At 66.0% G+C, this 47,145-nt stretch carries 43 protein-coding genes and 4 pseudogenes; 25 read left to right on the top strand and 22 right to left on the bottom strand.

Features of this window, described 5'->3' with window-relative positions; translation table 11 throughout:
• Positions 1-118: ATP-binding protein (locus tag EET13_RS15085; protein ID WP_244603924.1), on the top strand; the 118-nt coding region annotated here is incomplete at its 5' end.
• A gap of 75 nt (positions 119-193) precedes the next feature.
• On the opposite strand, the pseudogene EET13_RS15090 reads toward EET13_RS15085, so the two are convergent.
• Positions 194-1,053, bottom strand: a pseudogene (locus EET13_RS15090) (IS3 family transposase); the annotation flags it as partial.
• Positions 1,054-1,287: 234 nt separating this feature from the next.
• On the opposite strand from EET13_RS15090, the gene EET13_RS15100 reads away from it, so the two are divergent.
• On the top strand, positions 1,288-2,343 hold the full coding sequence (locus EET13_RS15100; protein ID WP_122443054.1) for an IS110 family RNA-guided transposase: 1,056 nt from the start codon (positions 1,288-1,290) through the stop codon (positions 2,341-2,343).
• A gap of 16 nt (positions 2,344-2,359) precedes the next feature.
• Here the strand turns inward: EET13_RS15100 and EET13_RS15105 are convergent.
• A pseudogene (locus EET13_RS15105) lies at positions 2,360-2,635 on the bottom strand (transposase); the annotation flags it as partial.
• 63 nt (positions 2,636-2,698) lie between these two features.
• A complete protein-coding gene (locus tag EET13_RS15110) occupies positions 2,699-2,980 on the bottom strand; it encodes a hypothetical protein (RefSeq protein WP_122443055.1) in 282 nt (93 codons plus the stop codon).
• Between the two features lie 11 nt (positions 2,981-2,991).
• On the opposite strand from EET13_RS15110, the gene EET13_RS15115 reads away from it, so the two are divergent.
• Positions 2,992-3,327, top strand: coding sequence for a PE family protein (locus EET13_RS15115; protein WP_122443056.1), 336 nt, complete (start codon positions 2,992-2,994; stop codon positions 3,325-3,327).
• A 581-nt stretch (positions 3,328-3,908) separates the two neighbouring features.
• Here the strand turns inward: EET13_RS15115 and EET13_RS15120 are convergent.
• The 3 genes from EET13_RS15120 to EET13_RS15130 form a co-directional block, all read right to left on the bottom strand.
• Entirely contained in the window at positions 3,909-4,574 is a 666-nt protein-coding gene (locus tag EET13_RS15120) for a response regulator (RefSeq protein ID WP_122443057.1), read from the bottom strand.
• Positions 4,556-6,241, bottom strand: coding sequence for a sensor histidine kinase (locus EET13_RS15125; RefSeq protein ID WP_211186441.1), 1,686 nt, complete (start codon positions 6,239-6,241; stop codon positions 4,556-4,558). Before EET13_RS15125 ends, EET13_RS15120 begins: the two co-directional genes overlap by 19 nt.
• 75 nt (positions 6,242-6,316) lie before the next feature.
• Positions 6,317-6,874, bottom strand: a complete 558-nt coding sequence (locus EET13_RS15130; protein WP_122443058.1) for a hypothetical protein — start codon at positions 6,872-6,874, stop codon at positions 6,317-6,319.
• Positions 6,875-7,027: 153 nt separating this feature from the next.
• On the opposite strand from EET13_RS15130, the gene EET13_RS15135 reads away from it, so the two are divergent.
• From EET13_RS15135 to EET13_RS15145, 3 genes are all read left to right on the top strand, one after another.
• Positions 7,028-7,573: an NAD-dependent epimerase/dehydratase family protein gene (locus tag EET13_RS15135; RefSeq protein WP_122443087.1), complete on the top strand. Its 546-nt coding sequence runs from the start codon at positions 7,028-7,030 to the stop codon at positions 7,571-7,573.
• Positions 7,574-7,838: 265 nt separating this feature from the next.
• Positions 7,839-8,663, top strand: a complete 825-nt coding sequence (locus EET13_RS15140) for a hypothetical protein (protein ID WP_122443059.1) — start codon at positions 7,839-7,841, stop codon at positions 8,661-8,663.
• Positions 8,660-9,382, top strand: coding sequence for a hypothetical protein (locus EET13_RS15145; RefSeq protein WP_122443060.1), 723 nt, complete (start codon positions 8,660-8,662; stop codon positions 9,380-9,382). Before EET13_RS15140 ends, EET13_RS15145 begins: the two co-directional genes overlap by 4 nt.
• Positions 9,383-9,446: 64 nt before the next feature.
• On the opposite strand, the gene EET13_RS15150 is transcribed toward EET13_RS15145, so the two are convergent.
• Together EET13_RS15150 and EET13_RS15155 are read right to left on the bottom strand one after the other, a co-directional pair.
• Positions 9,447-9,713, bottom strand: coding sequence for a hypothetical protein (locus EET13_RS15150; RefSeq protein WP_122443061.1), 267 nt, complete (start codon positions 9,711-9,713; stop codon positions 9,447-9,449).
• Positions 9,714-9,825: 112 nt separating this feature from the next.
• The gene (locus tag EET13_RS15155) at positions 9,826-10,095 is read right to left on the bottom strand and encodes an EF-Tu/IF-2/RF-3 family GTPase (protein ID WP_122443088.1); all 270 of its coding nucleotides are present in this window, start codon (positions 10,093-10,095) and stop codon (positions 9,826-9,828) included.
• Between the two features lie 91 nt (positions 10,096-10,186).
• On the opposite strand from EET13_RS15155, the gene EET13_RS15160 reads away from it, so the two are divergent.
• Complete coding sequence (locus tag EET13_RS15160; RefSeq protein ID WP_122443062.1) at positions 10,187-10,555, top strand: hypothetical protein; 369 nt, start codon at positions 10,187-10,189, stop codon at positions 10,553-10,555.
• Here EET13_RS15160 and EET13_RS15165 read toward each other — a convergent pair whose 3' ends face one another.
• Entirely contained in the window at positions 10,556-11,419 is an 864-nt protein-coding gene (locus EET13_RS15165) for a glycoside hydrolase family 16 protein (protein WP_122443063.1), read from the bottom strand.
• A 58-nt stretch (positions 11,420-11,477) separates the two neighbouring features.
• Positions 11,478-12,491: an NADP-dependent oxidoreductase gene (locus EET13_RS15170; protein ID WP_122443064.1), complete on the bottom strand. Its 1,014-nt coding sequence runs from the start codon at positions 12,489-12,491 to the stop codon at positions 11,478-11,480.
• A gap of 101 nt (positions 12,492-12,592) precedes the next feature.
• On the opposite strand from EET13_RS15170, the gene EET13_RS15175 reads away from it, so the two are divergent.
• The 3 genes from EET13_RS15175 to EET13_RS15185 all read left to right on the top strand — a co-directional run bounded on the left by EET13_RS15175 (position 12,593) and on the right by EET13_RS15185 (position 15,130).
• Entirely contained in the window at positions 12,593-13,447 is an 855-nt protein-coding gene (locus EET13_RS15175; protein ID WP_122443065.1) for a class I SAM-dependent methyltransferase, read from the top strand.
• 302 nt (positions 13,448-13,749) lie between these two features.
• The gene (locus EET13_RS15180) at positions 13,750-13,956 is read left to right on the top strand and encodes a hypothetical protein (RefSeq protein WP_122443089.1); all 207 of its coding nucleotides are present in this window, start codon (positions 13,750-13,752) and stop codon (positions 13,954-13,956) included.
• Positions 13,957-14,086: 130 nt separating this feature from the next.
• Positions 14,087-15,130: a M48 family metallopeptidase gene (locus tag EET13_RS15185; RefSeq protein WP_122443066.1), complete on the top strand. Its 1,044-nt coding sequence runs from the start codon at positions 14,087-14,089 to the stop codon at positions 15,128-15,130.
• A 14-nt stretch (positions 15,131-15,144) separates the two neighbouring features.
• Here EET13_RS15185 and EET13_RS15190 read toward each other — a convergent pair whose 3' ends face one another.
• Both EET13_RS15190 and EET13_RS15195 read right to left on the bottom strand, forming a co-directional pair.
• Positions 15,145-16,299, bottom strand: coding sequence for a serpin family protein (locus EET13_RS15190; RefSeq protein WP_122443067.1), 1,155 nt, complete (start codon positions 16,297-16,299; stop codon positions 15,145-15,147).
• Between the two features lie 108 nt (positions 16,300-16,407).
• Positions 16,408-17,019 (bottom strand): cutinase family protein, encoded by a 612-nt coding sequence (locus tag EET13_RS15195; RefSeq protein ID WP_122443068.1) that lies wholly within the window; start codon positions 17,017-17,019, stop codon positions 16,408-16,410.
• Positions 17,020-17,220: 201 nt separating this feature from the next.
• On the opposite strand from EET13_RS15195, the gene EET13_RS15200 reads away from it, so the two are divergent.
• Both EET13_RS15200 and EET13_RS30380 read left to right on the top strand, forming a co-directional pair.
• Positions 17,221-18,045 (top strand): TIGR03560 family F420-dependent LLM class oxidoreductase, encoded by an 825-nt coding sequence (locus tag EET13_RS15200; RefSeq protein ID WP_122443069.1) that lies wholly within the window; start codon positions 17,221-17,223, stop codon positions 18,043-18,045.
• Positions 18,046-18,234: 189 nt separating this feature from the next.
• Positions 18,235-18,498 carry a hypothetical protein gene (locus EET13_RS30380; protein WP_168991285.1) on the top strand — a complete coding sequence of 88 codons (264 nt, stop codon included), beginning with the start codon at positions 18,235-18,237 and terminating at the stop codon, positions 18,496-18,498.
• Here the strand turns inward: EET13_RS30380 and EET13_RS32590 are convergent.
• A pseudogene (locus EET13_RS32590) lies at positions 18,491-18,711 on the bottom strand (alpha/beta hydrolase); the annotation flags it as partial. The gene EET13_RS30380 and the pseudogene EET13_RS32590 sit on opposite strands and share 8 nt — an antisense overlap.
• 22 nt (positions 18,712-18,733) lie before the next feature.
• On the opposite strand from EET13_RS32590, the gene EET13_RS15215 reads away from it, so the two are divergent.
• Positions 18,734-19,396: a hypothetical protein gene (locus EET13_RS15215; RefSeq protein ID WP_244603922.1), complete on the top strand. Its 663-nt coding sequence runs from the start codon at positions 18,734-18,736 to the stop codon at positions 19,394-19,396.
• On the opposite strand, the gene EET13_RS15220 is transcribed toward EET13_RS15215, so the two are convergent.
• Positions 19,393-20,679, bottom strand: coding sequence for a L,D-transpeptidase (locus EET13_RS15220; protein WP_122443071.1), 1,287 nt, complete (start codon positions 20,677-20,679; stop codon positions 19,393-19,395). The two genes, EET13_RS15215 and EET13_RS15220, sit on opposite strands and share 4 nt — an antisense overlap.
• 133 nt (positions 20,680-20,812) lie before the next feature.
• On the opposite strand from EET13_RS15220, the gene EET13_RS15225 reads away from it, so the two are divergent.
• Positions 20,813-21,664 (top strand): hypothetical protein, encoded by an 852-nt coding sequence (locus EET13_RS15225; protein ID WP_122443091.1) that lies wholly within the window; start codon positions 20,813-20,815, stop codon positions 21,662-21,664.
• 8 nt (positions 21,665-21,672) lie between these two features.
• Positions 21,673-22,404 (top strand): C39 family peptidase, encoded by a 732-nt coding sequence (locus EET13_RS15230; protein ID WP_122443072.1) that lies wholly within the window; start codon positions 21,673-21,675, stop codon positions 22,402-22,404.
• 58 nt (positions 22,405-22,462) lie between these two features.
• On the opposite strand, the gene katG is transcribed toward EET13_RS15230, so the two are convergent.
• From katG to EET13_RS15245, 3 genes are all read right to left on the bottom strand, one after another.
• Positions 22,463-24,703, bottom strand: a complete 2,241-nt coding sequence (gene katG, locus EET13_RS15235; RefSeq protein WP_122443073.1) for a catalase/peroxidase HPI — start codon at positions 24,701-24,703, stop codon at positions 22,463-22,465.
• A gap of 34 nt (positions 24,704-24,737) precedes the next feature.
• A complete protein-coding gene (locus EET13_RS15240; RefSeq protein WP_168990789.1) occupies positions 24,738-25,190 on the bottom strand; it encodes a Fur family transcriptional regulator in 453 nt (150 codons plus the stop codon).
• 168 nt (positions 25,191-25,358) lie between these two features.
• Positions 25,359-25,835, bottom strand: a complete 477-nt coding sequence (locus EET13_RS15245; RefSeq protein WP_122443074.1) for an SRPBCC family protein — start codon at positions 25,833-25,835, stop codon at positions 25,359-25,361.
• A gap of 232 nt (positions 25,836-26,067) precedes the next feature.
• On the opposite strand from EET13_RS15245, the gene EET13_RS15250 reads away from it, so the two are divergent.
• The 6 genes and pseudogenes from EET13_RS15250 (at position 26,068) to EET13_RS15275 (ending at position 33,003) form a co-directional block, all read left to right on the top strand.
• Positions 26,068-26,931 carry a cyclopropane mycolic acid synthase family methyltransferase gene (locus EET13_RS15250; RefSeq protein WP_122443075.1) on the top strand — a complete coding sequence of 288 codons (864 nt, stop codon included), beginning with the start codon at positions 26,068-26,070 and terminating at the stop codon, positions 26,929-26,931.
• A 957-nt stretch (positions 26,932-27,888) separates the two neighbouring features.
• On the top strand, positions 27,889-29,067 hold the full coding sequence (locus EET13_RS15260) for a PPE family protein (RefSeq protein WP_122443077.1): 1,179 nt from the start codon (positions 27,889-27,891) through the stop codon (positions 29,065-29,067).
• 81 nt (positions 29,068-29,148) lie between these two features.
• Positions 29,149-29,352, top strand: a pseudogene (locus EET13_RS33105) (PE family protein); the annotation flags it as partial.
• Between the two features lie 12 nt (positions 29,353-29,364).
• Positions 29,365-30,441: a PGRS repeat-containing protein gene (locus EET13_RS15265; RefSeq protein WP_483237989.1), complete on the top strand. Its 1,077-nt coding sequence runs from the start codon at positions 29,365-29,367 to the stop codon at positions 30,439-30,441.
• A gap of 293 nt (positions 30,442-30,734) precedes the next feature.
• Complete coding sequence (locus EET13_RS15270) at positions 30,735-32,162, top strand: B12-binding domain-containing radical SAM protein (RefSeq protein ID WP_211186442.1); 1,428 nt, start codon at positions 30,735-30,737, stop codon at positions 32,160-32,162.
• Between the two features lie 178 nt (positions 32,163-32,340).
• Positions 32,341-33,003, top strand: coding sequence for a cutinase family protein (locus EET13_RS15275; RefSeq protein ID WP_122443093.1), 663 nt, complete (start codon positions 32,341-32,343; stop codon positions 33,001-33,003).
• A 46-nt stretch (positions 33,004-33,049) separates the two neighbouring features.
• Here EET13_RS15275 and EET13_RS15280 read toward each other — a convergent pair whose 3' ends face one another.
• Positions 33,050-34,654 (bottom strand): PecA family PE domain-processing aspartic protease, encoded by a 1,605-nt coding sequence (locus EET13_RS15280; protein ID WP_122443080.1) that lies wholly within the window; start codon positions 34,652-34,654, stop codon positions 33,050-33,052.
• Positions 34,655-35,138: 484 nt separating this feature from the next.
• On the bottom strand, positions 35,139-35,309 hold the full coding sequence (locus EET13_RS30385) for a hypothetical protein (protein WP_168990790.1): 171 nt from the start codon (positions 35,307-35,309) through the stop codon (positions 35,139-35,141).
• Between the two features lie 239 nt (positions 35,310-35,548).
• Here EET13_RS30385 and hrpA point away from each other — a divergent pair, with 239 nt between their 5' ends.
• Together hrpA and EET13_RS15290 are read left to right on the top strand one after the other, a co-directional pair.
• Positions 35,549-39,517 (top strand): ATP-dependent RNA helicase HrpA, encoded by a 3,969-nt coding sequence (gene hrpA, locus EET13_RS15285; RefSeq protein WP_122443094.1) that lies wholly within the window; start codon positions 35,549-35,551, stop codon positions 39,515-39,517.
• A 164-nt stretch (positions 39,518-39,681) separates the two neighbouring features.
• Positions 39,682-41,169 carry an FAD-dependent monooxygenase gene (locus EET13_RS15290; protein ID WP_211186443.1) on the top strand — a complete coding sequence of 496 codons (1,488 nt, stop codon included), beginning with the start codon at positions 39,682-39,684 and terminating at the stop codon, positions 41,167-41,169.
• Between the two features lie 39 nt (positions 41,170-41,208).
• Here EET13_RS15290 and EET13_RS15295 read toward each other — a convergent pair whose 3' ends face one another.
• Positions 41,209-41,814, bottom strand: a complete 606-nt coding sequence (locus tag EET13_RS15295; RefSeq protein ID WP_122443082.1) for a cyclic nucleotide-binding domain-containing protein — start codon at positions 41,812-41,814, stop codon at positions 41,209-41,211.
• Positions 41,815-41,952: 138 nt separating this feature from the next.
• Between EET13_RS15295 and EET13_RS15300 the strand changes: the two genes are divergently transcribed.
• The gene (locus EET13_RS15300) at positions 41,953-43,776 is read left to right on the top strand and encodes an adenylate/guanylate cyclase domain-containing protein (protein WP_122443083.1); all 1,824 of its coding nucleotides are present in this window, start codon (positions 41,953-41,955) and stop codon (positions 43,774-43,776) included.
• 68 nt (positions 43,777-43,844) lie between these two features.
• Here EET13_RS15300 and EET13_RS15305 read toward each other — a convergent pair whose 3' ends face one another.
• Together EET13_RS15305 and EET13_RS15310 are read right to left on the bottom strand one after the other, a co-directional pair.
• Positions 43,845-44,900 (bottom strand): LOG family protein, encoded by a 1,056-nt coding sequence (locus EET13_RS15305; RefSeq protein ID WP_122443084.1) that lies wholly within the window; start codon positions 44,898-44,900, stop codon positions 43,845-43,847.
• Between the two features lie 68 nt (positions 44,901-44,968).
• On the bottom strand, positions 44,969-45,946 hold the full coding sequence (locus EET13_RS15310; RefSeq protein ID WP_168991286.1) for an NAD(P)H-hydrate epimerase: 978 nt from the start codon (positions 45,944-45,946) through the stop codon (positions 44,969-44,971).
• A 533-nt stretch (positions 45,947-46,479) separates the two neighbouring features.
• Between EET13_RS15310 and EET13_RS15315 the strand changes: the two genes are divergently transcribed.
• On the top strand, positions 46,480-47,145 hold a 666-nt coding region (locus EET13_RS15315; protein ID WP_136623166.1), incomplete at its 3' end, for a PE family protein.

The following is a 47,145-nucleotide window of genomic DNA, read 5'->3' on the forward strand; positions in this document are numbered from 1 at the left end:
CACCGCCGCCAGCATCCTTGACCGCCTGCTACACCACGCCACCATCGTGGTGACCTCCGGCGAGTCCTACCGAATGCGCCACGCCGACCGCAAGAAGGGAGCCGCCAAACCCAGTTAGCCAATCACCTGCAACGGAGTGGGGACTTTTCCTGGCCACCAGCGGGTGAGGGGGACCCATTTGATGGTCCAGTCGCTATGCGGCTTGGGGTCGGTGGGTCGTGGTCCACTGTAGGGCGAACTCGGTTGGGGTGAGTTCGCCGTGGGCCGAATGGGGCCGGTTGGCGTTGTAGTCGCGGCGCCAGTCTTCGATAATTACCCGGGCTTCCAGCAGCGAGTCGAAGCGCCAGGAGTTGAGTAGTTCATCACGGAGCCGGCCGTTGAACGATTCGATCCAAGCGTTCTGCCACGGCGAGCCCGGATCTATGAAAAGTGAACCAGCACTGTTGAATCGGCACCAATCACGCACGGCATACGCCACGAACTCCGGGCCGTGGTCGAAACGCACATAGACCGGCGCTCCTCGCAGTGTGGCCGTGCGATCCAAGACCGCGACGACGCCATCGGCGTCGATGGATCGATCGACCTCGATCGCCAGTGCTTCGCGGGTGAACTCATCGATGACGTTGAGCATCTTGAGCGTGCGGCCATCAGCGGTGGTGTCGAACTGCAAGTCCATCGCCCAGATTACGTTCGGGCGAATCGGCGACATCGCCCCCACCTCGACACCGATACCGGTGAGCCGCTTCTTCTTGCGGCGCTGCGGGACCCGCAGGCCCTCCTCGCGCCACAGCCGGCGGATCCGCTTGTTGTTGACCTTCCAGCCGGCTCGACGGGCCATCTTGGCTGCCCGCCGCCACCCCAGCGAGGCCGGTCGGTGGAGAACCGGCGCAGCCAGGCGCGCAACTCGGCCTCCTCGGTGGTGATGATCGGCGGCGTCAGGCGCATCGTCGATCGGTGCAGACCCACGACCGTGCAGGCACGGCGTTCGGATACCCCGAACCGCTCGCGCAGAGCCGTGACGGCAGTGCGCTTGCGGTTCGGGGTCAGAAGTTTCCAGTGATGATGGTTATCGGATGCCGGCCCGAGGATCTGACCCCGAAATTTCCTGGCCGATCGAGTGCCTTTCGTGAGGACCTGTCGAGCCTCGGGGCGGCATCCACCACATGAGAACTCGGGCTTCGGCGCGAAGCGGTGTGACCTGATAGGAGCGTGCTCGCCCGCGGCCCATCACTGGCCTGTCCACCCCTTTTCGTACGACCCGACCAACGGAAAGGGACTACCGTGCACATGGCCGGCAGCAAACGACTCGTCATCGGCGGCGTGGACACGCACTGCGCCACCCATCACGCCGCGGTCATCGACCGCAACGGCCGGCTGATCGCCGGCGCCGAATTCTCCGCCACACCAGTAGGTTACGCATCGATGCTCACATGGATGCGCTCGAAAAGGAAACTCGGCCAGGTCGGTGTCGAAGGAACCGGCGCCTACGGGGCCGGGCTTGCCCGCTACCTGCACCAGCAGGGCATCGAGGTACTCGAAGTTCCCCGACCTGACCGACGACTCCGCCGCCAACGCGGTAAGAGCGATCCGATCGACGCCGAAGCAGCAGCACGAACCGTACTGGCAGGCAAAGCAAGCGGAGCGCCGAAGCTCGCCGACGGTCCCATCGAAGCCATCCGGATGCTGCGCGTCGCCCGCAACGGTGCCGTCAAAGCCCGCACCGCCGCCCTCAACACCCTGCGCTCGATGGTCATCACCGCTCCCGAACCACTGCGCACCCAGCTACGTTCTCTATCCTCGGCGCAGCTCGTTACCGCCTGTGCACGTCTGCGGCCCGACCCCACCAACCTCCTCGACCCCGCCCAGTCGGCCAAACAGGCCCTACGTTCGATCGCCCAACGGGCTCAGCATCTCGACACCGAAACACGTTCCCTACGAAAGCAACTGGACGACCTCATCCAGACCGCCGCACCGGCGACCGCCGCGATATTCGGGCTCGGCCCAGACACCGTGTCGGCACTGCTGGTGACCATCGGTGACAACCCCGACAGGCTGCGCAGCGAAGCCGCATTTGCCCACCTCTGCGGCGTCGCCCCCATCCCGGCGTCGTCGGGCAAAACCCACCGCCACCGACTACACCGCGGCGGCGACCGCGCCAGCAACAGCGCGCTGCACATCGCCACCGTCGTGCGACTGCGCTACGACCCCCGCAGCCGCGCCTACGCTGACCACCGCACCACCGAAGGTCTGTCCATGCCCGAAATCATCCGCTGCCAAAAGCGCTACCTGGCCCGCGAAATCTTCCACTCACTCCGCGCCGACTACGCCCAACTCAGCACTTGACATCTATAGGAGCGTCCGCCGAGATCTCCTTGAACATGTCGATGTCGAGAGCCTGGTTGGCGACCAGCTTCTTGAGCCGGGCGTTCTCGGCTTCGAGGTCTTTGAGTCGCTTGGCGTCGCTGGCTTTCATGCCGCCGTATTGGGCCAGCCAGCGATGCCACGTCGACTCAGCGATCTCAAGATGCCGGCACACCTCGTTGAGTTCTTGGCCGGAGCCCAACAGCTTGTTGCCCTCGGCCAGCTTGCGGATGACCTGATCCGGCGTATGCCGCCGGCGCTTGTTCGATGCCATGTCGTTGCTCATTCTTCTTCCTGCCCGAACATCGGGCAATGAAGTCGCATAACGACTGGACCACTACGACGGGCTCACCTCACCCGAGCGTGGCCAGAGCATCGGCCGTCCGCACCGGGCACCGACCTTGAGCACAATGCGCAAAAGCCGGAAATCGTCGCTTATTCCCACTATCGCCCACAAGCGCGACACAGCGGCAGCCGACGTTTTAAGTTCGGTTTCACAAGCACCGAAGACATTCGCGATCAGCAGCGCGAAAGTCAATTGGCGCAGGGTGAATATCCATTCTCGATTACCGTTCTGCCGGTTTTCTTCGGGCGCAGACGAATCGACACGAGCAGACACGGAGTACGTCAATGCAGCCCATGTCATTCGACCCGGTGGTGGCCGACATCGGAAGCCAGGTGGCCGACCTCGGCACCCGGTCCGTGCAGGCCGGCGCGACGGCGGCGACATCGTTGACCGGACTGGCACCAGCGGGAGCAGACGAGGTCTCGGCGCAGGCGGTAACGGCTTTCCACACCGAAGCAGCCTCGATGCTGGACCTGAACCAGGCAGCGCAGCACGAGCTGATGCGAACCGGCGCGGCGTTCAGACAAGTCGCGCAGACCTACGCCGAGGTCGACCAAACCGCCGCCGACAGCGTGTTGTCGGCCCTTTTTCCGATGACCAACCCGTGGTTGGCCTGGTAACCACGCCCGGCCAATCGATTGCCGGCGAGGCCATTGTGCCGGACGAATTCTCCGGTGACCGATAGGACCTAAATAAAACCGAATAAGTCGGGAATCACATCATGGTTGTATCCAGCAGCAAAGAATGGCCGGACAGTCGACTGACCCGCCGCGCCGGGCCTCGGCGACCTCGACATGTCACTGACATCCTTGACCTGGCTGATCAAGCCAGGTTCCTTGGCGAGCACACAACAGGAGCTAACCGGGCGCTCGACTCCGATGTGCCGCGCCCCATTCCATCGCCACCTGCCACGAGGACGCTTGTCCCGAAGCATCGAACAGTCGCCGTTGCCATTCGGCGATCATCGCCGGATATCTCCCCGCCGGCCGTCCCGCATGGAGATGGCATCGGCCTGCCCGCGAGGAGTTCAACGCCTGGTTGCTTGAGCAAGCCAGCCCGTCAAGGCCCAACACCACCCGCATGTCACCTCCCCGGGTTGGCGTTCGCCGGTGGCGGTGCGGGCTAAGCCTGGTCGCCTCGCATTGCTCACCGACGGCTCGTGCCCCGCGCAAACCGTCGCTATCCTGGTCTGTTGATCCGCTCAGCGTGACACGATCGCCGCAAATTCTTGTTCGGGCCGGCCGGTAGCGCCGTAGCGCAGGCCAACACTCACGTCACCATTGGCCGCCATCGCCGCCAGATAACGTTGGGCGGTGGCTCTGGATATCCCGATGGCCACCGACACCTCGGCCGCCGACATGGGTGTCTGCGACTTCTTCAGTGCCCGCAGCACAAGCTGTTTGGTGGGAGAGGCCGCGGCTGCGGAGGCTTGCGCGGGGGCGACCCGGGGGCGAAGCGCATCCAGTGCGGCGTCGACGTCGCGGGCACTGAGGTTGGGGCCGGACAGGATTTTCCGGTAGCGGGCGTAACCGGAGAGCCGGGCGGCAAGTTCGGTGGTCGAGAACGGCTTGACGAGGTAGCTCAACGCGCCCGCCGACATGGCGGCACGAACCGTCTCCGCTTCCGTAGCTGCTGTGAGAATCATGCTGTCCGAACGTAATTCGCGAACCAAGTCGATCCCGGACCCGTCGGGAAGGTATACATCGACCAACGCCAGGTCAACGGCGGGCGCGTTGCGAGCGGCCGCAACGGTGTTGGCGGTGCCGGTGACCGCGAAACCTGGCATCGCGGCCACGACTCCGGCATGCATGTTGGCGACACGGAAATCGTCGTCGACCACCAGCACGGTCAGGTCTGGCCCACCCATTGCCCCTCCTCGGCCATCACACGCGGCAGTCGGGCGATGAACTCGGCGCCCCGCAACGACGCCGCCGCGTCGCCCCGGCTCGAGAGCCAAAGATCGCCGCCCAGAGAACGGCTGATCTGTCGGGACAACGCCAGCCCGATTCCGCGCCCGCCCGGTATTCCAGAGTCGTGTTTGGTCGTGGCGCCCTCGGTGAACAGCTGCTCGACGAAGTCGAGCGCCACACCGTCGCCACTGTCGACGACAGTGACATGCAAAGTCGAATCTTCTTGCAGCAGTTCGATTTCCACTTCCCGGGGAGCGTTTCGGCTTACCCGGGCGGCGTCGATCGCATTGTCCAGCAGGTTACCCACCACGGTGGTGACGTCGACGGGCAACTCGAGCCGGCCGGCTATCCAGGTGCTCTCGCCGATGCGCAGCGTAACTCCGGCCTCGCGGGCAGCTGCGGCCTTGGCCGCCAAGAACGCCTGCAAGTGCGTGTCACGAATAGCGTCGATGCCCGGTACCGCGGACGCCAATGGACCCGACCCGAGTAGCTCCTCCAGATACTGCAAGCCCTCCTCGACGTGGCCGGTGTGCAGCAGCCCAGTGAGCAGGTGCAGGCGATTCGCGAACTCATGGCGCTGCGCGCGCAGCGCGGTACTCATCACTTGCACGGCATCGAGTTGGCGGGTCAGCGACTCGACATCGGTCCGGTCCCGCACCACCAATACCGTTCCCAGCTCGCGGCCGTCGCGGGATACCTTTCGCGCCGAGACCACGACGATCCGCTGGCCCACTGTGGCCAGCGTGGGAGCGGCCTCGGCCGCGGTGAACACGTCGAGAACACGTGGGGTCAGCCCGATCTGGTCGATGCGGCGGCCCGCGTCGTTGCCGATCTCCAGCAGTCGGCACGCCTCGTCGTTGACGAAGGTGATGCCCCCGGTTTCGTCGGCCGCCAGGACACCCTCGCCGATACCGTGCAGCACCGCGGCCTGGGTGCGGACCAACTCGGCCATCTCGGCCGGCCGCAGCCCCAGGGTCAGCCCCCGCCAGCGCCTGGCCAATGCCACCGACCCGGCCACACCGATCAGCAGCGCCGCACCGCCCAACGGGGCCAATACCCGCAGATTCTTCGAGAATTGCTCGTCGAACGCCTTGGTGGAGATGCCCACGCTGACCATGCCCAGCACCCGGTTCGAACCCGGTTCCACCACAGGCACTTTCGCGACGATCGACCGGCCGAGGCTACCGGATTGGTGAATTACCTGTTCGTGTCCGGCCAGCGCCTCGGCAGGATCGGTGCTGACCCGGCGCCCCAGCTTGTCTCGATGCGGGTGCGCCAACCGGATGCCCTGAATGTTGGCGATGACCACGAATAGCACATGCGTGCGCTGCTCGACTCGCGAAGCGACGCTTTGCAATGGACCGGCCGCCAATTCGTCGACCAACGCTGGGCTTGGCGTCAACGGGTTCTGGTCGTAGCGCGAGATGTTGGTGAGCACCGTGGGCGACGACGCCACCACCCGAGCGATGTCCAATGCGTGAACACCGTATTGGAGATCCAGGCGGTGCCGGTTGAACTGGGCGAACAATCCGAATGCGACGACCAGCGTCAGCGTCACGAGCACGAGTTGCAGCAGCAGTACCCGGCTGGCGAGCCGCAAGTCGATGCGACCCCGGTAGGCCATGAGGGGACCTTACCGCCCAACGGTGGGCCACCGGCCCCGCAATTGCGCGACTGCGGGTGCGGCGAGCCGTGCGCATCAGACGTCACATCGACGCTTGTTCGAGCACGTGGAGGCGGTTCTTGGCGTGGGCTGACAGGCACCAGGACGAAACTGCCGAGGCCAGCAGGGCGGCCATCCAGAACCAGTCCTCGATGTCCCAACCGGATGGCCACGTATGCAATACCGGCCCAGGGCGGCCACGACGGCCATCAACACCACCAGCACCCGCGAAGAGGGCCGCCAGTGCGCGAATGAATACACCCGACGCGCGGTGATCCCGGCGGCCGCACCGCGCACCCGCGGATCGGCCGGCACCGGCCCCCGCACGCTTGCGTCGATGGCAGCCGATCGCTGCGCGGCGTCCAGACCCGCGAGCGCGTCGGCATAGACCCGGTGCGAAGCGCTGGTCAGAGCGGCTGCAGCCACTCCGAAGACCACGATGCACGCGCCGGTGAACGGGGTGAACAGCCACGGCTGGAACCGGCCCGTCACCAGCCCCCGTACGCACCAGTCCGTGACCAGGGCCATCGCGTAGACGCCCGCCGATGCCAGGGCTCGCACCCACCAGCGCTTGAGCACAATCCGGTTAAGCATGACTCTTCCCTTTCCCAGGGGTCGCAGTGTTTCCAGAAGAAGCTGGCGGCTACTGCTTGTCGAATCGTCGATTCCTTGAACCCGATGACAGCTGTGCTTCGGGAGCCCGACTATCAGGTCCGCCAATACGGACAACCGCTTACTATCGCCGTCATGCCCCGCTCGAAAATCCTGATCACCGGCGTCACCGGCCAGGTCGCCGCACCGGTCGCGCGCGCGCTGGCAACCGACAACGAGGTTTGGGGCATCGCGCGCTTCACCGATGCTGCGGCGCGGGCCGGCCTCGAGAAGGCCGGTGTCCGTTGCCAATCGGTCAACCTGGCCGCGGGCGACTTCACCGCGATCCCGTCAGACTTCGACTATGTCCTCAACTTTGCGGTCGCTAAGAGCGGCAACTGGGACAAGGACCTCGGCGCCAACGCGGAGTCGATCCCGAAATTGCTTGCAGTAGCGTCGGTTCCCGCGACCACGCTCAACTGGGCCGGCGACCAGCTGGTCAGCGTCCAGGAATGGTGCGCCTACCTGGGCACCCTCGTCGGCAAGGAACCGGTGTTCGCCGAGAGCGACCAAGCGCTGCGCGGAAATCCCGTGGACCTGACCCGGATGCGCGAACTCATCGGCAGCGCAACCACAGTCGACTGGCGCGACGGATTACGCCGGATGGTGGCCGGATTTCACCCGGAGCTGGCCCACGCCTAACGACAACGAAACGTTCGCGTCCTTTGCCGTCGGACTGTGTGACGCCTAACGACTGGTGCGGCGGCGCCCAGAGCCGCTCGGGTTCGTGTGAAGCCGGCCGGCGGACCCGCCCATTCCCGGCAACGCGAGCCGAGCCCAACCGCGTCACGACGCCACACGAGTGCTGTGTCGATCGGGTTGACGGCAAAAGTGCCGCGATAGTGTTACGCCGGCGACCCCGGCGGCGATGCCAACGTCGCATATCCGGCCCAGGGGAGGAGCACGAATGGGATCCCAGGCCGCCGAACCGCCTGCCGCGCGCAGCCAGCCATGGCCGCGGGTGGTAGGGGCCACCGCTGTTGCCGTGCTCGGCGTGTGCGGTGCGGCGGTCTTGATGGCGGCTCCTTGCCCGGATAACGCCCCGACGCACCTGGCATCGCGAACCGACTGGGCACTGGCGACGGCGTTGCCGGCCAGCGCCGACTTTCCGTCCGACTGGGGGTATTCGCTGACCGGGCGGTTGCGGCGAGCCGCGACACCAGATCCGAGCGCGCTGAATGCGGCGCCCCGCCAAGATCCTTCAGCGGTCTACGAGCCGGGCACCTGCGCCGACATCCCCAAAGTGCTGGACCATGCCGGGGGAGCGCTGGCCGCCTACGTCCAGGTCGACCGGTACGCGCAATTATTCGTGCAGGACGCCGCGGCAGCCGATTTCGCCGCGACCGGCGAAGGCCACGAGCACGGACCCAATGCCCGCTTCGCGATCTGGGTGGTTCCGGACACGACCGCCTGGGTCGCGAACTATGTCGACTGGCTGGGCCGTTGCGGCTCGTACCGGGTCACGAATTATTTCTTCGACGGCCGGGTCAAGAACCGTCGGAGCGTCACCACTCAGGTGGGAATGCGCTCGGCCGACAGCGCCGATGCCGCCGTCATGGTCACCAGAACGTTCGCCACCCTCGGGAGCCGCGACCCGTCGTCGACCTACCACGTTACGTACTACGCGGTACGCGGCGTGCTGCTCGAATGCACCATCTATATGGAAGGTCCCGACCTCGATCTGGTGCAAAAGCTCGCCGGCCAGACGCTGCAACGGCTGCGTGCGTTATGAACGGGCTGTCGCGGCAACGACCATGGGTGATCGCGGCCGCGCTGTGCGTGCTGGCGACGGCCGCCATCGTGATCACCGTGCCCAACGCCCGGCGCCATGGCGATGTCCCGGCCTCGGCTTCACTAGCCCCGAAGCTGGCCTCGCTGAGCGATCAACAACTGGCGGAGCTACTGCCCAAGTCGAGCGATTTTCCCGCCTCGTGGACCGTCAGCGACATCAAAGAGCTCTCCGATACCTTCGGCTACTTCCGGTACCACGTCTCCGATGAGGGCCTGGGCTTCAGCCCCGCCGAATGCTATGCGGTGGTCGGGGTGGCCTCCACCGGGGCATTCGATGCGGCCGAGGTGTTCGGGCACGACCCCGCCGATCCGGCAGAGGTCGCCGACCGTAGAGACATCCGGCTCATGGTCGGGCGGGAATTCGACTTCACCGGATTCGACGCGTTCACCGGTTTGGTGTCGCGGTGTCTGCGTTTCAGCAGCGCCGTCGGCTCCTATACGGTGCGCATCGTCGAGGACTCGCACCCTGCCGGCGGACCGCAGCGGTTCCGGTACTCGATCACCGCAACCGTCGGCGGAGAACCGGAGGCCACGCGTACCGACTTCTACTCCTACGCGCGCTCGTCAGGGCTGATCCTGAGCGGCACCGCCAGCACCGGCCACCAGCAGCCCTTCGATGCCCTCTTCGACGGCACACTGCGCCGAATCTCCAACCGCTGACCCGCCCCAGACGGCAACGTGCCGAACCCCGGTCGGGTTCGGCACGGATGGCCGCCGCGGTGCCTCAGTGATCAGCGTCGGGTCCCTTGAAATAGCGGGTAAGGAATCCGGTGGCTGCTATCGCCGCGACCGCGCCGGTCACCGTCCACAGCACGAATTGGAAAGCCACCGAGCCCATGAACCAGCCGAACGTCATCGATAGGTACAGCAGCCAGATCACCCGGTAGAAGGACCACGCCGCCAGCAGAGCGAGGCTGATGCCGATCGCCAGGCTCGGTTGGCGATCGACGCGGTTGATCTTTTCTTCGATGCGGGCGGGAATGATGTTCATGCGCTATTCCTTTCGTGAGGCGACCGCCTCGCTGGCGTCGTTGCGACAAGTACAGCCAGGTGCGGCGGCTACCGATCCCAACAACGCGGCCCGCGCCCGGGCTGGGTCCGAGCTAGGCCAGAAAGACACCCGCGGAGGTGATTACGTCGCCGGCAGCCAGCTCGCGGTTGGTGAGCTTTTTGAAGAGCAGTCCGACGTTGTCGCCAGCCGTAGCCGTATCCAGTTTTTTGCGGAACGCCTCGATGGCGTCGACTCGAACCCCGGGCCCGTCGTTGATCCGCACCTGGTCACCGACACGTAACTGCCCGTATTCCACGCGGCCGGTAGCCACGAGCCCGCGACCGCGGATGAAGAACACGTCCTGGACCGTCATGCGAAACATGCGGCAACGGTACTGTGTTCCGGCCCGCGCCGGTCCCAGGGTCAGGCCCGCCAAATCGACGGTCACCGGGCGGCGCCGTACCCTAACGAACATGAACTGGCTACGCCGCGCGAGGAAAGCCACTGCGGGCCAACGGGTCACGCGCGCCGATAAGCAACGCGCAACCGACGCGCTCACCGAACTCGGCGCCCTCGACACCGACCGAGAACGGCTGATGCACATCGGCCTTGCGGGCGTGGCCACGATCGTCGGGATCCACCCGAACGTCGCGATCACAACGCTGGGTTCCTGGCACGAGCTCGAATTGGATGTTCAACTGCCAGAACGTGATTCGTATCGCGCGACGCGGCGCATTGCGCTGGAGCTGGCGACGGCCCCACATATCGCAGTCGGCGCCGAGCTGCCGGTACGGGTGGATCCGCAGGACCTGTCGAAAGTCCTTGTCGTCCCGACGTTGTGACTACCAGACCCGCACCCAGTCGACGAGCATCTGGGCGGGATAGGTCCCCGGCCCCGGATCCCCACCGCCGGAACCGGCGACGGCGAGGTTCACCACCGCAGACACGGTGTAGCCGGGGTCGTTGAATGGCCAGTCCGGCAGGGAGTGCGACGCCACCGTGAAGTACGGCTGCGCGCCGTCGACGTAGTCCTGCCAAAAGCGCATGCCGGTCTCATCCCATTGGCATCGCCACGTGTGCCACCCGCTGTCCAGCGCGATGTTGTGCGTCTTCCATTCGGAGCCGTTCGATTTTGCGTGGACCGTGGTGGCCGCGGGCCAGCTGCCATTGCCGTACCACTCGAGGATGTCGATTTCGCCGCGGTCTTCGTTCGACAGCCACCAGGCCGGCCAGCATCCGGCGGTCAGGCAGTCGAGCTTGATGCGAGCCTCCCACGTGTGGCCGATGCCGCCCCGCCACGGGCTCTGCAGCTTGCCGGAGAAGTAGGTCCCGCCATCCTTTGCGGCCCGGATGACCAGGTTGGAATGTCCGTCGAGGAACACGTTCTGGCGATCGTCGCGGTACTGCCCGACGTTCTCGGGCCGCTCCCAATACGTCGGGTCCTTCATCTGTTCGCGCGCTCGGGCGATCATCCACTTCGAGGAATCGGGTGCCGAACCGGCGGGGCCGTCGAATTCGTCGTGGAAGATGTAGTTGCTGGACTGACCGTTGGGTGCCGGCGCCGCGGGCATGGGCGTTCGTCTCGCCGGCACGTCGGGCACCGACGGGCCGGCATGTGCCTCGGGAACGGGAACACCCACCCCCAACGCGCCACAAACACCGAAGCCGGCCATCAGCATCATGCGACGACGATCCATCTCAGGCATTAGCCAGCGACGATAGCAGCCCTTGGCAATCCGTACCGCGCTGAAGCGCGATCGGGTGCTACCCGGACACCTTGACCACGAGCTTGCCGACATTCTTGCCGTCAAACAGCATGTTGATCGCCGTGGGCAGTTGCTCGAAGCCCGTCACGACGGTTTCCAGCGGCGTGAGCTTGCCGTGGGCGATCAGGCCAGAGATCTCCGTGATCGCCTCCGGCGCGCGGCGCAGGTGGTCGAGGACGATGAAGCCCTGCAAGGTCGCGCGCTGCACGAGCAGGTTGCCGAATGCGCGCGGTCCCGGGGGTGGCTCGGCCGAGTTGTATCCCGAGATCAGTCCGCACAACGCGATCCGGGCACCAATGTTGAGGCGCGCGAAGATCGCATCCATGATGTCGCCGCCGACGTTTTCGAAGTCGACGTCGACGCCGTGGGGAGTCGCGGCGGCCAGTTGCGTCCGCCAGTCGTCGGCCCGGTGGTCGACAGCGGCGTCGAAGCCGAGCTGTTCGGTCAGCAGGGCACATTTTTCCGGGCCGCCGGCGATCCCGACGACGCGCGCCCCGTCGGCTTTGGCGAGCTGGCCGGCAACCGAGCCGACGGCTCCGGCCGCCGCCGACACCACAACCGTCTCACCGGGCCGGGGCTTGCCGATGTCGCGGATCCCGATCCACGCCGTGAGCCCGGTCATCCCGAGCGCGCCCAGGTAGGCGCTCGGGGAGACGCCCTCGGCGACGTCGAGCGGCAGCATCGGCATGGCGTCGGAGACAACCGCGTATTCCTGCCAGCCGACAAGCCCCTGCACCTTCTGGCCAACCTGGTATCTGGGATTTTTGGACTCGACGACCTCGCCGAGCCCGCCACCGCGCATGACCTCACCGATGCCCACCGGTGGCAGATACGACGGCAGGTCGTTGATCCACGCGCGGTTGGTCGGGTCGAGCGAAATCCAATCGACACGGACCAGCGCCTCCCCGTCGCTGATTTCCGGGACCGGCGCTTCGCTGAGTTCGAAGGTCCCCGCGCCGATGCGTCCGGTCGGTCGTTCACGGAGCAGGAATCGCCGGTTTAGATCGGGCATGAGGGCACGGTACCGGACCGACCGACGCGGCGATATCTGCGCCGTACGCCATTTGCTTGCGAACTACGGTGGCTGTCGCCGGGGGATGCTATAACGCGCATATGTCAGGCTTGGAGTCCGGCGATGAGCACGTCATCACTCATGTTTCCGACACGGCCAGGTTAACGGCCCTGCATCGGGCCACCGAATCTGCCCGGCCCGACGCATTGTTCAGCGACCCGCTTGCCCACATCCTGGCCGGCCAGCATGGGCGTGCCATCGTTCGGAATGCCCCGTGGACACTTCGCAATGGGTGGTGGCTGGTCGCGCGCACCAAAATCATCGACGACACCATTGCCCGGGCGATCTCGCAGGGGTGTGACCGAGTGCTCAATCTCGCTGCCGGACTGGACACTCGACCGTATCGGCTGAATTTGCCAGCTCATTTGCAATGGGTCGAAGCCGATTTGCCGCAGTTGCTCGCCGAAAAAACCAAACTGCTCGCCGACCAGACGCCGCGATGCCAACTGACCCGTAGCGCCGTTGACCTGGCCGACCCGCTTGCCCGCGAGGCGTTTTTCGCCGAGGCTCTAGACGGTGCCACCCGGGCGTTGGTCCTTACCGAGGGTCTGTTGATGTATCTGGGCGAGCAGGACGTCGTCGCGCTTTCGGCAGCGATACGCCAACCCGAAGTGGGGTGGTGGATACTCGATTTCGCCGGTCCCGGCCTGAAGAAGATGATGAACAAAAGGATGGCCGGCATGCTGGAGAACGCGCCCTTCACGTTCGCGCCGGACAACGGGCTGGCCTTCTTCGAGGGCCTCGGGTGGCGGGTAGCCGAATCGGAATCGCTGTTTGCGGCGGCAAATCGACTACGCCGCCTACCCATGGCGTTACGCACAGTTTCCTGGCTGCCCCAGCCCGATCCACGTCACCCGGGCCGTAGACCGTGGAGTGCGGTGGCCCTGCTTATCTAGTGAAGCCGCCGAACACCAAAATTAACGTAACCGAGAATTTCCGGTAGGGCCGACAGTAATTCGCCCTCCGACGCGACCACCACACATCATAAACGACCCGTTTCCACGCTAAACGGCGATGCGGCGACGTAATCCCATGACTGACCGGAAGCCCTTGACCTGCGAAAACACCGGTATCCCTGCAAATTCATGGCTAATTCTTATCTAAAGACACGGTTTGATCACAGGTTTGCTAAGAATCCTGACTTTACGTTGCACAGCGCCGTGTGAACCTGAGTCGGTTGGTTGAGAGGAGCGCAATCGTGGCGAAGGCATCAGGGGCAACGGTGATCAGTCTCGAGTCACACCCGGCCTGGATTGCGGCTCAGCGGCGGGAAAGTCAGCTCCTCGAAGAGATGCGCCGTCATCCGGCATATCTGGGCCGGCAGCGCCTCGCAGCAATGGGGCACGACGCCGGCGCCGGTATGCCCGCCGCCCCGGGATGGGTCAGCGCCGACGCACCGGCCTGAAGCTGACCTGAAGTGACCTAAGCAGATCTAAAGCCTGCCCACATTCAGTGGCTTAGCACCCGCCTACATTTAGGTGAATGGCGCCCCGCGCCGGTCTCCGTATCCTGTTACGGGACACGAGGGGAGCGACATGTCTCAGACACCCGCCACCACCCGCACCACCTTCCCCGGCATCAGCTCCCGCGCGTGGGAGCACCCCGCCGACCGGACCGCGTTATCGGCACTGCGCCGCCTCAAGGGCTTCGACCAGATTCTGAAACTCATGTCGGGAATGCTGCGCGAGCGTCAGCATCGGCTGCTCTACCTGGCCAGCGCCGCCCGAGTCGGGCCGCGCCAATTCGCTGATCTCGACGCCCTGCTCGACGAATGCGTCGATGTTCTAGACGCGCGGACCAAGCCTGAGCTGTACGTCGTGCAGTCGCCGATCGTGAACGCGTACACGATCGGGATGGAGCAGCCGTTCATCGTGATCACTTCCGCGCTCTACGACTTGATGACCCACGATGAGCTCCGCTTCGTGGTGGGCCACGAGCTGGGCCACGCGCTGTCCGGGCACGCGGTGTACCGCACGATGATGATGCATTTGATGCGGCTGGCACGGTCGTTCGGCGTTGTGCCGGTCGGCGGCTGGGCGCTGCGCGCCATCATCGCCGCCCTGCTGGAATGGCAACGCAAGTCGGAGCTGTCCGGAGACCGGGCCGGGCTGCTGTGTAGCCAGGATGTGGACACCGCGATACGGGTCGAGATGAAGCTCGCCGGCGGAAGCCGGTTGGACAAGCTGGATTCCGAGGCCTTCCTGGCTCAGGCGCGTGAATACGAACGGTCCGGAGACATGCGCGACGGGTTGCTCAAGCTACTCAATCTGGAGCTGCAGACACATCCGTTCTCGGTGCTGCGGGCCGCCGCCGTGAACAAATGGGTGGACTCCGGCGGCTACGGCAAGGTGATGTCCGGCGACTACCCGCGCCGGTCTGATGACGACAAGTCCTCGCTCACCGACGACCTTGGCCGGGCTGCCCGGCACTACCGGGACGGCTTCGACCAGTCCGACGACCCACTGATCAAAGGCATCCGTGACGGCCTCGGCGGCTTCGTCGACGGTGTCGGGCGCGCCGCGACCAACGCCGCCGATTCGCTGGGACGCAAGATCAGCGAATGGCGACAGCCCAAATGACGGCCGGTTGGCAGTTAGCCGGTCGACGTGACGTCGGCAGGTTCGCACACCCACGCGGCGAAGACCGGCACGCCCGCCCAGGGATCGCCACGCCGACGCGCGCTGGTCACCGCCACCGCCGCGTATGGGTGGCCGAAACGCAGCGTCGCCGACCGCGCCAATACCGGCGACGCCATCGCGCTGCGTAGCGCAACCGCGGTGACGGCGGCCGCCTCGAATCCCCGCCGGCCGTAGCGGGCTACCGCGGACTGTCGGGCGGCGACGTCCGCGACGCCGGGCGACGTGGTCGCCGCCGCTGCCAGCGCCCGTCCGACCGCGGCGAAACCCAGCTCCGGCTGCGCGGTCAAGTCGTGGTTTGACGTGGCCTGCCACGCCGGTAACACGACCCGGATCTGCTCACCGCCGGGCCGGTGTTCCTGTGTGATCGTCCAGAATTCACCGTCTCCGAGCGCCATGTCCTTGAGCGCACGACGTTGCACGGCCGAGCCGGTTGCCTCGCGCCGGGCGATGTCATGCGCAGCCATCAGCACCGCTTCCCACGATGCGTCTTTGCTCGCGATCACCGACGTCACCTGCAGGTCACCGTTGCCGACCGCGCGGTGCACCGCGGCAAGGCCCAACGTGCCTAGGTTCTCGATGTCGGTGAGATAACCGTCGGCGCCGCCGAGGGTCAGTGCGTCAGCGACCCGCGTGCTCCACGGCGAATGCAACTCACGGGCATCGGCGACCTCATAGGGCCGAAGCCAGCTGATGCGGGTCGCCAGCGCGCTGGCCAACACCGCCGTCATCTGCGACACGTCGACAGGAAAACGCTCGATCAACCCGTCGGTGTGCTCACTTGCCCACGCGTTGGCGCGATCCTGGCTGGGCACCGGGCCTTTGTCCACGGCAACCGGCAGCCCACCGGGCCAGTCGTCGAAGCCCCACACCGCCAGCGCGGCCCGGATGACATCCGGCGGGTCGGCGAGCAGTTCGTCGAGCGCCCGGCGCGCGTGCTTGGCGTCGGTGCCGAGAACGTCCTCGATGTCGTCTCGGACGCGACCGCCGGCTACCGGCGCGGCCAAGGCGAGAAGCAACCACGCGCCCAGCGGCGACGATACCGAGTGCACACCGGCATGCACCCGGCAGAACCGGCGGGCGTAGCGCGTGACGAGTCGCCCGACGTCCACTAGCGCGTCCCGCCGGAAGCGGCAACGGCAGGCGGAAAGAAAGCGACTTCTGCCGCGTGACGGGCCACAGCCGGCCGCGGTGTCACGGGCGGCACCGCGGCGCGTCCGCTAGATCCTGCCGGCGACGAAGTCAACTGCCTGATTGACCATTCCTGCCTGGATGTAGGCACTGGCGTTGTGTTGGGGCCAGTTCTCTTTCCAGGTGTTCGGGTCGGCAGGATTGCACACGGGATCGGTGCCGTGGCACAGCTCGATGGTCCTGTCGTTGTAGACCGGGCTGAAGTTAGTGATCGGACCCACCCACTGACTTCCGTTGCCGAACAGCGCGACGGCGGCGATGTGCTCGTCGGCACCGGCCGGTAGCGGGCTGTCGAATCCAAACGCGGACATCGGCACCGCAAGTACCACGTCGGTGACCGCGGCACCGAGGGAGTAGCCGCCCAGCACCAGCCGGGTGGCCGGGCAGGCATTGATCATGTACTGAACATGGCGGCTCATGTCGTTGGCGCCGACGTCGACCTCGGTGTCGGCCGGGTATTTGACGGCGTATGAGCCCATGCTCCTACCGCCGATCTTGGAGGCGAGCGAGTTGATGAACGCATTGCCAATCACACCGGGCCCCGGCGGTTCCAATCGGCCACGGGCGAAGACGACTTCCACCTGCGGGCAATTGGCTGCGGTTGCCGACTGCGCGGCGCCCGGCGTGCCGGGCGGCAGCATAACCGGGGCGATCGTCAGCGCTGCTGAGATTGTGACAGCGACGAGAAATGGTCTCAGGTATTTCACGGCAAGCAGAGCGCGCACAGGAAGATGTTAGCTACTCGGGGCCGGCCGTTGGCCGGCTTGGCGCCCCAATCAGGTTTTCGAACCCATGATCGGATAAGCGCCCCGGCTCCGCAGCGCCGACCGTACTATCGCGGCATGCGGATCTCGGTCAAGTTCCACCTGAGCTTCCCGTTCCCCGAACTGGAAGATCTGTGGCGCAGTGCCGATCAGCTTGGTTTCGAAGGGATTTGGGACTACGACCACTTCCTTGGTCCCAAAGAGTTCGCCGAGCCGACCTACGAGGGCTGGACGACGCTGGCCGCCATGGGGACGATCACCGAACGATCCCGCATCGGTTGTTTGGTGACGGGCGTGACATACCGGAATCCGGCAGTGCTGGCCAAGATGGCAGTCACCGTCGACCACATCTCCGGTGGGCGCCTCAACTTCGGAATCGGGGCCGGATGGCACGAAGACGAGCACCGCGCCTACGGGATACCCTTCCCCGGCGCCGGGGACCGGGTCGCGATGGTCGACGAGGCGCTGACGGTGATCCGCAGGCTTTGGACCGAAGAGATGGTGACCTTCACCGGCAACTTCTTCACGCTCGAAAATGCGCTGTGCGAGCCCAAGCCGCTTCAGCTGCCGCACCCGCCCATTGTGATCGCGGGCTCACAACCGAAAATGCTGCGTCTCATCGCCCGCCATGCCAACGAATGGAACATGCCCGCCTATGACAGCCCTCAGCAGTGGGGCGAGGTGAACGCGCGGCTCGACAAGGCCTGCGCGGAAGTGGGCCGCAACCCCGCCGAAGTCCGCCGTTCCGGTCAGGTGCCGTTGTACCCGGCAGAGGACCGACAGGTCGACGAACAACTCACGCTACTGCCCGCGTTCAAAGATCTGGGTTGCGAACACCTGGTGCTCGCGTTTCGCCAGCCCCCCACGCTGCAGCTACTCGAGCGCTGCGCCAGCCTCATCTGACCATCACGCGTCGTCAATGCGCGCCAAACCCTGTGGGGCGTCGGGTAATAAAGCGCTTCGAGAACGCCGGCAGCCCTGCCCGGCCTGCGGGCACCACCGCGGCGTTGTTGAGGATTGCGTCTTGGCGTATTGGCCAAGGCGTTTCCCGCACGTGATCTGCTCGCGACAGCGGCGGTTGATGCTCGATTCATGACAGCGCTGGTACCTATCGCCGCGCTGGCGGTAGCGCTAGGTGTCGGTTACGGCTTTGGCCGCCGCGCCGGCTCGGCACGGTCAGCTTGGCGTAAGCGACGACGGGCCGTGTTGGCCAACCTCGCGATCGCCCTGATCGCGTTGGTCCTTGTTCGCCGCATCCGCCGACGCGTGCGACTGACCGGCGGCTGGCGTCCAGGTTTGTCGATCCTACTGAGCCGCTGCGGCTTTCGACATCACCCGTTGTGGAAGCTCAGTTGATGTGCTTGTCGAACCCTGCGATCGGGTCTCGGGATGCACTCCGAAGAAGTTGTAGCCGTCGAACCGGCGCTGCGCGCCCTCGATCCAATACAACCGCTATTCGGCCACGGGAATCGCGTCGTAGGTGTCCTGGACATCTTGGGGCCGCGTCATCGTGTCGTCGTGCACCGGGGCCACCAGCGTCGGCACAAGCGGGGTCTTCACATCCTCGACGCGGTGGGGAAGGCTTGATCACGTGGACCTCGTGCTTCGCGTGGTCGCGGTACCGATCGTGGCGGTGGCGCTCGGCGGCTTGCCGGCCGGCGGGCCGGCGCTCGCCGATCCGGCATCGACCCGGGTGATCACCGCCGTGGCGGTCGGATCCGACGGCCAGCCGGTCAACGGTTACCGAGAAGCCCCTGCCCAGAGCAATGTCACCGCCGTCGGCAACTGCACCACACCGTCGCCGTCGGCGGTGGCCGACAACATTTACTACTGCTCACCCAGCGCCGCCGATGCCGGAACCTGCTGGCCTTCGGCACCGGAATCGCTGCTGTGCGTGGACAATCCGTGGGATCAGCGGCTGCATCGGGTAACCTACGGCGGACCGCTCCCGCCAGTGCATCCGATCGCCACACCCGACCCGTTCGCGCTGGCTCTCGACGACGGCACCCGATGCCTGCTGCGCAACGGGGGCGCCTGGGGCGGGCGCGACGACGGCTACGTCGGTGTCTACGGATGCGGCGCGTCAAACTCGAACCTCGCGGTTTTGTGGCTCCCCAGCCAGGGTGCCGGGACGTGCGTCGACCGGTCGGCACCGGTGTGGACGGTCAGGGTGGGCCAGCTGGGCACACCGGGTCAGCACTTCCCGCCGCCGCAGACCCACGCGGTGGCCACCGCGTGGTTCGCCGGAAGTTAGTGACCGCCGGCGTTCAAGGCACTGCCCTTGCGCCATTGGTCCCAACTCAGGGTCCAGTCGCCGTTCTGTTCCAGCTGCAACGGCGGCCCGCCGCTGTTGCGGACCTCCACCACGTCGCCGGGCACGGAGAAATCGTAGAACCATTTCGCGTTGTCTCCGTTGAGGTTCAGACATCCGTGCGAGGTATCGGTGTAACCCTGAGCCCACACCGTGGCATCGAGCTGATGCAGGTAGATACCGTCGGTGCTGATGCGGGTGGCGTAGTTGATGGTCTCGCGATATCCGAGCCGGGAATTCTTGGGCAGTCCGAACGTCGACGAATCCATCACCACCGGGTTGCCCTTGTCGAGCACGGTGTAGATGCCAGGGGGAGTCCAGAAAGACAGGGTGTGCCCACCGAACGTTTCGGTGCCGCCCATTCCCATGGAGGTGGGCATGCTCCGAACCAGGGCGCCGTGGTCGAACACGCTGACCAACTTGGTGGCGTCGTCGGCAATAGCGATGTGCGCGTCGCCGATGCGAAACGACACCCGGTTGTCTTCTTGCCCGAATATGCCGTTGCCCAAGGCGATTCCGTAGATCTTTGCCGCTACGGTGACCGTGGTGCCCGGCGCATAGTAATGCTCGGGTCGCCAGTGGGCGTTCTGATCGTCGACCCAGAACCAGGAGCCGGTCACCGCAGGATGGGTGGTCACCGACAGTCGCCGCTCGGCCGCCGCGCGATCGGCGATCTGTTCGTCGAAGTGGGCGACGATCACCGTTCCGACGCCGTAGCTGCCGCCTTCGTGCAGGGCGGCCCCGGAGGTGGTGGTCAGCGCCACTTTGGTCTGGTTGGACGGCCGCAGCGTGGAAAACGACGACATGTGTTGTGCGGCAATACCGTTGGATCCACGGCTGGACACCGTCAGGGTGTAGGTGCGTCCGTAGCCCAGGGGCACGGTGGGCTTCCAGACGGTGTTGTCCGGGGTCATCACACCCGGCACCGGCTTGCCGGCGTCATTGACCATTCGGACCTCGGTCAGCGTTCCCGCGTCGGCCTTGACCACCACATGCGCGATCGGGTCGACGTCGCGTGCCCGGGACCCGGGGGTGATCGTTACGCGTGCGGGCTCCGACGCTGGCGTCGTCGCCCCGCCACGACGGCAGTCCGGACGACCCGGCAGCCCCGCGATTCGAATCACACCGACCGCTGCGACGACGACGAATACGGCCAGCAGGAAACGGCGCGGCCAGCCGATGCCCAATATCCGCCGGACGAGCTCAGCGCTATCTGTGGATGTCATTGACGTTGTGGTCCCCGGTTTCATGTGCTGGCCCAAAGCTTGCTTTCGGGCGCGGGCAGCTCGGGTATCAGATAACCCGTCGACGAGTGGTCTGAAACCAGTGTGGCGCCACCGGGCGAGAGATCATGACGTTATTGCCGACGACGAACTCGACACCTTGTACGCGGTGCCACCGGATGCTTTCACCGCAGAACGCTCCAGGTTGGCAGCGGCGGCCAGGCAGCGCGGCGATGCCGCGGCCGCCGACCGGATCTCCGCAGCGCGCAAACCCACAATCGCGGCATGGATTGTCAACCGGCTGGTGCTCACCCACGAGAATGTCGCTCGGCGGCTGGCCGACCTCGGTAACGGCCTACGCGACGCGCACACCGCCATGGACGGCGACCGTATCCACGACCTGTCCGCCGCGCAACACCGGCTGATCAGCGACCTGGCTCGCTGCGCTTTCGAGGCAGCCGAGGTGGCGAACCCGTCGTCGGCGCTGCGTGACGACCTGACGAGCACCCTGCAGACCGCAATCGCCGACGCCGGGGTGCGGGCCCGACTGGGTCGGTTGACCAGGCCTCAGCAAGGGTCGGGTTTCGGCGCGCTCGGCGACGCGGAGCAGCTCGTGACGGCGGCTCGGGCCGCAAAACCGAAAGCGAAGCCGAAACAAGCTCGGACGAAGGCGGCACCGGAAGAAGCGGCTGACAAAGCCGCCAGCAAAGCGGCTGCAGCAGCCCGGCACCGCCGGGAAAGGCTGACCGCCTCGGTGGCAGCCGCCGAGCGCGCCACGACCGCCGCCAACGCCACGCTGTCCGAGCGCAGCGCCGAACGTGACGCGGCCACCCAACGTCGCGACGAGGCGCTGGCCAATCTTCGAACCGCCGAACGCGAGCTGAGCAGCGCCGCAGAGCGCTATCGCAAGGCGCAGGAAGCGGGACGCGCTGCGGCGGATCTGGTCAGAGAGGCGAAAGCGCAACTGCAGCTCGACCTTGATCGATAATCAGCACCATGGTCGACGTCCGGATGGCAGCAGCGTTTGTCGTAGCCGGTATCTCGATCACCGCGGCATGCGGCCACCCGCCGCCGTCCACGCCGTCGCCGACGCTGTCGACGGTCATCGCCAGCGTCACACCCACGCCTCTTCCGGTGCCACCGCAACCGGCCGCCGTCAGCGGCATGTACGGCGACCCGGCGGCGGCGGCCAAGTACTGGCAACAGCAGTCGCTCGAGGACAACTGCGGACTTGTGTCGGTAGCCGACGTGGTGGGTCAAATCACCGGGCACGCGCCGACCGAGCAAGAGATGATCGCGCTGGCGCAAGGCACTGCGTCCCCGACCAACCCGGGGCCGATCTATGCCCCTGCCGACGACCCGAGCCACACCAACGGCAACGGCGGCATCGAATTGGCCGACACGGTCGTGCTGCTGGCGCACTACGGTATTTCCTCCGCCATGACGGATGTGACGCACCCCGAACAGACCGGGCTGCCCGCCCTACGGCAATACCTCACCGACAACCGCAAGATCATCGCCTGGGTCAATTCCGCAGTCATCTGGAACAGCAGTGATCAGCGCAGCCAGGCCGACCACTTCCTCGTCGTCACCGGCATCGACACGACCAACGAGATCGTCCACCTCAACGACCCCGGCGCCGACCACCCTGACGAGCAGGTCGCCGTCACCACCTTCACCGCGGCCTGGCACACGGGCGGGGATTCGATCGTCGTCACTGACGGCTGAGTCGAACGCCACCCCGAAACCGGGAGCCGGTGGGGTGGCGCTCGATCAGGCGGTCCGGTTAATCCAGATCGAACCGGTCGTTGTTCATGACCTTGACCCACGCCGCGACGAAGTCCTCCACGACCTTCTGCCCGGCGTCGTCCTGGGCGTACACCTCGGCCAATGCGCGCAGCACCGAGTTCGAACCGAACACCAGATCATTGGCGGTCGCGGTCCACTTCAGATCACCCGTGGCCCGATCATGCCCCTCGTAGACATTCTCCCCGGACTCCGACGCCTTCCACTCCGTACCCATGTCGAGCAAGTTGACGAAGAAGTCGTTGGTCAGCGCGCCCGGCCGGTCGGTGAACACGCCGTGCTTGTTGCCACCATGGTTGGCGCCGAGGGCACGCAGCCCACCGACCAGCACCGTCATCTCTGGAGCGGTCACACCCAGCAGGTATGCACGTTCGACCAGCAGGTGCTCGAGCGGAGCCTTCTCGCCGGGACGCACGTAGTTGCGGAACCCGTCGGCCCGGGGTTCGAGCACCGCGAACGACTCGACGTCGGTGTTCTCCTGCGAGGCGTCGGTACGCCCGGGCGCGAAGTACACCGAGATCTCATAGCCTGCGTCTTTGGCCGCCTTCTCCACTGCCGCGGATCCAGCGAGCACGATCAGGTCGGCCAGCGAGATCTTCTTGCCGCCGGATGCCGATCCATTGAACTCCTGCTGGATGCGCTCCAGCACGGGCAGCACCTTCTGCAACTCGGTGGGCTCGTTGGCCTCCCAGCTCTTCTGCGGCTCGAGGCGCAACCGGCCCCCGTTTGCGCCGCCCCGCTTGTCGGTACGGCGGAAGCTGCCCGCGGCCGACCAGGCCGTCTTGACCAGCTGCGGAACCGACAAGCCGCACTCGAGCACCTTGCTCTTCAGCGCCGCAACGTCCCGCTCGTCGACCAGCTCATGGTCGACGGGCGGAACCGGGTCCTGCCACAGTTGCGACGCCGCCACCCAGGGCCCCAGGTAGCGACTGATCGGGCCCATGTCGCGGTGCAGCAGCTTGTACCACGCCTTGGCGAATGCCTCTTGCAGCTCCTCGGGGTGATCCAGCCAACGCCGCGTGATGTCGTGGTAGATCGGAGATTCGCGCAGCGAGATGTCGGTGACCAGCATCGTGGGGGCCCGGCCCGGGCCGCCGAACGGGTCGGGGATGGTGCCGGCACCGGCGCCGTCCTTGGCGGTGAACTGCCACGCCCCGGCGGGGCTCCTGGTCAGCTCCCACTCGTAGCCGTACAGGGTCTCCAGGAAGCTGTTGTCCCACTTGGTCGGGGTGGGTGTCCAGACGACCTCCAAGCCGCTGGTCATGGCGTCCTTGCCCTTGCCGCTGCCGTAGGAGCTCTTCCAGCCCAGCCCCTGTTGCTCGATCGGGGCGGCCTCCGGCTCGGGACCGACCAGCTCGGGATCGCCGCGCCCGTGGGTCTTGCCGAAGCTGTGCCCACCCACGATCAGCGCGGCCGTCTCCTCGTCGTTCATCGCCATCCGGCCGAACGTCTCGCGGATGTCGATCGCCGCGGCGATCGGATCCGGCTTGCCCTCGGGGCCTTCGGGATTGACGTAGATCAGGCCCATGGTGGTGGCGCCGTAGGGCTGGGCGAGGTCACGTTCGCCCGAGTAGCGCTTGTTGGTGCCCAACCATTCGTCCTCCTCACCCCAGAGGACCTCTTCGGGCTCCCAGATGTCCTCGCGACCGAAGCCGAAGCCGAAGGTCTTGAATCCCATCGACTCCAGGGCGACGTTGCCGGCGAAGATGATCAGGTCCGCCCAGGAGATCTTGTTGCCGTACTTCTTCTTCACCGGCCACAGCAGCCGGCGGGCTTTGTCCAGGCTGGCGTTGTCCGGCCAGCTGTTGAGCGGGGCGAACCGCTGCATACCCTGGCCACCGCCGCCGCGGCCGTCGTGAATGCGGTAGGTACCCGCGGCGTGCCAGCTCATCCGGATGAACAGGCCGCCGTAGTGGCCGTAGTCGGCGGGCCACCAGTCCTGTGAGGTGGTCATCACCTCGATCAGGTCCGCCTTGAGCGCGTCGACGTCGAGCTTGGCGAACTCGCTGGCGTAGTCGAAGTCCGCGCCCAGCGGGCTGGCCGCCGGCGGGTTGGGGTGCAGCATCGAAACGTCGATCTGGTCGGGCCACCAGTCGCGGTTCGTCAGCGGCGCATGCGCCTTGGGCTTGGGCGACGGGATCGCCGGGTTTTCGCTCTCGCTGGTGCTCGCCGTGTTCGAATCCGGGTGCGGCGGGCGGCTTTCGGATGTATCGGATGACACAGCATTCCTTCCGGGTGAGTGAAACGGGCTGCGATCACGGCTGTGATCGAGGTACTGCGATCCAGCAGTTGGGGCACAAGCCCCAGTAGGTGACTTCGGCCTCGTCGAGAACGAAGCCATCAAGAACGTTGCCGTCGTCAGCGGGGGTCAGGCACGGCGCATCTCCGACCGCACAGTCGATGTCGGCGATCACTCCGCAGGAGCGGCACACGACGTGGTGGTGATTGTCACCGACTCGGGACTCGTAACGGGCCACCGACCCCGAGGGCTGGATCCGGCGGATCAGGCCCACCGAGGTGAGCGCATTGAGCACGTCGTACACCGCCTGGCGGGAAACGTCGGGCAATCCGGTGCGGACCGCCGAGAAGATCGTTTCGGTGTCGGCGTGCGGATGGGCGTCTACGGCCTCGAGCACGGCGAGCCGGGGCCGGGTGACCCGCAGGTCGGCCATTCGCAGCTTTTGTGTGTAGTGCGCCGTTGACGCCACTTCGCCACTATGACGCCTTTTCTTGAACCAGTCAAGACTTTGTCGGAGGTACCGGATACAGCCGGTTCAAACGCCGGGCGCGGTTGGTCTCGACTTATCGACCATGACGTCGATCGCGTTGAACAGCATTGCGGTGCAAGCACTTGAGCCGTGATCTCAAATCGCCGCTCAACTGGTGACCAAGCCCTCCAGACTCTCCAGCGACGCCGCCAGATAATCCTCCGCGAACGGCGGCATCCCGCCGACCTGGTCTCGGAAACTCTGTGGAGTGGCGCTCCAGTCGTAGGTCAGCGTCACGTCGGTGTGCTCGCCGTTGGGCGCGAGGTCGTAGCGCCACCACCACCCGCCCGCGACGTGGTTTCCGGCGGGGTCGAGCTGGCCCGGCATCCAGCCGATGGCGCGGTCCTGGTCGAAGACATTGACCAAGTTGTAGGTGACGTAATCGCCCCCTGCTTGAGTCAGGTACATATTCATCGCGAAAACTTGACCGCTGCCGGTGATCGGTGCGGTGTCTATCGCATCGCGCACCCAATCGCCGGGCTGGGTGCCCTGATGGCGTGACGGCTCGGCCAGCACGGCGAAAATCTCGGCCGGCATGGCGGCGATGGTGCGGCTGACGGCAAACCGTTCGGCGTTCTCGGTCATGCTTTGTCCTCGGTCCACAGGCTCACGCGATTACTCGCCTCGAGAGTCCAGCCAACCACACCGGGTAATCAAGCCCGACCGCGTATCCGCCCGGGTCTGGTTGCGCGCGCCGGGCGGGGTGCAAGCCGGCGCATGGCCCGCCGGCTGGTTTGATTGATGAACGGGGAGAATGCCGCCGACCGGTGCACGCCCCCCGCTGGGGCCTCAGGGGGGGCCAGAAAGGCACACGATCATGGCTCAGAAACTGCGGCCGCATTTCGACAAGGTGCAGGCGCACTACGATTTGTCCGACGACTTCTTCCGGCTTTTCCTGGACCCGACCCAGACCTACAGCTGCGCATACTTCGAGCGCGACGACATGACGCTGGAAGAGGCCCAGCTCGCCAAGATCGACCTGGCGCTGGGCAAGCTGGGCCTGCAGCCGGGCATGACGCTGCTCGACATCGGCTGCGGTTGGGGCGCCACCATGCGCCGCGCCATCGAAAAGTATGACGTGAACGTCATCGGCCTGACCTTGTCGAAAAACCAGGCCACCCACGTCCAGAAGACCTTCGACGAGCTCGACACCCCGCGCAGCCGGACGGTGTTGCTCAAGGGCTGGGAGCAGTTCGACCAGCCCGTCGACCGCATCGTGTCCATCGGCGCCCTCGAGCACTTCGGCCACGACCGCTACGACGACTTCTTCGCTATGGCACACCGGGTCCTGCCCGCCGACGGAGTGATGCTGCTGCACACCATCACCGGCTTGACCCGTGAGCAGCTCAGCGAACAGGGTCTGCCCATCTCGATCGACATCATCCGCTTCGTGAAGTTCATCGTCACCGAGATCTTCCCCGGTGGCCGGCTACCCTCGATCGACATGGTGGCGCAGCGCTCCGCACAGGCCGGCTTCACCCTGACCCGGCGCCAATCACTGCAACAGCACTACGCGCGGACCCTGGACCTGTGGGCACAGGCGCTGCAGGCGCACCGGGACCAGGCCATCGCCGTCCAGTCCGAAGAGGTCTACGAGCGCTACATGAAGTACCTGAGCGGCTGCGCCAAGGCATTCCGCACCGGCTACATCGACGTCAACCAGTTCACCCTGCAGAAGTAGCAGTTTCGCGTCGGCGGGCTGCGGCAGCTATCCCATTCGCGTGCGGCACAACTTTGAGCGGCCAGCACCCGGTTGCCGGCGCTGTGCGGACGCAACGACACGGCCAAGAGCGGGCAACGAAGCATAACGATTGGTCCGCCGCGCTGGAATTGGTCTGCAAAGAGATGCCAATGTGATGCGGTGAGTGTTGACGTCGGCGAGTTGGCGCATGGCTGGGCGGCGCACTGGGCGGACCGGCCACCGCGGCGCTGTGCACGTGGCCACTGGCTGCTGCCCGGGCACATGATTGTGACCACCGTCCAATGTTCGTGCGGGCGGCACGTCTGTTGGCAATGCGAATGCGGTGCGGCTACCTATGGCCCGGCGCTGATCGAATCCTGCAGCCTGGCCGCCAGTACCCGCGGGTCCTTCGATTCCTGATCGCATGGGGCGCGACGATCACTGACGGCAAACTCGTTTGCCGCTGCCGCATCCCCCATCGGGCCCGATGCGGGCTAGGTCCGACGACGGTTTGACTGTCCACCGATCGGGGGACGCGGCTGTCGTCCGATCGGGGGATGGAGCACCTGCTCACGTTGTGTATTCTAATTGCCGGCGTCCTGTACAGCTGAATTGTTTACAGTATGATCGTATCGCCGTTCTCTTGCCAGATTTGACAATGACTCGGGAATGATGACTAGAGATTGGAATGACCACGGATTCAGCGATATAGGCGGGCAGTTTCCGGTCCGGGTCGCGATTGGACCCGTCAAATCTCGTAGTGGTCAGATATTGAACCGTTCCGGGCGCATTTTTATTGACAAGGATCAACGGTGTCAGAGTTACGTCGGAGACGGCGACGATAAATCGCGCGAGCGATTTATCCGATGACAAACGGTGAAATGGGCCTCCTCGCCCTGGACATAACGCGTGTGTGGTTGTCGAAGCCGATGTTTCGACTGGCTGATTGGAGTGACGATGTTCTTTCACTTTTCGTGGTTGCCGCCGGAGGTTAATTCGGCTCGGATGTATTCGGGCGCCGGGTCGGGATCGTTGCACGCGGCTGCCGCTGCCTGGCAGCGGCTAGCCCAGGATCTGCACGGGACGGCGTCGTCGTTTCGCTCGGTCATCGCCGCGTTGCTTCATGGGCAGTGGGCTGGGACCGCGTCGATGTCCATGGCAGCGGCAGCCGCCCCGTTGACGGGATGGTTGACCGCGGCCGCCGAGCACGCGCAGTTGTCGTCGGGCCAGACCCAGGCGGCAGCGACAGCTTATGAATCGGCGTTTTCGGCAACTGTTCATCCGGCGGCGGTAGCAGCGAATCGAATACTGCTGGCAACGCTGGTGCACACGAATTTTCTCGGCCAAAACGCTCCGGCGATCGCCACTACTGAAAGTGCGTACGCCGAGATGTGGGCCCAAGATGTCGCCGCCATGGTCGGCTACCACACCAAGGCAATGACCCTGGCTTCGACACTATCTCCATTGAGCGCGCCACCGACTGCACTAACAGGCGGTACAGCGGTTCAGCCGTGGTTCCCGCCAGTCACGCCACCCATCATTGACCCGCTGGGTCCGCTGTTCAATGCGGTTTCGGGGGTGCTTTCAGATTTGCCAGTGTCGTCAGTGTTGTCGGTGGCCGAGTTGGGGATGTATCCGGTCAGCTTCATGATGTCGCCGTTGATGATGGCGATGTCAAGTGCCCGCGGAGCTACCGCCGGATTGGGCGCAGCCGGCAGTGCCGCCACCGCTGCGGCGTCCGCGGCGTCGCCGGTGGTCGGAGGCGCTGCTCCTGCTATGGCGCTGACGGGGCTGACCGGACTTGGTGGCGCCGCCATGCCGGGTGCAGCGATGTCGGCGGCGTTGGGCCAGGCCCACACCATGGGCGCGGTGTCGGTGCCAGCGACCTGGCCAGGATCATTGCCCAGCGGGCTTTCCAGCTCGGCAGTGCAAGGCCTTGGGTCTATGCCCACACCGGCCTCCGTGGCGGAAGCGACCGGATCGACCGATGGTGTCCCGATGATGCCTATTGCGCCTCGGGCCGCGGGATCGGCTGCCGCCACGCCCAACGAGCTAAGCACTCGCGGCGGCGTCGGCGCTGCCGCGCCGGCATTAGCAACCCACCCGGGCGTGATTCCGCGAGCTGGGATCGGATAACCACCAAGACGGTGTGCATCTGTTGCCCGACAAGGACATTGGTAAACGCGAGGAGAATGAGCTGTGCCATTTGTGACCGTCGTGCCCCAGGCATTGGACTGCGCCGCAACGGATCTGGCTGGTATCGGATCGGCGTTTAGCGAGGCAAGCGCCGCCGCGGCCACCCCCACCACCGCGATACTGCCCGCTGCTGCCGATGAGATATCGGCGGCGATGGCCACCATGCTAGCCCGGCAGGGTCAGGTCTGGCTGACATTGAGCCACGACTACGAATGGCTTCACCAGCAATTTGTCGACCTGCTCAACGGTAGCTCCTTGAAGTACTGGGCCACCGAGATCGAAAACGCCGCCGAAAATGCCCTCAAGACAGCCAACGCCGAGAGCGAATGGCTCGTCGGCCGCCCGATCATCGCCAACGGCGCCAACGGGCTCAATGGCACCGGACAAAACGGCGGCGCCGGCGGCTGGCTGTGGGGCAACGGTGGCAATGGCGGATCAGGTGCAGCAGGACAAAACGGCGGCAATGGCGGAGCAGCCGGACTCTTCGGACACGGCGGCAACGGCGGAGCCGGCGGAGCCGGCGCCAACGGCGGCAACGGCGGCCAAGGCGGACTGCTGGCCGGCAACGGCGGCGCAGGCGGAGCCGGCGGCAGCGCTGCTGTGACGGGAGGCAGCGGAGGCGCCGGCGGCAACGGCGGAGCCGCCGGACTCATCGGCAACGGTGGCGCCGGCGGCGCCGGCGGAAACGGCGCGAACGGCTACCACGGACTCGGTCAAAACGGCGGTGCCGCAGGCAATGGCGGCGCCGGCGGCAATGGCGGCTTGCTGTTCGGCAACGGAGGCAACGGCGGCAATGCTGGGATCGCGGGCAACGGTGGGCAGGGCATACACGGTATGAACGGCGGCGACAACAATCCCGGGGGCAATGGCGGAGCCGGCGGCAACGGAGGTGCTGGCGGACAAGGCGGTGCCGGCGGCAACGGTGGCCTGTTGTGGGGCAACGGAGGGACCGGCGGCAACGGGACCGCTGGAGGCGCAGGGGGCACCGGTGGCGCCGGCGGCGCAGGCGAAAATGGCTACAACGGTGGCAATGGCGGTGCCGGTGGCAACGGCGGCGCAGGCGGTAGCGGCGGCAAAGGCGGCAATGCCGGCTGGCTCTTTGGCGACGCGGGCAAAGGCGGCGCCGCTGGCGCGGGGGGCGGTGGCGGCCAAGGTGGCATCGCCGGCAATGGCGGCCACAGCGGAGTCGCCGGCAACGACGGTGAGAATGGCGCCGAGGGCGTTGGCGGCCACTCCGGATGGCTGGGGGGGCATGAAGGTGGCCGCGGGGCCGTTCACAGCGACGGTGCCGGCACACCCGGCAGCGGCGGCTGAGCCAACCTTGGCGGCGCCACCATAGGCGCCGACCACGATCGCGTATTGCCGATCCCTCAAGGTCATCGGTGCGTCGCTCAAGCGCCTCGTCGCCGTCATCTCGTTCGGCCACCGAACAGCGCCGAATCCGGCCGTCGGATCAGCGGAAATCGGCTGGTACCACAGCGGTGACGATGTGGTTAGCTGGGAATGGTTTTGAGACGTCACCGGCAGTGGAAGTTCAGCTCTGCGCGGTGCGGTTGAGCAGGGCGCATAGGGACAGCGCTCGATGGTTGATGGCGGGGAGTCGTGGCGTGACGGTTGTATTGGTCAATCCTCCAGGGGTGCGCGCCAATGGGCGAACGTATCTCGGCGAGCAGAAACTCGGCGATCCGTGGGTGTATTCCTCGATGCCGATGGAGCATTTGGGGATGATGTCGATCAAGGCTTACGCGAGGAAGCGTGGGCTGGAGGTGGTGACGGTCAACGGGTTGGTGGCCGGCCATGAGAGTGTGGAGCAGACGTGGCAGGCGATGCAGGCCGCCGCGGCGGTATCGGGTGTGCCTCGGTTGGTGGGGTTTTCGTGTATCGACACTTTTGCCGAGGTGGTGTGGTTGGCTCGGCGAGCGCGTCAGTGCTGGGAGGGCGTGCAGATCGCGTTGGGCAACGTGATCGCCACTCTGAACTACGAGCGCATCCTGGGTAATTACGACTGCTTCGATTTCGTGGTCGTCGGCGACGGGGAGGTGACGTTTACCGAGTTGGCCTTGGCGGTAGCCAATGGTGCTGGGGTAGAGGGTATCTCGGGCCTGGCGCGCCGTGATGAGCAGGGCCGGATCGTGTGCTCGCCGTCCGGTTTGGTTGATCTGGACGAATTGCCGTGGCCGGCTCGTGAGGAGTTGCCGATGGTGCTCGGCGATGGTTTTGCCGCGTCGGTCTTCACCACCCGGGGTTGTCCGTATCGCTGCACGTTCTGCGGGACGGGGGCGGTGTCGGCGATGTTGGGCCGCACCAGCTACAGGGCCAAGTCGGTTGATGCGGTTATTGATGAAATCGCTTACCTGGTAACGGATTTCGATATCAAGTTTTTGTCGATCACCGATGATCTGTTCGTTTCCAAGCATCCCGGTTCGCAGCAGCGCGCGGTCGAGTTTGCCTCTGCGATGCTTGGCCGGGGTATCGATGTCGACTTCATGATCGATATCCGGCTGGACTCGGTGGTCGACCTCGACGTGTTCACACACTTGCACCGGGCGGGTCTGCGCCGGGTGTTCGTCGGGTTGGAGACCGGCTCCTACCACCAACTGCGCGCCTACCGCAAGCAGGTCCTCAATCGTGGCCAAGACGCCGCCGACACCATCAACGCCTTGCAGCAGTTGGGAATCGACGTGATCCCCGGGACCATCATGTTTCACCCCACGGTGCGCCCCGAGGAGCTACGCGAAACCGCCCGTCTGCTGCGGGCAACCAAATACACTCAGCCTTTCAAGTTCATGGGCCGGATCACTCCGTATCCGGGCACGCCGTTGTACCAGGCGTATTCGGAGGCGGGCTATCTGAGCGCGGAATGGCCGCTGGGCCAATGGGACTTCGTCGACCCCGAAGCGGCACGGGTCTACGCAGAGGTGGTCGCCCGCATCGCCCCGGACAACGACATCACCTTCGACGAAGCCGAAGCGTTCTTCCTCGCCCGCCTCGACGAATGGGAAAACACCACGCACGCCAAATCGACTACGCGGTAGGAAGACATCCGCGAAGCTATCAGTCGCGCCGACCGCACAACGCCGGAAGCCAGATGCTCCGCGACCGGCCAGCCGATCCAAACCGAGCGTTCTTGCATTAAGACCCATCGAGACCGGGCGCCCGCCGCCCCTGACCCCAGCCGCAGCCCGCTCGCCCGTGATGTGCCAGCATGTGCAGATGACTGCACTCAGCCTTGCTCGCATCGTTGGTGTCGTGGTTGTGACGGCATGGGCGATGGTGAACGCAGCCGTCGTCAGCCCCGCCGCTCACGCCGACCCATGCTCCGACGTCGCGGTGGTATTCGCTCGGGGCACCCATCAGGCGCCTGGTCTCGGGGACGTCGGCCAGGCATTCGTCGACTCACTCAGCTCGCAGGCGGGTGGACGGTCCGTCGGGGTCTACGCCGTGAATTACCCCGCCAGCGACGACTATCACGCGAGCGCGTCAATCGGGTCCGACGATGCGGCTGCGCACATCCAGGACACCGCGGCGAGTTGCCCGAACTCGAAGATTGTGATCGGCGGTTATTCTCAAGGCGCGGGCGTGATCGATTTGGCGTCCTCGGCAATGCCGCCCTCGGTGGCCGATCATGTGGTCGCGGTGGCCCTTTTCGGCGAGCCGTCCAGCGGGTTCTCGAGCATGTTGTGGGGCGGGCAGCCGTTGCCCACCCTCAACCCGCTCTACAGCTCCAAGGTCATTAATTTGTGCGCTGCCGATGATCCGATATGCACCGGCGGCGGAAACATCATCGCGCACGTTTCCTACATCCAGTCCGGGATGACAACGCAGGCAGCTACCTTCGCTGCTGACAAGCTCGGCCAAGGCAGCGAACGCGCATAGCAGCCCTCCCGCATCAGGCTGGGCCGGTGCCGCGTTTCACGACGGCTCAGTGAAAGACCGTGGTCCCGACACCGGACGGGCTGTACGAGATGTACACCGGTTGCTGGTCAAAGGGCACATACCCGGTGTTCATCAGGCCACTAGAAATGACCCGGGGGCCGTTCCCAGCCACGGTGTACTGGTACAGCAACGTACTGCCGTCGTTGGTATAGACCTGGATGAGCGTCCCGTCCGGCACGTCCCCGGACACCTGGCCGTTCCCGAGCACCGATGCCGGCATGGTGCCCAGCACGCCACCGGAATCGACGATCATCGGAACATGTTGCAGCGAACCGCCGTTGATCTTGACCCCCAGCGTGGAAATCGGCGATCCGGTAATGGAATCTCCGCCAACCAGCGGATCCGGGCCGAACCGCATGGTGCCCTCGGGGATGTTGATGAGGACACCCTGATTGAGGTCGCCCGGCAGCGCCTGGTTCGGAATGCTGGGGCCGGGCCCCGTCGCATTGGGTCCGATTCCCAGCACACCGTTGACGCCTGCGGGCGCGAAATACCCGGAGAACGTCTGGGGGAATGACAGCAGGACAACGTTGACGTCGGTCGGCGGTGTGGCGATGCCGTTCCCGAAATCGACCGGCGCATGGTAGGTCGCATACAGGTAGGTCAGCCCGCCGCTGTAACCGCTGAGTCCGAAACTGGTTGGCAAGCCCATGCGGAAGAGGCCGAAAATTCCCCCTACCTCGTTGGGCGTGACAACAAGACCGGCGGATCCGGTGTCCACCAGGACGGGCACGCTCGGTCCGCCGTTGACGGACATGTACACCACCGGCTCGGTAACCGCATGCATGGTCAGCGGCACCGTTCTGCCGTCCAGACCCGGCCCGCTGATCCCGGCGTTGCCCCACAACAACCCGCCGCGGCCGCCAGCGCCGCCGGTGCCGAGGATTCCGCCGTTGCCGAGACCGCCGGCACCGCCGCCCCCGCCCAAACCGAACAGGCCCACGGACCCGCCGACGCCACCGGTCCCGCCAATGCCAAGCGACGCGCCGCCGGTTCCGCCGTGCCCGCCGTAGCCCCACAACCAGCCACCGTTACCGCCGGCCCCACCGGGTGCGCCGGTTCCGCCGGTACCCCCGGCACCGCCATTGCCGATCAGACCGGCCGAGCCACCGGCGCCGCCCGGTACGCCCGATGCGGTCTGCGAATAACCGTTGCCGCCGTTGCCCAGCAACAGCCCGCCGGCTGCGCCGTTCGGACTCGACGCCGTCCCGGCTACGCCATCCCCGATCAGCGGGCGACCCAACAGCGCCAGAGCGGGTGCATTCACCACGCCCAGCAGATCGGTTTGCGCCGTCTGCAACAGCGACACGGCCTGGGCTTCTCCGGCCTGATATGACCCGGCCGATGAGCCCAGTGTCGACACGAACTGCTGGAAAAAGGTATTGGCCTGGGTGCTAAGCGCTTGGTATTGCTGACCGAAACCCGCGAACAGCGTCGCCACCGCCGCCGACACCTCGTCGGCGCCCGCTGCCGCAAGCGCGGTAATCGGAACGGCCGCCGCCGCGTTCGCCGCGGTCAGCGCCGAGTTGAGGCTCTCCAGATCCGCTGCCGCCGACGCCACGATCTCGGGAGCCACGACCAGAAGTGACACGCCGCTCCTCCCGCGTCAATCGCCCACTCGTGTGCGCACTAAGCGTATCCGCGTGCTGCCCTCGGATTTGCGTTTTCGGCATAGCTGCCCCCATCGAGTCAGGAGTTCGGGCGGCAGAGCCGGGAGCGCGTTTGCGAACCCGGTCGACCGGCGCCTCCTGCAGGCCTGAGCGTCGAAGTGGACCCGCCGAGGCACCGGGACGCCCGAGAAGTTCTCCTTTTCCTTCCCTTACTGCCCCGGAGGTCTGCCCGCCAATCGACCGATACGTTGGTTGAGTACCAGGTGCACCAACCGGGGGACACCGCTTCGGTGCACAAATCTTGCCGGCGGCCGAAGGATTGCAATATATTTCGGCGCCGACGAGCGGCGGCTGCCCGCCTACGACATTGTTGTCATGGGTCGCCGGGACACAAATGGGCGCACCGCAGCACGATGGACGAAATGCGAGGGCCGGTGCCGACAGTCGCGGCGCCGGCAGATCCGGCTAGTCGGGCGGCTCATCCTCCGAGCCACTCGTAGCGGCATGTTCCCGGTCGCTGGGTTTGCCCGGTACGCCTTCTGCCTCGCGTTCACCGGCCACCTTCTCATCGAGCCGGTCGACGATGCTCTCCAGCTTCTGGGAGTGGTCCAGTTGCTCGTTATCGAATTCGGTCATAAGCGCTTCCGTCGAGGTCAGATCTTCCGGTTGGCCCGCCGTCGGTGCGAGGCCTTCGCCACCCCATACCCTGCCAAGCGCTGGTGGTAACGCGGCCAAGCATACGGCTGTGCTGTAGCGAAACGTCAGCGCTAACTGAGCGCTAACACGAAACCGCTGACAACCCCACCACATAACCGCCAGCGGTCCGGCCGGACAACCGAGTGGGCAACGACGCCGCATATCGCCGCGGCTGCGGGATGACGCCTATCCTTGCCGGAGTGTCCGCACCGTCCGCAGAAACACCCAAGGCGGCGTTGCGCGTCCGACTCGACGGTCTGACCATCCGCGACACGGCGCGCCTCGGCCGGCGGCTGAAGAACCTCCGCGGCGCCAAGCCCGACAAGCTGCGACAGCTCACCGACCAGATCGCGGTGGCGGAAGCTCTGGTGGCCGCGCGGCACGCGGCCGTCCCGACGATCACCTATCCTGACCTGCCGATCAGCGGGCGACGGGAGGAGATCGCCAACGCGGTGCGGGCGCATCAGGTGGTCGTCGTTGCCGGCGAAACCGGTTCGGGAAAGACCACCCAGCTGCCCAAGATCTGCCTCGAGCTGGGCCGCGGCATCCGCGGAACCATCGGACACACCCAGCCGCGACGGCTGGCCGCGCGCACCGTCGCGCAACGCATCGCCGACGAGTTGCACACCGCGCTTGGTGACGTGGTCGGCTACACCGTCCGATTCACCGACCAGGTCAGCGACCGCACCCTGGTCAAGCTGATGACCGACGGCATCCTGCTCGCCGAGATCCAGCGTGACCGCCGCCTGTTGCGCTACGACACCCTAATCCTCGACGAGGCCCACGAGCGCAGCCTCAACATCGACTTCCTGCTGGGTTACCTGCGTGAGCTGCTGCCGCGCCGTCCCGACTTGAAGGTGATCGTCACCTCGGCGACGATCGAGCCGCAGCGCTTCGCGGCGCATTTCGGTGGAGCCGACGGCGGACTCAGCGTCCCGATCGTCGAGGTGTCCGGTCGCACGTACCCGGTGGAAATCCGTTACCGCCCATTGGAAGTCGCCGTCTCGCCCGGCCCTGAGGATGACCCCGACGACCCCGACCACGAAATCGTGCGCACCGAGACCCGCGACGAAATCGAGGCGATCGTCGACGCGATCGGCGAACTCGAGGCCGAACCGCCCGGCGACATCCTGGTGTTCCTGTCCGGTGAGCGCGAAATACGCGACACCGCGGAGGCTTTGACTGGTTTGAGAAATACCGAGGTGCTTGCGCTGTACGCCCGGCTACCCACCGCCGACCAACAGAAGGTGTTCGCGCCCCACACCGCACGCCGCGTGGTGCTGGCGACCAACGTTGCCGAGACGTCGCTGACCGTGCCCGGGATCCGCTATGTCGTCGACCCCGGTAATGCCCGCATTTCGCGCTACAGCCGCCGGTTGAAGGTGCAGCGGTTGCCCATCGAACCGATCTCGCAGGCGTCTGCGGCTCAACGGGCCGGGCGCTGCGGTCGGGTCGCTCCCGGCGTGTGCATCCGCCTGTACTCCGAGGAGGACTTCGCGGCCCGCCCGCGCTACACCGACCCCGAGATACTGCGGACCAACCTGGCCGCGGTGCTGCTGCAGATGGCGGCGCTACAGCTGGGCGCCCCACCCGGTTATGTCGAGAACTTCCCGTTTCTCGATCCGCCCGACCGGCGCAGCATCCGCGACGGTGTGCAGCTGCTGCAGGAGCTCGGCGCGTTCGACCAGCACGGCGAGATCACCGACCTGGGCCGTCGCCTGGCGCGGCTGCCTGTGGACCCGCGACTGGGGCGGATGATCCTGGCGGCCCAGACCGAGGGATGCGTACGCGAGGTGCTGGTACTGGCCGCCGCGCTGACCATCCCCGACCCTCGGGAGCGCCCGGCCGACCGCGAGGAGGCTGCCCGCCAGCGGCATGCCCGGTTCACCGACGAGCACTCCGACTTCATGTCCTACCTGAACCTCTGGCGCTATCTGCGTGAGCAGCGTAAGGAATTGTCGGGCAACGCTTTTCGACGGATGTGCCGTGACGAATTCCTGCACTACCTGCGCATCCGCGAGTGGCAGGACCTCGTCGGGCAGCTCCGCAACATCGCGCGTGACCTCGGCGTAGCTGAATCCGGGGTCGAGACCGACGAGTCCGACCCGGCCCGCATTCACGCGGCGCTGCTGGCCGGGTTGCTGTCACATGTGGGGATGCGCCGCGAGGACGACCGTGAGTATGTGGGTGCGCGCAACTCGCGGTTCGTTCTGGCGCCCGGCTCGGCGCTCGCCAAGCGGCCGCCGCGCTGGGTGGTGGTGGCGGAGCTGGTGGAGACAAGCCGGCTGTACGGGCGGACCGCCGCGCGTATCCAGCCGGAAGTGGTGGAGCGGGTCGCAGGCGAGCTAGTGCAGCGCACCTACAGCGAACCTCACTGGGACGCCAGCCGCGGTGAGGTGCTGGCCTACGAGCGGGTGACGCTCTACGGCCTGCCGCTGGTGGCCCGTCGCCGCGTCGGATATGCCCGCGTCGAGCCGCAGGTGGCGCGGGAATTGTTCATCCGGCACGCGCTGGTGCAGGGCGAGTGGCAGACCCGCCATCATTTCCTGCGCGACAATGCACGGTTGCGGGCCGAGCTCGAGAACCTCGAGGAGCGGGCCCGCCGCCGCGACCTGCTGGTCACTGACGACGATGTCTACGCACTCTACGACGCCCGCATCCCCGCCGATGTCGTCTCGGCGCGCCACTTCGACGCGTGGTGGAAGATGCAGCGGCGCAAGACGCCGGACTTGCTGACGTTCCGTCGCGACGACCTGCTGCGCGCCGACGATACTGCCGGTGCCGATCGGCCGGACGTATGGCAGACGGGCGACGTCGCTCTGCCGCTGACCTACCGGTTCGAGCCCGGAGCCGCCGACGACGGCGTCACAGTGCATGTCCCGATCGACGTGTTGGCACGGTTGGGTGGCGACGAGTTCGCTTGGCAGGTGCCGGCGTTGCGGGAGGAGCTGGTTACTGCGCTCATCCGGTCGCTGCCGAAAGACCTGCGCCGCAACTTCGTTCCCGCCCCCGATACCGCCCGTGCGGTGCTGGCCGGGATCGATCCGGGACGCGAGCCACTGCTGATGGCTTTGCAGCGTGAATTGCGCCGCCGCACTGGTGTTTTGGTCCCAGTCGACGCATTCGATCTGGACCGGCTGCCGGCGCATCTGCGGGTGACTTTTGCCGTGGAGTCCGAGGACGGTACCGAGGTGGCGCGCGGCAAGGATCTACCTGCGCTGCAGCAGCGGCTGGCGACACCGGCTCGGCAGGCCGTTGCGGATGCGGTCGCGGGGGAGGTGGAACGAACCGGGTTGCGCACCTGGCCCGACGATCTGCCCGAGGTGCCGCGGGTCGTGGAGCGCACGGTCGACGGTCGCACCGTGCGGGGTTTTCCGGCGTTTGTCGACGCGGGCGGCGCGGTCGACCTGCGCGTGTTCGCCACGTCGGTCGAGCAGGAATATGCGATGGGTCCGGGTATCCGGCGGTTGCTCGGGCTCGGCATGGCCGCCCCCCTCAAAGCCATTGACCGGCAACTGGATCCGCGAACACGCCTGATGCTTGGCGCGAACCCGGATGGCTCCCTGTCGGCGCTGCTCGACGACTGCGCCGACGCGGCGACGGACGCGCTGGTGGCCGCGCCGGTGTGGACGTACAAGGAGTTCACCACGCTGCGCGATAGGGTAGCGGCCGATCTCGTACCGACGACCATCGAGATCGTGAGCGGTGTCGAGAAGGCGTTGTCCGCGGCGCGGGAAGTGCGGCTTTTGTTGGCGGCCAAGCCGACTCCCGCACAGGCCGCGGCTACAGCCGACGTACGCACCCAGCTGGACCGACTGTTGCCACACCGGTTCGTCACCATTACCGGACGCGCGCATCTCACTGATCTGACCCGCTACCTGACCGCAATCCGCCGGCGCCTCGAGCGGCTGCCGTACGCGGTCGAGGCCGACCGACAGCGGATGCAGCGGTTGCACGCCGTGCAAGACCGCTACTACCAACTGCTGCAGGAGCTGCCGCCGGCACGCGCCGCGGCCGCCGACGTCCGTGACATCGCGCGCCAGATCGAGGAGCTGCGAGTCAGCCTGTGGGCCCAGCAGCTCGGCACGCCGCGGGCCGTCAGCGAGCAGCGGATCTATCGCGCGATCGAGGCGGTGCGCGGTTGCTGACCCTGGCGGAATTTCCCACTCTCACCATATCGGGCACCGGGGGGCTTGCGGCAAGACCCGGGTTGTGTCGCAAAATCACTGTCCGGAGCCAAGACTCCGGATTTGGGGGAACGACAGTGCGGCTGGAGTTGGGGGCAACTGAGTCGAGCGGAGCGGCCATGCCGATGGCCGACCATGCGGTACTGGTGGCCGGGGCAGGACCGACTGGGCTGATGCTGGCCGGCGAACTGGCGTTGGCAGGAGCCGACGTTGCGGTGGTAGAGCGACGCGCGGGTCAACAGCTGATCGGCTCGCGGGCGGGCGGTCTGCATTCCCGCACCCTCGAGGTCCTTGATCAGCGTGGAATCGCCGATCGATTCCTCGCGCAGGGGCAGGTGGCCCAAGTCGCGGGGTTTTCTCAAATACGTCTGGATATCAGCGACTTCCCGACTCGGCACCCGTACGGACTGGCGTTGTGGCAGAACCACATCGAGAACACCCTGGCCGGCTGGGTCGATGAGCTGGAAGTGCCGATCTATCGCGGACGTGAGGTGACCGGAGTTGCCCAAGACCGCACCGGGGTCGATCTCAGGCTGGCCGGCGGCCAGTTGCTGCGGGCGCAATATCTGGTCGGCTGCGACGGCGGGCGCAGCGTGGTCCGTAAGGCGGCCGGGATCGAGTTTCCGGGCTGGGATGCGACAACCAGTTACCTCATCGCCGAGGTCGAAACTGCGCTCAAGCAGGGACAGGAGCCCGAGTGGGGCATTCGCCACGACGCGCTTGGTGTCCATGCTGTCAGCAGGAGCGACGACGGGCGTGGGTTGCGCGTGATGGTGACCGAGCGGCACCTGATGCCCGCGGGTGAGCCCACGTTGCGAGATTTGAGCGCGGCGCTAATGGCGGTGTACGGAACGGACTACGGAATCCTCAGGGCTGTATGGATTTCCAGGTTCACCGATATGGCGCGGCAGGCCGCTTCCTATCGCAGCGGCCGGGTCCTGCTGGCTGGTGATGCCGCGCACGTGCATCACCCGGTAGGCGGACAAGGTCTCAACACCGGTGTGCAGGATGCGGTCAACCTGGGATGGAAACTGGGTCAGGTGGTAAACCGGATATCACCCGAGACTCTTCTGGACACCTACCATGGCGAACGGCACCCGGTCGCGGCCCGTGTCCTGCGCAATTCGATGGCGCAAATTGCGCTGCTGCGCCGCCCGGATGACGGCACCCAGGCCTTGCGTGACACCATTTCCGAACTCCTCGGCATGGATGAGCCGCGCAAGCGATTCGCCGCGATGATGTCGGGCCTGGACATCCACTACGAGCTTGGCGACGGGCATCCGCTGCTCGGGCGTCGCGTGCCCGATCTGGATATCGTCACCGCGGACGGCCCGGTGCGGGTGTTCACCCTGTTGCATCGCGCCCGCCCGGTGCTGCTCAACTTTTCCGCGCCCGGTGCCGTCGACATCACCGGGTGGGCTGATCGGGTCCAGCTGATCGACGCGAAATGCGTTGACAACTGGGAGCTTCCGGTGCTTGGTGCAATCAGACCGCCGGGTGCGGTGTTGATTCGGCCCGACGGTCACGTTGCCTGGGTTGCGAGCCGGTCCGACCTCGGGCTGCGAGCGGCCCTTACCGCCTGGTTCGGGCCACCTCGCGCCGTGACTGCCTAGGCCCGTGACGGCCACTGACAAGATGGGTGCCAACTGCCCTCACGACTGCGCAGGGCCATTTCGTTCCATCCACTGGATGAGCGCATCCTCCAGCGCTGCCGCGACGGTGATACCGGCGCTATTGACGGCCTGTTCAAACCGCTCGACCAGATCCGTTGGCACTGAGGCGCTTATCTTGGCCCGCGCCGGCTTCGGCTTCACCGGCGGGGAGACGGCCGGCGCCGCATGTCGCGCGGCGGTCGCGTCCATGATTTCACGCAACGCGGGAATCGCATCCAGCAATCTGGCAAGCTCATCACGGTCGATCCGCAGCACCTCGGCCGGACCGGTCGTCGTCACGGTCGCCGAGCGCAATTTCCCACGGCGAAGCGCAGATTCGCCGATCACCTCTCCCGGCCCCAACACGGCAATGGGATCCCGGCCGAGGTATACCCTCGCCTCGCCGCTGAGCAGGATGTAGCAGGCGTCCGCTGGTGTCTGCTCATGAATCATCGGCCACGGCATGGATGCCGAGGTGTGCTGGGCGGCCCGCACGAGCAGCTTCAGCTCGGCATCCGAGAAGGTGTCAAATGCGGTGAACTCGCGTAGCCGTCGGGCGTAATCCCCATAACGGGCGTCTTCCCCAGATCCCGCATCCGACTTCATAGTGGGCTCCTGTGGTGTGATGTGGCGCGGCATCGAGGAGCCTACGCTCGTATAGCCACGAACCCCGTAACGAAATGCGGTCCGCGCGCACCTGCCGGTGCTCGCGCAGCGGCGGCCAGCGGTCTAGAGTTCCGGTCGATGCGTCGTACCTGGACCTGGACATTCGACCTGCCGCCGGATCGGTTGTGGCCGGTGCTGGCCGACACCGACCGGTTCAACGAAGCGCTCGGGCTGCCGCCCTACACCCTCGAAGAGACTCCGCAAGCCAACGGCACGGTGCTGCGCCGCGGGCGGGGCAAGGTGGCGGGCTTCTCGCTGGAATGGGAGGAAAAGCCCTACGAATGGATCTCGGGCCGGCACTTTCGCCAATCGCGGGTGTTCACCAAGGGGCCGTTCCGTCGCTTCGGCCCGGTCTTCGATCTCGAGTCCGACGGCAACGGGGGCTCGCGCGTCAGCTACTCACTCGAATGGGAACCACTGGGTTTGGTCGGTCGCCTGTTCGGCGCGCGGCTTGCCACCCAGGCGGGCGAGGCGGTGGGAAAACGCATCGTGGAGGCGGTCGAGTTTGCGCACGGCGATCACCCGCCCGGCCGCATCACACCGTTCGTGATGACGGAGCCCGCGTTGCCTCCCGGTGCCCGCGAGCGGGCCACGGCCATGGCGCAGGACGTGGATCGCGGCCCCTACGGTAACGGGCTGGGCGCGCGGCTTGCCGATCTGGTGCTGCACGGTATGACCAGCGACCTCACGCGTCTTCGTCCCAAGGCACTGGCGGGCAACCTCGACGTGTCCGCACGCGCCGCGACCGAGACCTGTCTGGCGGCCGTGAAGGCGGGACTGCTCAGCATGAAATGGGATTTGCTCTGCCCCAACTGCCGCGGAGCCAAGGTCGGCGTTGCCACGTTGTCGGAGCTGCCGCACGGAGCGCACTGCTCGTCGTGCAACATCGACTACGGCCGCGACTTCGAGCGCAACGTCGAGCTGACGTTCGCACCGGCACCCACGGTTCGCCCGTTGCCCGTCGGCCGTTTCTGCCTGTCCGGGCCGATGCAGACCCGACATGTCGTCGTACAGGTTCTGCTGGCACCGGGGGAGCGGCGCGATGTGGCCGTCGACCTGCCCCCGGGCTCATATCGGCTACGCACGCTGCATCCGGGCAATTTCGTCGACATCGACTACCAGTCCGGCGCGTTTCCGGGCCTGCGTATCACCGCGTCGGGGGTAGACGTGCTGGACGTCGCGGATGGGGACACCGCGGCGGGACGCGTGACCTTTGTCAACGATGCCGGCTTTGAGCTGGCCGCCTTGATCGAGGACCGAACCTGGGCACGGGAGACACTGGCTGCACCAGAAGTGATCTCGCTGCAGGCTTTTCGCGATCTGTTCGCCGAGGCGACGCTGCGCCCGGGCGACGATGCAGGGATCAGTCAGGTCGCGCTGCTGTTCACCGACCTGCGGGGCTCGACGGCCCTGTACGAACGGGTCGGCGATGCCACCGCCTACAACCTGGTGCGTGAGCACTTCAGGCTGCTGGCGACGGTCGTGCGCGAGCATGACGGTGCTGTGGTCAAGACGATCGGTGACGCGGTCATGGCCTCATTCACCGATCCGGCGCAAGCGGTCCGCGCGGCTGTGGCCATGCAAGCGGGGATCGCAGCATCGGCGACCGTAAGCCGCGATCTTGTCCTCAAGGTGGGTGTCCATGCCGGTCCCAGCGTTGTCGTGACGTTGAACGGCCGTCTGGACTACTTCGGCTCCACGGTGAACATGGCCGCACGCCTGCAGGGCCAGAGTGCGGGCGACGACATCGTGCTGTCACACGCTGTAGCCTCTGATCCCGCGGTACGGGCAATGCTGGCCGACGTGCCCCAGCGCGAGGAAACGGTGATGCTCAAAGGTTTCGCCGCGCCCGTCGGTTTCGTGCGTCTCTTGTGTTCTCGAGAAGTTAATCAACCTGTGTGACAACATGTTTCGGCTAGTCGCACTGACCGGGATCGGTCCGCGATCTCGAATTCGTACGATGACCGCACTCAGGACAGCGGCCGGGTGGCCTTCATGAGAGGGCCGAACCCGACGGCTTGCATGCGGTCCATCATCTTCGCGGGTGAGGGGCGTTGCTGCAGCAGCGCCTCGACCGCTTCGTCGGGGTTGTCGACGATGCGCACCAGTTGCTCGAACTGTTCATCCGTGAGTTTCTTGCCGCCGACGAACAAGGCCCGCAGGACCGGCAGCACGGGCAGCTTTTCGGTCCAGAACTCGCGGCCGAGGAAGATCATCGGGGAGAACTCCACGGCATTTCTGGGGTAGTAGTTCTGGGCGGCGTTCTGGAACACTTCCTGGATGGTGCCTGCCGCGCCGCGGGTGTAGATGATCCCGTTGGCCGCCAGCGAAAGCAGAATGTCTTCGCGGATGCTGTTCTGGAAATACTTGGCGACCACCGTTGCCAGCGGTGACATGGGTTCGTTGCCGTAGTACCACGTGGGAACCGCGATGCTGCGTCCCCCGGTTTCGCTGAATGTTTGGGCTATCTCGTAGGCGGGCGCGGCCCAATCGTGTAGCTGACGCACGATCGCGGTATCGACCTCGCCGGTGCAGGAGACCACCGCCGCGCTGTCGGGCAGCGTCGGCTGGCTCTGTAAGTGCTTCAGCGCGTCCGTCACGTCGTGATCCGACGCGTTGGCGAGCATCGCGCCCAAGTGGGTGGCTTCCATTGCCCCGGGCCCGCCGCCGCTGGCCACCAGGCAGCCGCACTGGGTCAGGGTCCGCGCGACGTGCACCACATTTGCGTAGTTCGTCGTCGTGCGAGTCTCGTCGTGGCCGCCCATAATCGCCACCGTGGGCGCCTCGACGGTATGGAAGAACATTGTCAGTGCGCGCATGATCGAATGGTCGTGCAGCGCCTGCATCATCCCGGCGTAGGGATCGGTGGGACATGCGCCGCCGTTGGCCGTGAAGTACCGGTAGGACCGGAAGTCCAGCGTATCGGCGAAGCTGAGCGGCCGGTGGGTTTCGAAGCCGCTCATCAGCTCCAGTGACGTGTACAACGAGTTGCGCAGCGGCTGAAACGGAACTTCCAGGTTCGGCATCGGACTCGCACTTTCATTTCTGATCATCGGTCGGGTGGAACGTGTGCGGTCGCTGGTGCCGCATCGCTTCAGTCCACCCGCAGGATCGGTGAGCCGGAGAAGTCGGGTGGTTGGGGACCGAGTGCGGCGGTCACCGACCGCGGCACCGAGATATCGGCGAGGTAAAGAGCCCCGACTTGCCGGGCCTTGCGCATACCGACCTTTGGCAGCGCCAGTGTCAGCGTTGCATCGGCTGTGACGGCGTCGCCGGGCGCCTGTCCCGATGTGACGTCAAGTCCGCTGGGTGTGTCCAGCGCGATCACCGAACTCGCGGACGTCATCGCGGCGATCAGCTCGGCGGCCCGTCCGCGTGGCGCGCCGCGCAGGGAATAGCCGATCAGCGCGTCCACGGCGATATCGGCATCGACGACGGTATCGCTGGTCGCCACTTGCATCCGCTGCAGAATGTCGAACTGGTGCGCCGGTACTGGGCTCAGCTGGTCGGCCGGACCGCCTAGCGTGACCACGACGTCGACGCCTGCATTGGCCAGATGGCGGGCCGCTACCAATCCGCCGCCGCCATTGCCCCCGGAACCGGCGACCACGGCGACCCGGTCGGGCGCTGCCAGAGCAAGGACCAGACGGGCCAGGTGGTGCCCGGCGTTCTCCATCATCTGAATCAGGTCGATGCGCAAGTCCTGCATCATCACGCGGTCCACCTCGACCATCTGCTCCCTGGTCAGCCAACCGATATCGTTGGCAGCCACGGCGGGAAACGCCTCGCTAGGCCGCCCGCTGACATCTATTCCGGCGAGCAGGTGACCGGCGTATCGCAGCGGCCAGCCTTCGGCGCTGCCGTAGCGGTGTTCGGCGGATTGGAGCAGACCCACCAGCTGGCTTCGGGACGGCAACCGCCCGGCGCGGTCCCACAACCGCGCCTGCAGGTAACCGCTGTACCAGAGTGCCCACTCGGGGTCGGCGCCGTCGGTGTCGGCATAAGCCTGGTGGTGCCGTTGGCCGGTCTCCACCAGCAGGTCGGCCAGTTCGGTGACGGTTATCGAGATCATGTCGTCGCGCCCATCATGTTCTGGTTCGGCGTCGGGGCACCGGGGGGGTTGGTTACTTGCAGGGCCTGGCACCACGGCGCGCTCGGACCCGAAATACCCCCCGAAACACCTTCGCCCGTTCATTTGCCGGCTCGGACGGCTCCGCCTCGGCTGTCGCCATCAATCGTCGCTCCTGGCATGGGTGAAGTTCGGGCTTTATTGCGGCCGGCATCACGCTACTCCGCCGACGGCGCGCCGGCGTGGGTTTACCGCGGGTGGGCGATCACGGTGCCTGACGAATCCATGGTCGGCCAGTTGCCGCGATGCCGAGCATTGGTTGTGGATCCGCTGAAAGCCTGCTGAAAGTCAGCTTGTCCGGCGGCGCCGAAATTACCCTCAACCTAGAGAGAATCGTCGGTGATCAGCGCTGCCCGTTGCAGTTGCAGAAGATTGCTGATGCCGAATGTGATTGCGGCACAGCGATTATCGTAGCGCGCGCCGATGGCGCCGTGGCGCATGCGAAGCGTCGAGCTTGGCGGGTGAGGAGATGGCAAATGTCGTTTGTGATTGCTGCGCCGGAGGCGATCGCGGCCGCGGCCCGGGGCTTGGCCTCGATGGGATCGGCGTTGAGCGCGGCGAACGCTGCGGCGGCGGGGCCGACGGCGGGGTTGCTGGCTGCTGGTAGCGACGAAGTGTCAGCCGCCATCGCGGCATTGTTCAGTTCACACGGTCAGGACTACCAAACGCTCAGCGCAAGGATGGCGATGCTGCATAACCAGTTCGTGCAGACGTTGGCCGGGGCTGCAAACTCCTACGTCGGCGCCGAGGCGGCCAATGTCTCGCCTCTGCAGACTCTGGAGCAGGACCTGCTCAATGTGATCAACGCACCCACGGAAGCCCTGCTGGGTCGCCCGCTTATTGGAAATGGCGCCAACGGTGCCCCCGGAACCGGGGCCAACGGCGCGCCTGGCGGGCTGCTGTACGGCAATGGCGGAGCGGGCGGGTCGGGCGCGCCCAACAAAAACGGCGGAAACGGCGGGGCGGCCGGCCTGATCGGAAACGGCGGGGCCGGCGGGGCCGGCGGAAACGGCGGGATCGTCAATGGCGCGGGCGGTAACGGCGGGGCCGGCGGGGCCGGCGGCCTGCTGTTGGGCAACGGCGGCCACGGCGGAGCAGGCGGACTTGCCTCCGGAAACAACCCCGGCGGCATAGGCGGGGCG

The organism is Mycobacterium attenuatum, assembly GCF_900566085.1.
Lineage (GTDB): Bacteria > Actinomycetota > Actinomycetes > Mycobacteriales > Mycobacteriaceae > Mycobacterium > Mycobacterium attenuatum.

Coding starts and splice junctions, on each gene's coding strand:
- EET13_RS15100 (WP_122443054.1), top strand. CDS start 1,288: ATGGCCGGCAGCAAACGACTCGTCATCGGCGGCGTGGACACGCACTGC.
- EET13_RS15115 (WP_122443056.1), top strand. CDS start 2,992: ATGCAGCCCATGTCATTCGACCCGGTGGTGGCCGACATCGGAAGCCAG.
- EET13_RS15120 (WP_122443057.1), bottom strand. CDS start 4,574: ATGGGTGGGCCAGACCTGACCGTGCTGGTGGTCGACGACGATTTCCGT.
- EET13_RS15125 (WP_211186441.1), bottom strand. CDS start 6,241: ATGGCCTACCGGGGTCGCATCGACTTGCGGCTCGCCAGCCGGGTACTG.
- EET13_RS15130 (WP_122443058.1), bottom strand. CDS start 6,874: ATGCTTAACCGGATTGTGCTCAAGCGCTGGTGGGTGCGAGCCCTGGCA.
- EET13_RS15135 (WP_122443087.1), top strand. CDS start 7,028: ATGCCCCGCTCGAAAATCCTGATCACCGGCGTCACCGGCCAGGTCGCC.
- EET13_RS15140 (WP_122443059.1), top strand. CDS start 7,839: ATGGGATCCCAGGCCGCCGAACCGCCTGCCGCGCGCAGCCAGCCATGG.
- EET13_RS15145 (WP_122443060.1), top strand. CDS start 8,660: ATGAACGGGCTGTCGCGGCAACGACCATGGGTGATCGCGGCCGCGCTG.
- EET13_RS15150 (WP_122443061.1), bottom strand. CDS start 9,713: ATGAACATCATTCCCGCCCGCATCGAAGAAAAGATCAACCGCGTCGAT.
- EET13_RS15155 (WP_122443088.1), bottom strand. CDS start 10,095: ATGTTTCGCATGACGGTCCAGGACGTGTTCTTCATCCGCGGTCGCGGG.
- EET13_RS15160 (WP_122443062.1), top strand. CDS start 10,187: ATGAACTGGCTACGCCGCGCGAGGAAAGCCACTGCGGGCCAACGGGTC.
- EET13_RS15165 (WP_122443063.1), bottom strand. CDS start 11,419: ATGCCTGAGATGGATCGTCGTCGCATGATGCTGATGGCCGGCTTCGGT.
- EET13_RS15170 (WP_122443064.1), bottom strand. CDS start 12,491: ATGCCCGATCTAAACCGGCGATTCCTGCTCCGTGAACGACCGACCGGA.
- EET13_RS15175 (WP_122443065.1), top strand. CDS start 12,593: ATGTCAGGCTTGGAGTCCGGCGATGAGCACGTCATCACTCATGTTTCC.
- EET13_RS15185 (WP_122443066.1), top strand. CDS start 14,087: ATGTCTCAGACACCCGCCACCACCCGCACCACCTTCCCCGGCATCAGC.
- EET13_RS15195 (WP_122443068.1), bottom strand. CDS start 17,019: ATGCTGCCGCCCGGCACGCCGGGCGCCGCGCAGTCGGCAACCGCAGCC.
- EET13_RS15200 (WP_122443069.1), top strand. CDS start 17,221: ATGCGGATCTCGGTCAAGTTCCACCTGAGCTTCCCGTTCCCCGAACTG.
- EET13_RS30380 (WP_168991285.1), top strand. CDS start 18,235: ATGACAGCGCTGGTACCTATCGCCGCGCTGGCGGTAGCGCTAGGTGTC.
- EET13_RS15220 (WP_122443071.1), bottom strand. CDS start 20,679: ATGACATCCACAGATAGCGCTGAGCTCGTCCGGCGGATATTGGGCATC.
- EET13_RS15230 (WP_122443072.1), top strand. CDS start 21,673: ATGGTCGACGTCCGGATGGCAGCAGCGTTTGTCGTAGCCGGTATCTCG.
- EET13_RS15245 (WP_122443074.1), bottom strand. CDS start 25,835: ATGACCGAGAACGCCGAACGGTTTGCCGTCAGCCGCACCATCGCCGCC.
- EET13_RS15250 (WP_122443075.1), top strand. CDS start 26,068: ATGGCTCAGAAACTGCGGCCGCATTTCGACAAGGTGCAGGCGCACTAC.
- EET13_RS15260 (WP_122443077.1), top strand. CDS start 27,889: ATGTTCTTTCACTTTTCGTGGTTGCCGCCGGAGGTTAATTCGGCTCGG.
- EET13_RS15275 (WP_122443093.1), top strand. CDS start 32,341: ATGACTGCACTCAGCCTTGCTCGCATCGTTGGTGTCGTGGTTGTGACG.
- EET13_RS30385 (WP_168990790.1), bottom strand. CDS start 35,309: ATGACCGAATTCGATAACGAGCAACTGGACCACTCCCAGAAGCTGGAG.
- hrpA (WP_122443094.1), top strand. CDS start 35,549: ATGACGCCTATCCTTGCCGGAGTGTCCGCACCGTCCGCAGAAACACCC.
- EET13_RS15290 (WP_211186443.1), top strand. CDS start 39,682: ATGGCCGACCATGCGGTACTGGTGGCCGGGGCAGGACCGACTGGGCTG.
- EET13_RS15295 (WP_122443082.1), bottom strand. CDS start 41,814: ATGAAGTCGGATGCGGGATCTGGGGAAGACGCCCGTTATGGGGATTAC.
- EET13_RS15300 (WP_122443083.1), top strand. CDS start 41,953: ATGCGTCGTACCTGGACCTGGACATTCGACCTGCCGCCGGATCGGTTG.
- EET13_RS15305 (WP_122443084.1), bottom strand. CDS start 44,900: ATGCCGAACCTGGAAGTTCCGTTTCAGCCGCTGCGCAACTCGTTGTAC.
- EET13_RS15310 (WP_168991286.1), bottom strand. CDS start 45,946: ATGATCTCGATAACCGTCACCGAACTGGCCGACCTGCTGGTGGAGACC.